51 protein-coding genes (2 of these 51 only partly in view) are annotated in these 56753 nt (G+C 72.5%); 22 read left to right on the top strand and 29 right to left on the bottom strand.

Annotated features, from left to right (window positions below; all coding sequences use genetic code 11):
• Both HALOF300_RS06470 and HALOF300_RS06465 read right to left on the bottom strand, forming a co-directional pair.
• On the bottom strand, positions 1–233 hold the 5' portion of the coding sequence (locus HALOF300_RS06470) for a TRAP transporter small permease (protein ID WP_156740123.1). Its footprint begins 310 nt before the window's first position; 233 of the gene's 543 nt are visible here — the first part of the coding sequence; the start codon lies at positions 231–233; its stop codon lies beyond the left edge, outside the window.
• Between the two features lie 93 nt (positions 234–326).
• A complete protein-coding gene (locus HALOF300_RS06465; RefSeq protein WP_156740122.1) occupies positions 327–1388 on the bottom strand; it encodes a TRAP transporter substrate-binding protein in 1062 nt (353 codons plus the stop codon).
• 226 nt (positions 1389–1614) lie between these two features.
• Here HALOF300_RS06465 and HALOF300_RS06460 point away from each other — a divergent pair, with 226 nt between their 5' ends.
• The 3 genes from HALOF300_RS06460 (at position 1615) to HALOF300_RS06450 (ending at position 4608) form a co-directional block, all read left to right on the top strand.
• Positions 1615–2646 (top strand): NAD(P)-dependent oxidoreductase, encoded by a 1032-nt coding sequence (locus HALOF300_RS06460; protein WP_231955103.1) that lies wholly within the window; start codon positions 1615–1617, stop codon positions 2644–2646.
• 114 nt (positions 2647–2760) lie between these two features.
• Positions 2761–3531: an SDR family oxidoreductase gene (locus tag HALOF300_RS06455; RefSeq protein WP_156740121.1), complete on the top strand. Its 771-nt coding sequence runs from the start codon at positions 2761–2763 to the stop codon at positions 3529–3531.
• A gap of 72 nt (positions 3532–3603) precedes the next feature.
• The gene (locus tag HALOF300_RS06450; RefSeq protein ID WP_156740120.1) at positions 3604–4608 is read left to right on the top strand and encodes a zinc-binding dehydrogenase; all 1005 of its coding nucleotides are present in this window, start codon (positions 3604–3606) and stop codon (positions 4606–4608) included.
• Positions 4609–4658: 50 nt separating this feature from the next.
• On the opposite strand, the gene HALOF300_RS06445 is transcribed toward HALOF300_RS06450, so the two are convergent.
• Complete coding sequence (locus HALOF300_RS06445; protein ID WP_156740119.1) at positions 4659–5348, bottom strand: FadR/GntR family transcriptional regulator; 690 nt, start codon at positions 5346–5348, stop codon at positions 4659–4661.
• A gap of 192 nt (positions 5349–5540) precedes the next feature.
• Here HALOF300_RS06445 and HALOF300_RS06440 point away from each other — a divergent pair, with 192 nt between their 5' ends.
• The 6 genes from HALOF300_RS06440 to HALOF300_RS06415 all read left to right on the top strand — a co-directional run bounded on the left by HALOF300_RS06440 (position 5541) and on the right by HALOF300_RS06415 (position 10321).
• Positions 5541–6872, top strand: a complete 1332-nt coding sequence (locus HALOF300_RS06440; RefSeq protein WP_156740118.1) for an L-fuconate dehydratase — start codon at positions 5541–5543, stop codon at positions 6870–6872.
• Positions 6869–7636 (top strand): FadR/GntR family transcriptional regulator, encoded by a 768-nt coding sequence (locus HALOF300_RS06435; protein WP_156740117.1) that lies wholly within the window; start codon positions 6869–6871, stop codon positions 7634–7636. The genes HALOF300_RS06440 and HALOF300_RS06435 overlap by 4 nt, the downstream gene beginning before the upstream one ends.
• Before the next feature lie 93 nt (positions 7637–7729).
• Positions 7730–7972, top strand: a complete 243-nt coding sequence (locus HALOF300_RS06430) for a type II toxin-antitoxin system VapB family antitoxin (RefSeq protein WP_156740116.1) — start codon at positions 7730–7732, stop codon at positions 7970–7972.
• Complete coding sequence (locus HALOF300_RS06425; RefSeq protein ID WP_156740115.1) at positions 7969–8355, top strand: type II toxin-antitoxin system VapC family toxin; 387 nt, start codon at positions 7969–7971, stop codon at positions 8353–8355. The genes HALOF300_RS06430 and HALOF300_RS06425 overlap by 4 nt, the downstream gene beginning before the upstream one ends.
• A gap of 93 nt (positions 8356–8448) precedes the next feature.
• Positions 8449–9450 carry a hypothetical protein gene (locus tag HALOF300_RS06420; RefSeq protein ID WP_156740114.1) on the top strand — a complete coding sequence of 334 codons (1002 nt, stop codon included), beginning with the start codon at positions 8449–8451 and terminating at the stop codon, positions 9448–9450.
• 157 nt (positions 9451–9607) lie between these two features.
• On the top strand, positions 9608–10321 hold the full coding sequence (locus HALOF300_RS06415) for an MgtC/SapB family protein (protein ID WP_156740113.1): 714 nt from the start codon (positions 9608–9610) through the stop codon (positions 10319–10321).
• A gap of 7 nt (positions 10322–10328) precedes the next feature.
• Here the strand turns inward: HALOF300_RS06415 and HALOF300_RS06410 are convergent, their stop codons facing one another.
• On the bottom strand, positions 10329–10949 hold the full coding sequence (locus tag HALOF300_RS06410) for an NAD(P)-dependent oxidoreductase (RefSeq protein WP_156740112.1): 621 nt from the start codon (positions 10947–10949) through the stop codon (positions 10329–10331).
• A gap of 97 nt (positions 10950–11046) precedes the next feature.
• On the opposite strand from HALOF300_RS06410, the gene HALOF300_RS06405 reads away from it, so the two are divergent.
• The 3 genes from HALOF300_RS06405 to HALOF300_RS06395 are packed head-to-tail and all read left to right on the top strand — an operon-like array spanning position 11047 to position 13759.
• On the top strand, positions 11047–11631 hold the full coding sequence (locus HALOF300_RS06405; protein ID WP_156740111.1) for a TetR/AcrR family transcriptional regulator: 585 nt from the start codon (positions 11047–11049) through the stop codon (positions 11629–11631).
• A gap of 30 nt (positions 11632–11661) precedes the next feature.
• Entirely contained in the window at positions 11662–13071 is a 1410-nt protein-coding gene (locus tag HALOF300_RS06400) for a TrkH family potassium uptake protein (RefSeq protein ID WP_231955101.1), read from the top strand.
• Positions 13064–13759 carry a potassium channel family protein gene (locus tag HALOF300_RS06395; RefSeq protein ID WP_231955100.1) on the top strand — a complete coding sequence of 232 codons (696 nt, stop codon included), beginning with the start codon at positions 13064–13066 and terminating at the stop codon, positions 13757–13759. Before HALOF300_RS06400 ends, HALOF300_RS06395 begins: the two co-directional genes overlap by 8 nt.
• A gap of 9 nt (positions 13760–13768) precedes the next feature.
• Here HALOF300_RS06395 and HALOF300_RS06390 read toward each other — a convergent pair whose 3' ends face one another.
• The 17 genes from HALOF300_RS06390 to HALOF300_RS06310 all read right to left on the bottom strand — a co-directional run bounded on the left by HALOF300_RS06390 (position 13769) and on the right by HALOF300_RS06310 (position 39253).
• Positions 13769–17902 carry a helix-hairpin-helix domain-containing protein gene (locus HALOF300_RS06390; RefSeq protein WP_156740110.1) on the bottom strand — a complete coding sequence of 1378 codons (4134 nt, stop codon included), beginning with the start codon at positions 17900–17902 and terminating at the stop codon, positions 13769–13771.
• Between the two features lie 30 nt (positions 17903–17932).
• On the bottom strand, positions 17933–18943 hold the full coding sequence (locus HALOF300_RS06385) for a hypothetical protein (protein ID WP_156740109.1): 1011 nt from the start codon (positions 18941–18943) through the stop codon (positions 17933–17935).
• Positions 18944–18945: 2 nt separating this feature from the next.
• Positions 18946–23319, bottom strand: a complete 4374-nt coding sequence (locus tag HALOF300_RS06380; RefSeq protein ID WP_156740108.1) for a hypothetical protein — start codon at positions 23317–23319, stop codon at positions 18946–18948.
• Entirely contained in the window at positions 23312–24916 is a 1605-nt protein-coding gene (locus HALOF300_RS06375) for a baseplate J/gp47 family protein (RefSeq protein ID WP_156740107.1), read from the bottom strand. The genes HALOF300_RS06380 and HALOF300_RS06375 overlap by 8 nt, the downstream gene beginning before the upstream one ends.
• Positions 24913–25422 (bottom strand): GPW/gp25 family protein, encoded by a 510-nt coding sequence (locus tag HALOF300_RS06370; protein WP_156740106.1) that lies wholly within the window; start codon positions 25420–25422, stop codon positions 24913–24915. Before HALOF300_RS06370 ends, HALOF300_RS06375 begins: the two co-directional genes overlap by 4 nt.
• A gap of 94 nt (positions 25423–25516) precedes the next feature.
• On the bottom strand, positions 25517–25852 hold the full coding sequence (locus tag HALOF300_RS06365; RefSeq protein WP_156740105.1) for a hypothetical protein: 336 nt from the start codon (positions 25850–25852) through the stop codon (positions 25517–25519).
• A 22-nt stretch (positions 25853–25874) separates the two neighbouring features.
• Positions 25875–26681 carry a type VI secretion system Vgr family protein gene (locus tag HALOF300_RS06360; protein WP_156740104.1) on the bottom strand — a complete coding sequence of 269 codons (807 nt, stop codon included), beginning with the start codon at positions 26679–26681 and terminating at the stop codon, positions 25875–25877.
• Entirely contained in the window at positions 26678–27718 is a 1041-nt protein-coding gene (locus HALOF300_RS06355) for a hypothetical protein (RefSeq protein WP_156740103.1), read from the bottom strand. The genes HALOF300_RS06360 and HALOF300_RS06355 overlap by 4 nt, the downstream gene beginning before the upstream one ends.
• Before the next feature lie 3 nt (positions 27719–27721).
• A complete protein-coding gene (locus tag HALOF300_RS06350; RefSeq protein WP_156740102.1) occupies positions 27722–28717 on the bottom strand; it encodes a hypothetical protein in 996 nt (331 codons plus the stop codon).
• Positions 28714–32745 (bottom strand): peptidoglycan-binding protein, encoded by a 4032-nt coding sequence (locus tag HALOF300_RS06345; RefSeq protein WP_231955099.1) that lies wholly within the window; start codon positions 32743–32745, stop codon positions 28714–28716. Before HALOF300_RS06345 ends, HALOF300_RS06350 begins: the two co-directional genes overlap by 4 nt.
• 39 nt (positions 32746–32784) lie before the next feature.
• The gene (locus HALOF300_RS06340) at positions 32785–33201 is read right to left on the bottom strand and encodes a hypothetical protein (RefSeq protein WP_154792429.1); all 417 of its coding nucleotides are present in this window, start codon (positions 33199–33201) and stop codon (positions 32785–32787) included.
• Positions 33202–33251: 50 nt separating this feature from the next.
• On the bottom strand, positions 33252–33785 hold the full coding sequence (locus HALOF300_RS06335) for a hypothetical protein (protein WP_231955098.1): 534 nt from the start codon (positions 33783–33785) through the stop codon (positions 33252–33254).
• A gap of 10 nt (positions 33786–33795) precedes the next feature.
• On the bottom strand, positions 33796–35268 hold the full coding sequence (locus HALOF300_RS06330) for a hypothetical protein (protein WP_156740100.1): 1473 nt from the start codon (positions 35266–35268) through the stop codon (positions 33796–33798).
• A complete protein-coding gene (locus HALOF300_RS06325; protein ID WP_156740099.1) occupies positions 35265–35720 on the bottom strand; it encodes a hypothetical protein in 456 nt (151 codons plus the stop codon). The genes HALOF300_RS06330 and HALOF300_RS06325 overlap by 4 nt, the downstream gene beginning before the upstream one ends.
• 13 nt (positions 35721–35733) lie before the next feature.
• The gene (locus tag HALOF300_RS06320) at positions 35734–36288 is read right to left on the bottom strand and encodes a hypothetical protein (protein WP_154792433.1); all 555 of its coding nucleotides are present in this window, start codon (positions 36286–36288) and stop codon (positions 35734–35736) included.
• 11 nt (positions 36289–36299) lie between these two features.
• Entirely contained in the window at positions 36300–37970 is a 1671-nt protein-coding gene (locus HALOF300_RS06315) for a phage tail sheath C-terminal domain-containing protein (RefSeq protein ID WP_156740098.1), read from the bottom strand.
• 65 nt (positions 37971–38035) lie between these two features.
• On the bottom strand, positions 38036–39253 hold the full coding sequence (locus tag HALOF300_RS06310) for a hypothetical protein (protein WP_197522353.1): 1218 nt from the start codon (positions 39251–39253) through the stop codon (positions 38036–38038).
• A 356-nt stretch (positions 39254–39609) separates the two neighbouring features.
• Here HALOF300_RS06310 and HALOF300_RS06305 point away from each other — a divergent pair, with 356 nt between their 5' ends.
• Positions 39610–40575, top strand: a complete 966-nt coding sequence (locus HALOF300_RS06305) for an AfsR/SARP family transcriptional regulator (RefSeq protein WP_156740097.1) — start codon at positions 39610–39612, stop codon at positions 40573–40575.
• Between the two features lie 43 nt (positions 40576–40618).
• Here HALOF300_RS06305 and HALOF300_RS06300 read toward each other — a convergent pair whose 3' ends face one another.
• Together HALOF300_RS06300 and HALOF300_RS27505 are read right to left on the bottom strand one after the other, a co-directional pair.
• Positions 40619–41422 carry a M23 family metallopeptidase gene (locus HALOF300_RS06300; protein WP_156740096.1) on the bottom strand — a complete coding sequence of 268 codons (804 nt, stop codon included), beginning with the start codon at positions 41420–41422 and terminating at the stop codon, positions 40619–40621.
• A 128-nt stretch (positions 41423–41550) separates the two neighbouring features.
• Entirely contained in the window at positions 41551–41676 is a 126-nt protein-coding gene (locus HALOF300_RS27505; RefSeq protein WP_269455264.1) for a hypothetical protein, read from the bottom strand.
• A 135-nt stretch (positions 41677–41811) separates the two neighbouring features.
• On the opposite strand from HALOF300_RS27505, the gene HALOF300_RS06295 reads away from it, so the two are divergent.
• The 4 genes from HALOF300_RS06295 to HALOF300_RS06280 all read left to right on the top strand — a co-directional run bounded on the left by HALOF300_RS06295 (position 41812) and on the right by HALOF300_RS06280 (position 47557).
• Positions 41812–43323: a xanthine dehydrogenase small subunit gene (locus HALOF300_RS06295; protein ID WP_156740095.1), complete on the top strand. Its 1512-nt coding sequence runs from the start codon at positions 41812–41814 to the stop codon at positions 43321–43323.
• Positions 43320–45779 carry a xanthine dehydrogenase molybdopterin binding subunit gene (gene xdhB / locus HALOF300_RS06290; protein WP_156740094.1) on the top strand — a complete coding sequence of 820 codons (2460 nt, stop codon included), beginning with the start codon at positions 43320–43322 and terminating at the stop codon, positions 45777–45779. The genes HALOF300_RS06295 and xdhB overlap by 4 nt, the downstream gene beginning before the upstream one ends.
• 3 nt (positions 45780–45782) lie before the next feature.
• Entirely contained in the window at positions 45783–46643 is an 861-nt protein-coding gene (gene xdhC, locus HALOF300_RS06285) for a xanthine dehydrogenase accessory protein XdhC (protein ID WP_156740093.1), read from the top strand.
• 167 nt (positions 46644–46810) lie between these two features.
• Positions 46811–47557 carry an alpha/beta hydrolase gene (locus HALOF300_RS06280; RefSeq protein ID WP_156740092.1) on the top strand — a complete coding sequence of 249 codons (747 nt, stop codon included), beginning with the start codon at positions 46811–46813 and terminating at the stop codon, positions 47555–47557.
• Positions 47558–47572: 15 nt separating this feature from the next.
• Here HALOF300_RS06280 and HALOF300_RS06275 read toward each other — a convergent pair whose 3' ends face one another.
• From HALOF300_RS06275 to HALOF300_RS06255, 5 genes are all read right to left on the bottom strand, one after another.
• Positions 47573–48241, bottom strand: a complete 669-nt coding sequence (locus HALOF300_RS06275; protein WP_156740091.1) for a DNA alkylation repair protein — start codon at positions 48239–48241, stop codon at positions 47573–47575.
• A gap of 467 nt (positions 48242–48708) precedes the next feature.
• Positions 48709–49038, bottom strand: coding sequence for a hypothetical protein (locus HALOF300_RS06270; protein ID WP_269455267.1), 330 nt, complete (start codon positions 49036–49038; stop codon positions 48709–48711).
• An 18-nt stretch (positions 49039–49056) separates the two neighbouring features.
• Positions 49057–50325 carry an imidazolonepropionase gene (gene hutI / locus HALOF300_RS06265; protein WP_156740089.1) on the bottom strand — a complete coding sequence of 423 codons (1269 nt, stop codon included), beginning with the start codon at positions 50323–50325 and terminating at the stop codon, positions 49057–49059.
• Entirely contained in the window at positions 50325–52013 is a 1689-nt protein-coding gene (gene hutU, locus HALOF300_RS06260) for a urocanate hydratase (RefSeq protein WP_156740088.1), read from the bottom strand. The genes hutI and hutU overlap by 1 nt, the downstream gene beginning before the upstream one ends.
• Before the next feature lie 163 nt (positions 52014–52176).
• On the bottom strand, positions 52177–52833 hold the full coding sequence (locus HALOF300_RS06255; RefSeq protein ID WP_156740087.1) for an SRPBCC family protein: 657 nt from the start codon (positions 52831–52833) through the stop codon (positions 52177–52179).
• Between the two features lie 81 nt (positions 52834–52914).
• On the opposite strand from HALOF300_RS06255, the gene HALOF300_RS06250 reads away from it, so the two are divergent.
• From HALOF300_RS06250 to HALOF300_RS06240, 3 genes are all read left to right on the top strand, one after another.
• Positions 52915–53457 (top strand): TetR/AcrR family transcriptional regulator, encoded by a 543-nt coding sequence (locus HALOF300_RS06250; RefSeq protein ID WP_156740086.1) that lies wholly within the window; start codon positions 52915–52917, stop codon positions 53455–53457.
• Between the two features lie 68 nt (positions 53458–53525).
• Complete coding sequence (locus HALOF300_RS27695; protein WP_156740085.1) at positions 53526–53717, top strand: type II toxin-antitoxin system HicA family toxin; 192 nt, start codon at positions 53526–53528, stop codon at positions 53715–53717.
• Positions 53714–54091, top strand: a complete 378-nt coding sequence (locus tag HALOF300_RS06240) for a type II toxin-antitoxin system HicB family antitoxin (RefSeq protein ID WP_156740084.1) — start codon at positions 53714–53716, stop codon at positions 54089–54091. Before HALOF300_RS27695 ends, HALOF300_RS06240 begins: the two co-directional genes overlap by 4 nt.
• A gap of 89 nt (positions 54092–54180) precedes the next feature.
• On the opposite strand, the gene hutH is transcribed toward HALOF300_RS06240, so the two are convergent.
• A complete protein-coding gene (hutH, locus tag HALOF300_RS06235; protein ID WP_156740083.1) occupies positions 54181–55731 on the bottom strand; it encodes a histidine ammonia-lyase in 1551 nt (516 codons plus the stop codon).
• A gap of 135 nt (positions 55732–55866) precedes the next feature.
• Between hutH and HALOF300_RS06230 the strand changes: the two genes are divergently transcribed.
• The gene (locus tag HALOF300_RS06230; protein ID WP_156740082.1) at positions 55867–56463 is read left to right on the top strand and encodes a dihydrofolate reductase family protein; all 597 of its coding nucleotides are present in this window, start codon (positions 55867–55869) and stop codon (positions 56461–56463) included.
• A 163-nt stretch (positions 56464–56626) separates the two neighbouring features.
• Positions 56627–56753, top strand: the 5' end (the start) of a protein-coding gene (locus tag HALOF300_RS06225; protein WP_156740081.1) for a hypothetical protein. The gene runs 161 nt beyond the window's last position; 127 of the gene's 288 nt are visible here — the first part of the coding sequence; the start codon lies at positions 56627–56629; its stop codon lies off the right edge, out of view.

Below are 56753 nucleotides of genomic sequence, written 5' to 3'. Positions count from 1 at the left end.
ACGAGCCAGTCGATGGCGACGTCCTCCTTCTCGCCGATCACGTAGGCCGCGCCGATGATGCCCTGCCAGATGAACACGATCCTTGCGCTCACCTCGGTCCAGGGGAGCGAGATCCCCAGGAACCGGACGACCACCTGGGCAATCACCAGGCCGACCATGACCACGAAGAGGATGATGCAGAACCAGCGCAGGAACGCGTTCAACCCCTTGTGGAACCCGTCGATGACCTTCATCGCTGCTCCGATTTCTTATGGTTCAGGTGTCTTGAACAGCCGAATGGGGGTGCGGCCGAAGTCGCCCGCACCCCCACTCGGGTCAGTGCCTGGTCAGCTCCCGGCGGGGAACTGCTCGTTGTACTGCTGGACCGCGTCGAAGAGGTCCTGTCGCACCGGGTTGTTGATGGACTCCTCGACCAGCGGGGTGACCCGCTCGCGGAACGCCTCGACGTTCACGTCGTCGTTGAACTGCGCGCCGGCCTCCTCGGAGGCGGCGATCGACTCGTCGATGAACTCGAGGAAGCCGGTGTTGGCGCTCTCCACCAGATCCGGGATGAGCGCCTGGAAGGCCTCGCGGTCCTCGTCGCTCATGTCCGCGAGGATGTCGGTGTTCATGAGCAGGTAGTCCGGGATCATGAGGTGACGGGTGTAGGAGTAGTACTCCGCGACCTCGTCGTGGTTGAGGGCGTTGTAGACCGTCTCGTTGTTCTCGGCGCCGTCGAGCACGCCGGACTGGAGCGCGGTGTAGACCTCGCCCTGGCCCATCGGGGACGCGACCCCGCCCATCAGCTCGATCATCCGCACCTGGGAGTCGGACTGCTGCACGCGCAGCTTCAGGCCGTCCAGGTCCTCGGGCTCCACGACCGGGCGCTCCGCGTTGTACACGTTGCGGACGCCGGCGAACAGGGCAGCGAGGACCGTGATGCCCTTGGACTCCTCGATCGAGGCGAACAGGTCGCCGGTGACCTCGGTGTCGGCGAACACGCCGGCCTGGGCCTCCTGGGAGGCGAACATGTACGGCAGGTTGAACACGATGAAGTCCTCGTTGAAGGACTCCATCACCGGGCCGCCGATGTACATCATCTCGACACTGCCCTCGGAGACGTTGTTCACGACGTCCGCCTGGGTGCCGAGGAGTTCGTTGGCGTACACCTCGATGCCGTAGCGGCCGTCGGTGGCCTCGTAGAGCGCTTCACCGAGTTCGACCGCGGCGAGGTACTGCGGGTGCTCCTCAGTCTGGTTGAACGCGAGCCGCCAGACCGTGTCTGCGCTCGTCACGTCGATGTCGTCTCCGTCGCCACCGTCGATACCCCCGCCGGATCCGCACGCGGCGAGGCCGAGGGTGATGGTCAGGGCAGCTGCTGCGGTCGCGAGGACCTTCTTGCGTGTCATTACAGACCTCTTCGTCCGGGGGATATCACCGAATGTAGTGCGGACGGCCGGCGGCCGCCCCTCGACTCCGCGATCATCGTGGAGCCGCCCCGCCATGCTAGGTCAATAGTCATATCAAAGCGGGTGGAATAGTGATATCAAAGTGTCAGCGGGTTGTGCAAGTCAACGAGATCGGCTGCAGTCACCGCGGGCATGGACGCCCACCGACACGAGAGGGACCGGAACGATGATGACGGACATGATGAGCGGGACGAGCGGGACGAGCGCGGCAGGATCGGCGACGGACGGGGCCGCGACAGGCGCGGCCGGCACCAGGGTCGGGATCATCGGGCTGGGCGTGATGGGCGCGCCGATGGCGCGACACATGGCGACGGCGGGCATCCCCACCTCGGTGTGGGCACGGCGTCCGGCGACCACGCAGGCGCTTGCCGCGCACGGCGCCTCGGTGGCGGCCACGGCTGCCGAGCTCGCGGCGTCGAGCGACGTGGTCGTCCTGGTGCTGCCCGGCATGCCGGAGATCGACGCCGTACTGACCGGCCCGGACGGCCTGCTCGCGGACATTGCGGGTGAGTCCGGCGACGAGGGTGGCGTCGAGCAGGTCGGCTCGCCGGAGGCAGTGCTCGCACCGCAGCGTGGCCGGCTGCTGGTGATCTGCTCGACGGTCTCCCCGCGGGACGTGCGCGAGCTCGCGGATCGACCGGAGCTGCGCGACGCCGGCTGGCGCGTCGTGGACGCCCCGATCTCCGGCGGCGAGCAGGGCGCCGAGGCCGGAACGCTGGCGATCTTCGTCGGCGGTGAACGCGAGGACGTCGACGTCGTCGCCGGGGTCCTGAGCGCCACCGGCAACCCGGTGCACCTGGGCCCGCTCGGCTCGGGCCAGGTCGGCAAGGCCTGCAACCAGGTGATCGTGGCGGCCACCGTCACCGCCCTCGGAGAGGCCGCGGTCCTCGCCGAGCGGTCCGGGCTGGACGTCGCAGCGCTCTTCGACCTGCTCGGCGGCGGCTACGCGGGCTCCCGCCTGCTCGAGGTCAAGAAGGACCGCTTCGTCACGCACGACCACTCGCCGTCCGGCGCCGCGAAGTACATGGTCAAGGACCTCACCGGCGCCCTCGACCAGGCCGAGGACGCCCGCACCACACTGCCCCTGACCAAGCAGCTGCTGCAGACGTTCACCGACCTGACCGCGGCCGGCCTCGGGGACAACGACACCGCCGTCGTCCAGGCCTGGATCGAGCGACAGGGCGAGCAGGTCTCCTGACGGGCATTGCCTCCCGGGCAGGTGATTGGTAGTATCTATTCCTGCTCGGGCCCAGCCCGCAACGACGCGCACCGCGATACCTGCGGTACTCGCCCCGTCCTACGAAGGTGACCAATGACGACTTCCCTCTTCGACCTCACCGGTCGACTCGCGTTCGTGACCGGCTCCGCCCGGGGTATCGGCAACGCCCTGGCACTCGGTCTGGCCCAGGCCGGCGCGGACGTCGTCGTGCACGGCCGCGACCAGGCGGTCACCGCCGAGGCCGCCGCCAGGATCGCCGAGGAGACCGGGGTGAAGACCCACACGGTCTGCTTCGACGTCACCGATGCCGGCGTGGTCCGCGAGCAGGTCGGAGCCCTGATCGAGCGGCTCGGCGTCCCGGACATCCTCGTGAACAACGCGGGCATGCAACACCGGGCGCCGTTCAACGAATTCCCCGCCGAGAAGTGGGATCAGGTGCTCGCCACCAACCTGTCCTCGGTGTTCTACGTCTCGCAGCCGGTCACCACCGCGATGGCCGAGCGCGGCTCCGGGAAGGTCATCAACATCGGCTCGGCGATGTCGGCCCTGGCGCGACAGACCATCGCCCCGTACACCGCCTCCAAGGGCGGCGTCGTGATGCTCACCAAGGGCATGGCCGCGGACCTGGCCCGCTTCGACATCCAGGTGAACGCCATCTCGCCCGGGTACTTCGCCTCCGAGATGAACCGCGACCTGTGGAGCGACCCGGAGTTCGACGGCTGGCTCAAGAACCGCACCCCGGCCAACCGCTGGGGCAAGCTCTCCGAGCTCGTCGGCGCCGCGGTGTTCCTCTCCTCCGCCGCGTCCAGCTTCGTCTCCGGCCAGAACATCCACGTCGACGGCGGCCTCACCTCCGTCGTCTGACCATGACCCCGCCGGGCCGCGCCGCCGCGGCCCACCCGCCAACCCCTCGAACAAGTCAGCAAAGGAACCCGCGTGCGCGCACTCAGCATCCACGGCAAGGAAGACCTTCGGCCCGTTGAGGTCGACGTACCCGAGCCGGGCCCGGACCAGGTCCGGATCAAGGTCGCCTACGTGGGGATCTGCGGTTCGGACCTGCACTACTACTTCCACGGTGCGAACGGTGCGTTCGTGGTCCGCGAGCCGCTGGTGCCCGGCCACGAGCTCTCCGGCACGGTCGATGCGGACCCGAGCGGCCGGCTGGCCCAGGGCACGCCGGTGACCGTGCACCCGGCCACGTTCGGCCCGGTCGTTGCCGGCCTGGAGGACGCGCGGCACCTGTGGCCCGGCGGTTCCTACCTCGGTTCGGCCTCCACCTGGCCGCACACCCAGGGCGGGATGGCGCAGTACCTGGTGGTCGGCGCGGACATGATCCGGGAACTGCCCGCGGAACTTCCGCTGACCCGGGCCGCCCTCGCCGAGCCGCTCGCGGTGGCGCTGCACGGCGTCTCCCAGGCCGGCGGCGTCGAGGGCGCGCGCGTCCTGGTCAGCGGTGCCGGCCCGATCGGGCTGCTCACCGCGTTCGCCGCGAAGGCGCTCGGCGCCGCCCACGTGACCGTGGCCGACGTCGTGCCCGAACCGCTCGAGCGAGCCACCGCCGTCGGCGCGGACGCCACGATCCTGCTCGGCAGCGCCGAGGTGCCCGTCAACGCCTACGACGTGGTGCTCGAGTGCGCGGGCGTGCCCGCGTCCATCACCACCGCGATCGGCGCGGTGCGCCCCCGCGGTGTCGTCGCCCAGGTGGGGATGCTCCCGAACGCCGAGGTGTCGGTGCTGCTCGCGCCGCTGATCTCCAAGGAGGCGCGCCTCGTGGGCTGCTTCCGGTTCGACGACGAGATCGGTGAGGCCGTGCGGTTGCTGAACGCCCACCCCGAGGCCGAGGCCGTGGTGACGCACGTGATCAGCTCCGCCGACGCCGCCCGGGCGTTCGCGACCGCCAAGGACAGCCGCGCCTCGGGCAAGGTCCTCGTCGCACTCTGAGGCTCGTACGGTCCAGGTCCGAAGGAGGGCAGCCGGGTGGGCAGTGAGATTCAGCCGACCTCGTCCCGGACCAGCGACAGCATGGTGCGGGAGGCCTCCTCGGCAGCCTGCGCGCTGCCCTCGGACACGGCGCGGGCCGCGCTGACGTGGCAGGCCAGGGCGAGCGGGTTCGGGTGCGCCGGGGTCAGGCCGAGGTGGGATCGACCGATCAGCACCTCGGTCACGGCCGGCTCGAGCGCGAGCAGCATCGGGTTGCCACTGGCCCGCAGCAGCGTCACGTGGAACTCGACGTCCACGCGCAGATACTCGTCGGAGTCGCCGCGGCCGGCGTCCCCGATCGCACTGAGTCGGCTGACCAGGTCGAGCAGGAGGGCGCGCTGGGCGGCCGTCGCGTGCTGGGCCGCGAGCCGGGTGGCTGTGGGCTCGACGGCGATGCGCAGGTCCATGAGTGCGAGGAGCTGGGCGTCGCGCCCCTCGCCGAGCAGGTTCCACCGGATCACCTGGGGGTCCAGCACGTTCCAGTCCGCGGCGGGGGAGACGATCAGGCCCACGCGCCGGCGCGCGGTGATCATCCCGAGCGACTGCAACGCGCGCATGGCCTCCCGGGCCACGGTCCGCGAGACGCCGAACTCCTGCTCGAGGCCCGCCAGCGACATCACCTCGAGTGGCGCGAGCTCACCGCTGACGATGCGAGCGCCGAGCACGTCGACCATGTGCTCGTACATGGAGGCCTTAGCCATCGTTGTCAATCTCCGAACCGGGGGGTCTCGACCGCGCCTTTGACTTGCGACATCTGATCTTTACGGCCGAATCTAGCCGATTCTCGCACTGATTCCTAGTCAGAGTGGAAATTCATCGGATGACTGCATAGGGTTGTTGTGGTGCGCTTCGGCGTGCCCTTGGCTGCCCGGATCCGACCCAGGAGAACCCACATGACTCGCATCGTCGGCGTCGACATCGAGGACGTCCGCTTCCCCACCTCCCTCACGGCCGATGGCTCGGACGCCATGAACAAGGACGGCGACTACTCCGCCGCATACGTGGTGCTGCGCACCGACGGGCAAGGGCCCGACGGCGACCCGTTGGCCGGTCACGGCCTCACCTTCACGATCGGTCGGGGCAACGACATCGTCGCCGCCGCCGCGCGGGAGCAGGCGGCGCAGCTCGTCGGACGGGATGTCGCCGACGTCGTCGGTGACCTCGGTGGGGTGTACCGCGACCTCACGGCGGACTCCCAGATCCGCTGGCTCGGCCCGGAGAAGGGCGTGGTGCACCTGTCCCTGTCCGCGGTGATGAACGCGGTCTGGGATCTCGCGGCACGCGCCGCAGGCAAGCCGCTGTGGCGTCTGCTCGCGGACCTGAGCCCCGAGGAGCTGGTCGACGTCGCGGACCTGCGCTACCTGTCCGACGCCCTGACCCGGGACGAGGCCATCGCGATCCTGCGGGCCCAGGAGGCCGGCAAGGCCGAGCGCATCGCCGAGCTCGAGCGCACCGGCTACCCCTGCTACACCACCTCGGCGGGCTGGCTCGGCTACAGCGACGAGAAGCTGCGGCGGCTGTGCCAGGAGGCCATCGACGACGGCTACAACCACATCAAGCTCAAGGTCGGCGCGAACCTCGAGGACGACATCCGCCGCTGCTCGATCGCCCGCGAGGTGATCGGGCCGGACCGGACCCTGATGATCGACGCGAACCAGGTCTGGGACGTGCCGCAGGCGATCGAGTGGACGAACGCCCTCGCGCAGTTCGACCTGCTCTGGATCGAGGAGCCCACCTCGCCCGACGACATCCTCGGGCACGCCGCCATCAAGAGGGGCGTGGCACCCATCGGGGTCGCGACCGGCGAGCACGCCCACAACCGCGTGATGTTCAAGCAGTTCATGCAGGCGGGGGCGATGGACTTCTGCCAGCTCGACACCGGTCGCCTCGGCAGCCTCAACGAGATCATCGCCGTGCTCCTGCTGGCGGCGAAGTTCGAGGTGCCGGTGTGTCCGCACGCCGGCGGCGTCGGCCTGTGCGAGATGGTCCAGCACGTCTCGATGCTGGACTTCGTGGCCGTCTCCGGCACTCACGAGGGCCGAGTCACCGAGTTCGTCGACCACCTGCACGAGCACTTCACCGACCCGTGCACCGTGTCCGGTGCCGCCTACCGGGTGCCGACCCAGCCGGGCTACTCCACGCAGATGCACGAGTCCTCGATCGCCGAGTTCCGGTTCCCGGACGGTTCGTACTGGGCCGGACGCCTCGCCGAGACGTCGGCATGAGCCCCGGTCCGGGGTCCGCACCGGCGCCGGATCCAGGTGGGGATGCGGACGACGGCCGGCGTGGGTCCCGGACCGATCATGTGGTCACCGGGATCGCCCGGCTGATCATCGACGGCGACCTCGCCCCGGGGGACCGGCTGCCGGTCGAGAAGGAGCTGGCGGCCCGGTTCGACGTCTCCCGCGGCTCCCTGCGCGAGGCCGTCCGGGCACTGGCCGCCCTCGGTGTGGTCGAGTCCCGGCAGGGTGACGGCACCTACGTGACGAGCCTCGACCCGGCCCTGCTGGTCGGGCCGCTCGGCCTCGCCGTCGACCTCCAGGCGGCCGGGCACGGCGCGCACATCCATTCGGTGCGCCGGCTGCTCGAGGTGGAGGCGGCCGGCCTCGCCGCCACCCAGGGTCACGCCTCGACGCCGGAGCTCAGCGACGCCGTCGACGCCGTCGAGGCCGCCGCCGCGATGCTGGTGGACGTGCCACCGGGCGGGCTCGACCGCGCCGCGTTCCTGGATCTCGACCTGGCCTTCCACCGCGCCATCGGCGCGGCCTCCGGCAATCCCGTGCTCGCCGCCCTCATCGAGGCGCTCGCCGGCCGGACCGCGAGGCACCGGCTCCTGCGCAGTGCCACCGAGGCCGGGGTGGAGCACCGGACGCAGGCCGAGCACGAGGCGATCCTGAGCGCCGTCACCGCCGGCGACCCGGAGCGGGCGCGGGTCCGGATGGCCGCACACCTGCTCGCCGTCGAGGACTTCCTGCGCGGGAGCGAGTGACGTCAGGAGAGTCGCGACGGCGCCCGTCCGCCTGACCCCAGATGCGAACCACCCACGAGGGTAGACGGCACCATAGAATGGTAGAATCTACCGATGAGCCTCAACATCAAGAATGAGCGCGTCCATGCGTTGGCTCGCGAAGCGGCCGAGCGCACGGGCCGAACCCAGACGGGTGCCATCGAGTTCGCGCTCGAGCGGCTCCTGGCGACGTTGCCGGAGCGCGACGAACGCGGCGGAGCGCGGATCGACCGGCTCCTCGAGGACCTTCGTGGGCGGCTCGGTGACGACACCCTCACGACGGACGACCTCTACGACGAGACCGGCCTCTACCGGTGATCGTCGATACCTCGGCCGTCGTAGCCCTGATCCTCGACGAACCCGAGGCGGCTGCGATCCGCGCCGCGCTCGTCTCGGGTGCGGTGATGTCGGCGGCCACGTACGTGGAACTCGGTGTCGTCGTCCACCGCAAGGGAGGTGAGGCCGCGACCAGGAGGCTCGACGCACTGTTGGAGGAGCTTGGGATCGAGATCGTGCCACTCACGCCGCGACAGGGCAGGCTCGCCCGGGCGGCCTACGCGGAGTACGGCCGAGGCAGTGGCCATCCCGCGGCACTGGACCTCGGTGACTGTTCCAGCTATGCACTCGCAGCCGACCGCCGTGAGCAACTGCTGTTCGTCGGTCGCGACTTCGTCCATACCGACGCGGTGAGTGCGCTCTGACCCGACCGGTCGCACCGAGGTAGGGATAGCACCCCGGCCCCTCACGTGTTGGCGCCCCTGTGCCGGTGTGCAGGCGTCCATACGTTGGTCGACATGCAGACGATCGAGCCCGCGACCAGGCGCCCACGACCGACCTCCGGGGCCTGGGTGCCGACCGTCCCCGAGTGGCGCCGCTGGCACCGACCACTGCTGTTCACGGCTGCGGGCATGGCCACCCTCGCCGTCTTCTCGGCGATCGCGATCATGGTCGACGACCGCACCCTGATGGATGAGCCGATCTGGGTCAAGACCCTCAAGTTCGGGTTCTCGTTCGGCACCTACCTGCTCACCCTGGCCTGGCTGATCAGCAGGATGACCAGGGCCCGCCGGTTCGCCTGGTGGACCGGCACGGCCTTCGCCGTCATCAGCGCCATCGAGGTCGGGGTCATCGCCGCCGCCGCAGCGACCGGCACCTACAGCCACTTCAACACCGCCGAGGACCCACTCAACCTGGTGGTGCAGGCCGTGTTCAAGTACGGCATCCCGGTGATGTTCCTGACGAACGTCGTCATGGCCGTGATGGTGCTGTTCCAGCGGATCGACGACAGGCCCGTCACCACCACCATCCGGTGGGGCCTGCTGCTGTCCACGCTCGGCATGTTCGCGGCGTTCTTCATCGTGTCGGTGGGAGGCCAGGGCGTCCGGACGGTCGAGGATGCGAACGGCCGGTCCGTGGAGCTCAACGCCGGGCACGGCATTGGCGACCTCGACGGAAATGGGATGTTCCTGACGAACTGGAGCCTGACCGGAGGTGACATGCGGGTGCCCCACTTCGTCGGTCTGCACGGCATCCAGGTGCTGGTCGTCGTCACGGTGCTGCTCGCCGTACTCGTCGACCGATACGCCTGGCTGCGTGACGAGCGGGTCCGGGCCGGGCTCGTCCGGTGGCTGGCCGTCGGGTACCTGGGACTGTTCCTGACCCTGGCCTGGCAGGCGTTGCGGGGGCAGTCGGTGGTGGACCCCGACGGCGTCACGCTGGTCGCGTTGATCGCCTCCGTCGGGATCGCGCTCGCCGGGATGCTCGTGACGGCCCGCCGGTCGGCGCGCGGACGCTGAGTGGGCCACGGGCGCCCGTTGCACGGTCGCCGATCAGGTGGCTCGGTCCGTGGGTCCTCCACTAGGGTCGGCTGGCCACGGCGGCGTCGCGCTCGAGGACGTCGCGACGGTGCGTGACCATCCCCCCACGATCCCCGACGACGGGAGTTGACCGACGGTGCCATTCGCCAGTGACACGGTGCTGACAGAGCTGTACCTACTTGGAATCGCGTTCGTCCTCTGTGCGGCCATCGGCACCGAGCGCCAGGTCCGCCAGAAGGCGGCCGGGTTCCGCACCCACGTGCTGGTCGGCACGGGATCGGCCGGCTTCACGCTCGTGTCCGCGTTCGGTTTCGAGAACGTCCTTGGCGCGGACGTGAACCTGGATCCGTCCCGGATCGCCGCTCAGATCGTCAGTGGGATCGGGTTCCTCGGCGCCGGGGTCATCTTCACCCGCAAGGACGTGGTGCGCGGGCTGACCACGGCGGCCACGATCTGGGTCGCCGCCGCGGTGGGCATGGCCGCCGGGGCGGGGATGGTCGCCCTTGCCATCCTGCTGACGGTGCTGCACCTGCTCTGCCTGGTGGTCCTCGCGCCGCTGGTCAGGCGGATCCCGACCAAGGACCGTCGCCGGGTCCTGCGGCTGACCTACCTCGACGGCAACGGCGTCCTGCGCCGCATCCTGGCGGCCGCCAACGGGGTCGGCTTCGCCGCCTCGCTGCTGTCCACCCGGCACACCAGGATCGACGGCGAGGACTGCGTCCTCATGGACGTCCGGTTCTCCGGCCGGTACCCGCTGGCCGACCTGATCCCGACCCTGTCCGAGATCGACGGCATCCGCGGCGTCGCGGTGCGCGACATCGACGACGACATCGACGACGAACTCGCCTGAGGCCGACCTACCGGGCGACCGACACGGACCGGCCGACGGTCGTCGGATCCTCCAGGAGGTCGACCATCGCGCGGGCGAGATCGGCGCGAGCGATCCGGATCCCGCCGCGCACGTTGCCCTCGCGCCGCTCCCGGTAGCCGGCGCATCCCCGGCCGTCGGTGAGCATGGGTGGGCGCACGATCGTCCAGTCGAGACCCGAGTCGCGGATCACCGCCTCGGTGGCCACCATGTCCGCGAACTGGTCCCGCAGGACCCGCTGCACGATCGGCTTCGCGAGGTAGCGGGTGAGCGGTCCGTCGCCCTCGTTGAACGGACCGCTCGCCGTGATGAGCGCCAACCGATCCACGCCCGCGATCCTCATCGCCCGGACGGTCGCGATCGCGGCCTTCTCCATCACGCCGACGTCGGTCTTCTCGACCGGTCCGATGCAGAACGCGACCGCGTCCGCGCCGGTCATCGCTTCGGCGAGCGCGGTGGCGTCGGTGCCCTCGGCGATGGCGGCGTTCCAGTCGGATGGGGCCTTGGCGGGGTTACGCACGACGGCGATCACGTCGTGGCCCCGGGATGAGGCGTGGTCGACGAGCTCACGGCCGGTGCGGCCGGAGGCTCCGAGAACTACGAGTCGCATGAGTGGGTCTCCTTGTTCGAACGGTGAGTGAGTGTTCACTCACCCCGTGATCAGGATAGGGTGAGTGAACACTCACTTGTCAAGGAGGCAGGCCACCATGTCGGCACGGGAGCGGATCCTGGACGCAGCCGCATCGGTCATGCGCGATCGCGGCATCGCGCGGGCGACCACCAAGGAGATCGCCCGGGTGGCCGGGTGCTCGGAGGCGCTGCTCTACAAACACTTCGTCGACAAACAGGAGATCTTCCTGGGCGTGCTCTCCGAGCGCATGCCGCCCATCGCCGGCGCCGCCGAGCTCACCGGCACGGTCCGCGAGAACCTCGAGACGCTCACTCGGGACGTGCTGGTGTTCTACGTCCGGACCTACCCGATCGCAGCCTCGGTGTTCAGCGAGGCGGATCTCCTCAGCGCCTGGCGGGAGGGCCTGCGGGCGCGCGGCGCCGGCCCGCAGGTCGTCCACGCCATCGTCGAGGACTACGTGGCGAGCGAGCGGCGGGCCGGCAGGCTGCCGACCTCCGTCGATCCGTGGGCCACGGCCGTCCTGCTCTGCGGGGCAGCGCTCCAGCAGGCATTCCTGGCGACGTTCGCCGGCGAGACCGAGATCCCGGACGCGCAGGAGATCGCAGCCCGACTCGTCGCGGGCGTCCTCGGCCCCACCGAACGACACGCCCCGCCTAGGTGAGGATGCGCGGACAGGTCTAGGTTTCGTCTGGTGTCCACGCAAACACGGCCGATCGTGCCCCGCGGCGCCCGCCCGGCGGTGCTCGGGCGACCCGGGCAGGTCCTGGTCGCGAGTTTCGCGGGAGCGATCGTGGTCGGGACCCTGCTCCTCATGCTCCCGATCGCGGTCGTGTCGGAACCCGTACCCGGGCCGTTGCCGGCGGACGTCGGTCCGTGGGGCGGCGCACCGGTCCTGGCGGCGCTGTTCACCGCGACGTCGGCGGTCTGTGTCACCGGGCTGATCGTGGTCGATACCGCCACCTACTGGAGCCCGTTCGGACAAGTGGTGGTCCTCGCCCTGATCCAACTCGGCGGGCTCGGCATCATGACCTTCGCCTCGCTCCTGACGATCCTGCTCGCGCGGCGGTTGGGTCTGCGGTCCCGCCTGATCGCCAGCGCGAGCGTCCGCAGCGTCAGCCTCGGGGACGTCCGCGCCATCGTCATCGGCGTCGCGAAGGTGGGCTTCGGCACCGAGGCCGTCGTCGCCGTCGTCCTCGCGGTGCGCCTGGCGACGGGCTACGGGGCCGGGCTCGGGGAGTCCGTGTGGTTCGGCCTCTTCCACTCGGTCTCGGCCTTCAACAACGCCGGCTTCGCGCTCTACACCGACAACCTGATGGGGTTCGTGACCGATCCCTGGGTCTGCCTGCCGATCGCGGCGGCCGTGGTCCTCGGCGGCCTGGGGTTCCCGGTGCTCTTCGAGCTCCGCCGGCACTTCCGGATGCCCCGCAAGTGGTCGATGCACACCAAACTGGTGATCTCCGGGACCGTCGTGCTGCTGCTCGGCGGGGTCATCACGATCACCGCACTGGAGTGGTCGAACCCGCAGACCCTCGGCCCACTGGACCCGGCCGGCAAGATCCTCGCCGGGGTCTTCGCATCGGTGGTGGCCCGGACGGCGGGCTTCAACAGCATCGACGTCTCGGCGATGCACACCCAGACCTGGTTCGCGCAGGACGTGCTGATGTTCATCGGCGGGGGTCCGGCCGGGACGGCGGGTGGCTTGAAGATCACGACGTTCGCGGTGCTGTTCTTCATCATCGTCACCGAGATCCGCGGCGGCACGGCCGTCAACATCTTCGGCCGACGCCTCGCCCGATCCGTGCACCGGGAGGCCACCACGGTCGCCCTGCTCGCGGTCGCCGTGGTCATGATCGGAACCTGGTCCCTGCTCATCATGACCACCTTCAGCCTGGACCAGATCGTGTTCGAGGTGGTGTCCGCCTTCGCGACCGTGGGGCTGTCCACCGGGATCACCCACCTGCTTCCCGCCGGTGGGCAGCTGATCCTGGTCGCACTGATGTTCATCGGGCGCCTCGGGCCGCTGACCCTGGCGTCCGCGTTAGCGTTGCGTTCTCGCAGTTCCTACGTCGAGCTGCCGAAAGAAAGGCCGATCATTGGCTAGCATCCCGCGGGCCGCGCGTGGCTCGATCGCCCTGAACGACTCCGATTCCGTGGTGGTCGCCGGCCTCGGGCGGTTCGGCAGCGCATTGGCGGTCGAACTGGCCGAGGCCGGTGTCGAGGTTCTCGGCATCGACACCGACGAGGAGATCGTCCAGGGACTCAGCGACACCCTGACGCACGTGGTCCGGGCGGACACCACCAAGATGGAGGCGCTGGAGCAACTGGGCGTTCCGAACTTCTCGCACGTGGTGGTCGCGATCGGTTCCGACGTCGAAGCCTCCATCCTGACCACCTCCTGGATGCTCCGCTTCGAGATCGAGCACCTCTGGGCCAAGGCGATCAGTGAGCCGCACGGCCAGATCCTCACCCAGCTGGGCGTCCGGCACGTCGTGTCCCCCGAGTCGGACATGGGCCGGCGGGTCGCCCACCTGCTGCGCGGGTCGATCGCCGATTATCAGGACATCGGCGGAGGGTTCGCGACGGTCACCGCGAAGGCACCGCCCTCGATGGTCGGGAAGTCCCTCGATCAGGTCGGCCTGCGCAAGAAGCACAACCTGAACGTGGTCGCCGTCATGCAGCAGGACGGCACCTGGGCGCACGCGACCGGCGAGACGATCCTCAACTGGGACGACACGGTCATCGTCATGGGACCCTCCGCCCTCGCCGAACGGTTCATCGACATGGCGTGAGCGGGTCGGTCAGAGGCCGAGCAGCACCCGGCTGCCGCGGGTGCGCACGAGCGCGGCGGCGGCGGCGATGATCCGCGGGGCCAGCGTCGTAGAGACCCCGGGCAGGGTGGCGACCAGGGTTGGGTCGGCAGCGGCGAGCGCGACGACGTCCGGAACCCCGGCGGCCACCAGCGCCGCGGCCCGGGCCGGACCGATGAAATCGACCTCCTCGAGGGAGGCCTCGACCACGACCTCCGCGACCAGGGCCGGGCCGGTGGCGGGGGTCCGGGCCGGCAGCCGGAACGTCGGGAGCGCGACCGCGCTCGGCTGCCCGCCGGCCCGGCCGACGACCCGCCCACCGGTACGCACGAGGCCCGTGCCGCACGAGGTGCAGATGCCCACCGAGACCGGCCGCCCCGCCGTCGAGATGGCCTGGGGCGCGCGGGGGACCGGTGCCGTCCGTCCGCAACCGCGGCAGTAGCAGGCTGTGCCGTCCTCGCCCGAGCCGGGCGGGGTCGGCGGGCAGAGCCCCTCCGGCGGCACCGGCGCGGGTGCGGTCGGTCCCTCCTCGAGGACCACGCCGACCCCGGTCAGGCTCACCTCGCCCGGGGCCTCGGAGGCCAGGTACACCTCCACCTCGGTCGGCGAGCCGAGCCGCAGGTGCAGGTCGGTGAGCGTGAGCGCGGCGCCCGGTGGCACCACGATCGCGAGGATCGCCTCCACGGCGCCGGCCGGGACGATGCCGGTCGCGCCGTGGGCGTCCAGGTCGAGTTGGTCCACCTCGAGCACCACGGACTGCCCGACGGCGGCCGTCGTCTCGTCGGCGAAGCGCATCTCGAGCCGTGTTCCCGGGGCGCCGGTCGTGACCGCCCGGAACGTCAGTTCGTAGGTGTCCCCGGCGCTCACGCCGACCAGCTGCGCGAGCTCCGACGGCGCCGCACCGCCGTTCGTGAACGTCGCCCCGCCGTCGGTCGGCGTGCTCGTCAGGGCCACCGACGCCACTGACCCCACCGGGCTCCAGGTGCTCCCGGCCACGTCCGCGGAGCCGGCCAGGCTGACGTCGTCGACGAGGAGGTAGGACTCGGCAGCATGGAAGCGCACCTCGGCGCTGCGGGCGCCGGCCGGCGCGGTGAGGACGGCCTCGTGATGGGGGACCCGCTCCAGGACGGATCGGTCGGCGGTGTCGAACACGCTCACCGGCACCCGGTCCACCCGCTCGACGCCGCAGGCGTCCCCGATCCAGCGCACCTGCGCGCTGGCCCCCTCGACCAGCGCGACGCCGTCGAACGTGAACCGGTATCGGGCGCCGCCGATGACCGGGACAACCTGCGCGAGCGCCGACTGGATCGCGGCGCCGGCCACTGCCGCCCGCCGCAGGCCGGGCCCCGGTGCCGGGACGGGCGCCGGCGCCGGGGTCGGCGCACGCCCGAAGGACGCCGGCCGGTCCCCGATCAGGGCCATCAGCCGCCCCGTCGGCAGTGCGATCGGGCGCACCTGACCGGCGGTCAGCTCCCACTCCACCGGGACCGGGTCGCCGATCGTGATCAGCACGGCGGCGTCGGCGAACGGTCGGGTGAGCACGGCATGGGTGCCGGGCGGGCTGACGGCGACCCCCGGGTCACCGTCGCCGCCCAGGTCGTAGCGGCCTGCACTGGTGCGCCGGGCGGCGACGTCGAGCACCGTGACCGCATCGGCGCCCACCACGACGGCGAGGCCACCCGTGGCGTCCAGGGCGAGCGCGCTCGCGGGCGAGTTCGGCCCGCCGACGCCGACCCGTGCGCCGACCTGGAGGTTCCCTGGGTCGAGGTAGCGCACCTGGGCCGCGGTCAGCACCAGCACCCGGCCCGGCGCGCACGCGACGCCGCGGGCGCCCTCGACGACGTCCGGCGCGGCCTCGCGGCGGTCCCCGACGCCGACGGCGGCACGGTCGTCGTAGACGAACAGGTGCGTGACCTGGTCGGCGCCCGACGACGGCGGCGGGGTCCGGGTGAGCACGGCGACGAGGCCGTCGACGCCGGTGGCCAGCGCGACCGGCACGCCGGGCACGTCGTCGGCGACGGCGTCCGCGGGGAACGGGCCCCCGGTGGCGGCCGCCTCGAGCAGGGCCCAGTCCAGGTGCCGGACCACGGTGCGCCGCCCGGACTCGGTGCTCGTCACGCCGGCCAGGTAGACGCCGAGGCCGTCGGCGGCCGGGGCCAGGTGCGTCACCGGGTCCGGCACCACGATCGGCTCACCGAGGGGCCGCCCGGTCGCCACGTCGACGACCACAAGTGCGCCGCGCGTGACGCTGGAGGAGGACAGGCCAACGCCCCGACGCACGTCGATCGAGACGAGCAGCCGCCGCCCGCCGGGGTCGATCGCGACGGCGAGCGGCTCGCCGGCGACGAGGTCCGTGCGCAGCAGCCGACGGCGGGAGTACGTCTCGTAGGCGGTCAGGACGACGACCGGCGCGTCGTCGACGAACCGGTGGCCGACCACGAACACCTCCGCGCCGTCCGGGGCGACCACGGCCAGGTCCTGGGCCACATCGGGCGCCCCGGGCAGGCGCCCGGTCTCGGCCGGCTGCTGCCCCACCCGGTACCACTGCCCGAAATCCCCGTTCGCGATCTCCTCTCCGGCGCCCGGACCGCCGCCGGCGGACGCCAGGGCGGTGTTCAGCGCGTCGGCGACCTCCGGGAAGTCCAGCGAGAAGTCCACGGCGCCGGACGGGGCGAACCGCTGCAGCGAGACCGCCACCTCCTGCCCGCCACCGCCCGCGCGCAGCTCCAGCGGCATCCGGAACCCGGTGGTCGTGTGCCGCAGCCGCAGGGCGGCGGCCGCGCCGATCCCGGCCGCGCCGACGGCACCCGCAGCACCTCCCGCACCGACAGCACCGGCCGCACCGGCAACGTCGACCGCCCGCCAGGACAGTCCGCCGTCGCGGGTCTGCTGCAGAGCCGGGCCGGGGAGCCCACTCTCGTCGGCGGGCCCCGGTGCGGCGCTCCACGCGGCGCGCCCGGCGGTGGCCTGCACCACCAGCCAGACCCTGCGGGCCGCCAGTTCCAGCTCCCCGGGCAGCGGTACGTTCAGCCAGGTCGGTGCGCCCGCCGTGTCCCGGTTGATGACCAGCTCCGCGGGCCGCGGGAGCAGGGCCGTGCGGCCGGGTTTGCCGTCGTCGTCGGCGAACAGCCCGACGGCGAGGCTCGCCTGCGCGGAGACGGAGGTCACCAGCAGGTCCACGGACGTCGCGACGAGCGGCGCGGCCGGCCGCAGCGGCTGAGCCAGCGACCCGCCGGCCTCGACGGCGACCAGGTCGACCGCCGCGGTCGCGGTCACCGGCCCGTGCACCACCTGGGTCGGGGAGAACGCGCCGAGCACCTGCCCGGTCGTGCCGGCGACCACGGCGCCCGCCGGTACCGCGACGACCAGGCGACCTCCGCCGTCGGACGGGACGCCGTCGAACGCGTACTGCGCGCGCACGGTGCGCACCTGCGCGGCCGCGACGGCGAGCGTGAACTCGACGTCGAGGGTCACGTCCAGACGGGCGATCGAGTCCGAGTGCAGCACGAGCTCGAGCACGTGCGCGCCGTTCGCCACCGGCAGGCCCGGCAGCAGGGCCGTCACCACCTCGCTGAAGTCCGGTGTGGTGAGGGAGGCGGTCAGGTCCCCGAAGTGGGACCAGAACACCGGACCGCCGGCGACGGCGAGCGTGAGGTTGCTCGGTGGGGAGGCGACCCGCAGCACGGACACGTCCACCCCGCCGGCGGGCACCCGCAGCCCGGTGACGCTCACCCCGGGCAGCTCGGTCGCGTTCGAGAGCTCGAACGCCGGGCCGTCGGTGAAGCCGCCGTTGGAATCGAGCCCGAGGAACCCGCCGCCGAGATCCACCAGCAGCGGCGCACCGGCGAGCCCGCTGCCGGTCAGCGACGCGAGCCGGCGCCGGGCGCGCAGGTCCAGCTCGAGGGCGCCGGTGCCGACCACCTTCGACGCCCCCCACGAACCCGGTCCGGTCCCGGCGCCGAACGTCAGCGACTCCAGGAACCGGCTATCGGCGTCGGCGCTGACCGGCGTCAGGGTGAGGGTGGCCCGGCCGAGCACGGCGCCCACGGGGAGCCGGCGCAGCACCAGGCGCCGGTCCCGCTCGAACGGCAGCAGCGCACCGGTGTGCCGTGCCTGCACGTGCATGGTGACCTCCACTCGTGAGCCGGTCGGGACTCAGACCTTCAGCAGGACCATCAGCTTCAACTCGTTCTCGAACCGGCCGATGTTGTCGTTGCCGGGCAGGTCCTGGTCCGGGTCCAGCACCGGCTGGCTCGGGTCGTTGATGTAGGCGCGCGCACGGGACTCGGGCCCGTCGTCCGCGCGGTGCGGGGGCACGAACCAGAGGGCGGTCCGGTTGTTGTCGAGGTGCTGCACACCGACGTTCGCGGGCCGTGGGAGGAGCCGGACGCCGTCATTGCCGATCACGTTCAGTCCGGCGAAGTTGACCGTCTTGCGGGGGTGGCTGATGAACAGGATGTCGTCCCAGTCCCCGTTGTCCTTGAGCCGCTTCACGGTCTGCTGCTCCTTGCAGCAGCGTTCGAACCAGGGCGAGCGGGCGTACTGGTCGTCGTTGAACCGGTCGTTCGGGGCCGCGAAGAACGCCTGCCAGAACTCGGTCTCGAGGTCGTCCAGGTTGGAGGTGTCCGTGTAGGAGACCTGGTACCGGGTGAGCATGTCCTTGAACGGGATGCCGACGTCCGGTCCGTCGGGTGGCTGGATGTCGATGGCGCGCCGGCCACCGGAGTTGTTCGGGACCCGGACCCGGCGCTCCTCCGCCTGGCACAGGTAGAACGTGGCGAACGCGGCGCGGGTCTCGTCGTCCTCCCGGGCCGCCACCTCGAAGTACTCGAGCTGGTAGAGGTCCACGAGCGGCGGCGTGCCGAGCTCGTGCTCGATGACGGTGATGTCCCCGCCCTTGAGCACCTTGAACAGCTGCTGGTACCCGGTGCGTTCACGGACCTCGTCGAGGACCCGGCGGGCCACCTCCTCGGTCAGGGCGGCGATGTCCAGGCCGCCCACGTGGTGGGCGTCGTCGGCCGTCGCGACGTGGGTGATCGCCTCTGCGGCCGCGGCGGCCTGCGCTCGGATGTCCTCATGGATCTTCACCTGCATGGTGTTCCATGCGTCAGCGGTGACGAGATCGCCGGGCTCCTGGGTCACGTACGGGGGTGCTGTCTCGGTCATGATCATCCTTCCTCTGCGGGTCGATCCGGCACTGCCGGCACTGTGGGGCCACCGAAGCGAGCCCGGTCCCTGGTGACGACGGCGCGGATCCCGGCCGCCTTGGCTGTACCGACCCCGATCGGGGTCGGGTCGAGCAGACGTTCGGCGAGCGTGGGTGGCTCGGGTCCGGCCACCACGGCGCGTGCGTTCTCGAAGCGGGCACCGGGCAGGTGCACGGTGACGTCGTAGATCTCGGGGCCGACCACGCGCATCGACACGCTGATGTCGTTGCCGTACGCGCCCGGATCCGCCGCACGGACCTCGAGGAACCCGGGCGCAAGTCCCGGTCCCCCGACGTACATCCGGGCCGGCTGGGTCGGGGAGCCGAGACTGAGGTGTACCGGCTCCCGGAACGGGAGAGCCACGGCGCGCCAGCCGATCGGGACGGTCGGCGCCGGCGAGCACTCGATCAGGGCGGACTCGGCGTTGACCCGGGTGATGACGTTGTCGTCGTCGCCCAGCGGCTCGGTCACCACCCCGGCGATCAGCTCCGGCTCGGCCGCGCCGAACCGTGCCTCGCCGAAGACGCGCCCGAACCGGGGGTCGAGGTCCGCGGGCAGGTTCACCTCGAACGCCCCGGCGGTGTGCGAGTCCCAGGTCACCCTCACGTGCGCGCTCGCGGCGCGGTCCGCCGTCGCCGTGAACCGGGCCGGCACGGCGGTCGGGGAGAACCGGCTCACGTCGAACACCGCGTCCTCCACGCAGGGGCCACCGGCGAAGAAGTCCTCGTCGAAGATCGCCTCGTCGAACCGGGCCGCGTCGCACTCGGTCCAACTCCACCGGTTCCGGCCCCGGCGCACGGTGAGCGGACTGAGCGTGCCGTGCCCGCCGCCGGTGCTCACGTGGATCAGGGCGGGGTCCACCGGGTGCCACCCGGATGGTCCTCGCACCCGTGCGCCGATACCGTCCGGCGCCCATTCCAGGACGAGTTCGCCGCGGGCCGGCACGGTGGTGTCCACGTGCACCGACCATCCGGCGGCCGGGTCGGTCAGCCGAGGTCCGTGGACGCCGCCGGGGGAGTCCACGCGCACCCGTCCGGGCACGTCCGCCGAGCCGGACGAGGAGAACACCAGCACCCCGCCGTGCGCGAGGGCCGCGGTCACCGTGTCCGTGGTGGGCGGGTACTCGACCACCTCCAGGTGACGGGTCGGCACCACCTCGACGGCGCCGCCCGGCCCGGTCGTCGGGGACGTAAGCAGGAGCCGGTCGGTGGGGCCGAGCGCGGCCACGCCGGGGGCCACCGCCTCGATCGCGGCGACGATCTCGGCGCCGAGCGTGGCCGACGGCGTCACCCCGGCCAGGTCGGCGTCGACCGGTTCGCCGTGGTCCAGGCGCAGCCGCAGCACCGAGCGTTCGGCCAGATCCACCGGTGCGAGCAGGTCCACCTCGCCCTCGATCGTGGCGGGAGCGGGGTCGGTGCCGGTCACCGATCGGCCCGTGGTGCCGAACAGCAGTGGCGCGGCGTCGCCGACCTCGGCGCGGCTCACCTCGAGCCGGCTCGTCGGTCCCGTGGTCGGAGAGGTCAGGGCGAGCGCGAGGCCGCCGGGGATCGGCACGCTCGCCGCGTCGGCCGTGGTGGCCGCGCGGATCGCGGCGCTGATCGCCGGGAGGTCGACTGGAGCGGCACCGCCCGGACCGGAGCCGCCGCCCGGAGCACCCGAGGCAGCGGTGAGGTCGACGTCCACCGGTGCTCCGCCGTCGACCCGCAGTCGGAGCAGGTGCCGCGCACCCAGGTCCGCGCCACCGGTGAGGTCGACCGTGCCGACCACCCGGGCCGCGGTCGCGGCCAGACCGGTGTAGGTCCGCGGTGCGGGGATGCCGAGGACCGCCGGGGTGGCGTCGGTGCCTGCGGTGGGCGCCTCGATCACCAGCGCGCTGTTGCCGCCGACGGTCGGCGAGGTGAGCAGCACGTGGGCGCCGTCGTGGGCGGCGACCGGGGCGCCGAGGGCGACGTTGATCTGGGCGCAGATCCGGGCCAGACCGAGGGTAGCCGCGGTGGTGCCGTCGCCGAGCGGGATGTCCACGGGCGCGGCGCCGTCGACCCCGAGCCGCAGCGCCGCGTCGGCGGGCAGCGGCGCCCCGGCCTCGAGGTCCACGGTGCCGGTGAAGTGCACGCCGGCCGGCCCGGTGCCGGTGACGGACCCGACGGCGGCGGCCCCGAGGACCTGATCGGCGGCGTCCAGCGGATGCGGCGGTTCGAGCGCCACCCGGGACGCCGCGCCCTGCGTCGGGTCGAGGAGCACCACCGCGCGCCCGTCGGTGCTGACCTGCAGCCCGGGGACGCCGTCGGCCAGGTGCTGGGCGATCTCCGCCGCGGTGGTCGCGCGCGGGCGCGGCCCGGCGCAGTCCACCTCGACGGCGCCGGAGTCGCCGACCACGACCCGCAGGAACGAGCCGCCGGTCAGGTCGATCCCGCCGGACAGGTCGGTGCTCGTGGCCAGGCGCGCGGACGTGCCGGGCAGCCCGTGGGCGGTGCGGGCGGTGAAGCCGAGCACCGTGGTCGCGGCCTCGTCGAGGACCCGGGCCCGGGTCACGAACCGGCGCCGCACGGTGCTGACGATCGGCTCCACCTCGAGCGATCCCGCGGCACCGGTGGTCGGCGAAGTGAGGATCAGGTGGGCGCCGTCGTCCCCGGCGACCGGGTCCTCCTCGGCTCCGAGGGCGGCGTTGACCGCGTCCGCGAGCTCGCCGACGCCGGCGGCGGTCACGTCCGCCACCCCGGCGCGCAGGTCGATCTCGACCGATTCGCCACCGTCCACGGCAAGCCGGATCAGGTTCCGGGAGGAGAGACTCAGCCCACCGGCGAGGTCCGCGGTGCCGGTGAGGTTCGCGGTGACCGGCGCCGTGCCGCGACCGGAGCGGGGCCGCAGGCCGAGCACGTCGAGCGCGGCGTCGCCGGCGACCTCCTCGATGCGCAGTACCGCGGTCGGGCCCTCGGAGGAGGACGCCAGGCTCAGGCGGGCGCCGTCGTGGGAGGCGCACTCGGTGCCGAGGCCCTCGTTGATCGCGGTGACCAGTTCGTTCGGGGTTGTCGCGGCCGGGTCGAGCCCGGCCACGTCCAGGGTGACGGCGGGGTCGGCGTCCAGGCCGAGCCGCAGCTGCGAGCGCCCGCGCAGGTCCACGCCGGAGCCGATCGCGCGGCCCGAGACCACCCGGGCCGGGGTGGCGTCGGTGCCGACCGCGAGCAGCGGCGCCGAGCCGAAGAGGGTGGTGGTGGCGGACTGGGCAGCGGGCTCGGTCAGAGCGATCGAGCCGGCCGCGCCGACGGTGGGGGAGGTCAGGGTCAGGAAGGCGCCGTCATCGGTCGCGACCGGGATGCCGGCGCCGCCGTTGATCGCCGCCGTGATCTCGGCGACGTCCACCGCCGCCGGGTCCGCCGCACCTGCGGCGCAGTCCACCTCGGCGACGTGGTCGGCGTCGGTGACGATCCGCAGGTACCGGGCCACGCGTAGGTCCACCGGGGCGGACAGGTCCGCCCGGCCGGTGATCGTGGCACGGCGTGAGCCGGCGCCGGTGTACCGGCGGGGCGCCAGCCCGAGCACGAGTTCGGCGGCGTCTTCCGGGCCGTCCTCGACCGCGACGGCGGAACCCGGCCCGGTCGTGTGGGAGGTGAGGACGAGGTGGCCGGCCTCGACCGTCGCGACGGCGGCGCCGAGTTCCGCGTCGAGCGCGGCTGCGAGTTCCGCTGCGGTCGCGCTCGCCGGGTCCGCGACGCCGGTGGTCAGGTCCGCTGGGATCGCACCGCCGTCGTCGAGGGCCACCCAGAGCGTGTGCGCGCCGGTGAGGTCGATCCCGCCGGCGAGGTCGACGGTGCCGACGAGCCGGCCGGGGGCGGCGTCCCGCCCGGCGACCCGGGCGGCACCGATGCCAAGCACCGCGGTGGCGGCGTCGGCACTCCGGGGCGCGCTCGTGGTGAGCACGTCCGTGACACCCGTGGTGCGGTCCCCCGGTGCCCTGTCCCACCAGGCGTCGAGCGAGGCGTCCTCGATGTGCAGGCCGAGGGCCTCCGCGGTGATCCGCAGGATGCCCTGCACCGTGACGGTCCCCTCGAGGTGGGTGCGCACGAACGCGAGCAGGTGCTCACGGAACTCCTCGACGCTCTCGTCCGGGCGCGGCGCCAGCCCGTACAGGGCGGCGAACAGGCCCAGGTCCGTGATCGCGGTCTCGCCGGCGTCGGCGAAGGTCACCCAGTGTGCGCGCATCACCGCGATCAGGGAGTTCTCGGCGGACTGGAGCTCCCCGCCGTTGGCGTCGGTGAAGGCCCGGAGCGCGCTCGGGTCGCCCCGCACCGCGAAGGTGGGTGGCAGGTTCGCCAGGATGCGATCGGCCTTAGGCATCGGCGTCCTCCGTGGCGACGTCGGCGGGCGTCATGTCGAGCGCGATCCACCACTGCTCACCGGAGACCTCGGCGCGGACCGCGAACGCGCCGGCCTCGATCTCGGCGTCCGTCGCCGGTTCGCCGGCGCGGTCGGGTGCCGTGGAGACGAGCAGGGACCGGTCCGGGATCCGGCCGGTGGTGGGTGCGTTCACCCCGGCCGTGGCCACCGAGGCGGCCAGCGCGGCGCGCAGGGCCGCGTCGTCGGAGCCGTCCGGCAGCAGCTGGACCGCCTGCACCAGGGCGTCGACGAGCCCGGCGTCGCCCTCCGGCCCGGCCAGGTCCGCGCGGGCGACCACGACGTCCACGATGGTCGCCTCCAGGACGTCCGGGACGGCGCGGATCGCGGTGAGCAGGCTGGCGCCGTCGGCCGCCTCGCCCCGGGTGAGCCCGTCCACGTACGCCGCGGCGGCGGCCACGACGTCCGCGCGGACCTGCTCCTGCCCGGGGCCGGACAGGCCCGCTGTGATGCTCGCGCGCACCCGTGGGGTGATGAAGACGTACCGGGCCACCAGGGTGGCCGCCACCCCGGCGGCGCGGGTGGCGTGCACGGCGTCGGTGAGGGCGGGCAGCCGCTCGGGCTCGGCGTCGACCACCACCGTCACCGTGCCCGGCTCGGAGCGGGACCCGAGCGGTGAGTTCGGGTCGAAGAACTCCACCGGCGTGCCGCGGCCCTCCCGGATCACCCGGTCGAGCGCGGCCAGGGTGGCCTTGCCGAGCGAGCGCAGCGCGGCCTTCGCGCGGGTGCGCAGCTCGTCGTCGGTCTCGTCCGCGGCGGCCCGGATGGTCGGGTCGAGGTTGCTGACGTTCTCGATGCCGGCGATCGGCTGGGTCATCTCGGAGATCGCGCCGGCGGCCACGAGGCCGTCGTCCCCTGCGAACGCCACGTCCGCGCGGATCGGGGCGTCGATGCGGACCTGCCCGGTCTGCAGGGTGCGCGGCTGGGTGGTGGTGAACACCTTCGCGTCTGCGGTGGCAAGCCGGGTGCCGGCCGGGATGTTGATGTTGCCGTCCACACCCGCGGCGCGGAAGAACGTGGCGAGGCCTTCGGCGAACTCGGCGTTCTTGCGGGTCACCCCGAGGATCGCGACCACGTAGTCCAGTGAGGTCCCCGTCGCGGTGTCCACGAAGGCGGAGAGATAGGCGAGGTTGATCTGCTGGTAGACCACGGCGATCTCGCGCCCGATGGCCTCCGTCAGGGTGCGGGTCACCGATCCGACGTTGATGTCGGAGAGCGGGGAACGGGTGTCCAGGCGGAAGTAGTCGACGTAGAACGTGGACTCGTCGTCCGGGTGGGTGCCGTCCTCGAGCCAGATGACGCTGTTCGTCGCGGTCCCGCTGAACGTGAAGTCGATCGCTAGCAGGAACGTGCGTGGCGCCCCGCCGGAGGTGCCGGTGATGCCTCGGATGCCACCGGCCGGCTCGGCGAGCGGGTACGTGCCGATCTTGAGGTCGAACACGATCGGCTCGTTCACCACCCCGCCGACCACGGAGGTGAGGATGTCCCCGACCAGGTCCCCGTACGGCCGGTTGACGAGGTTGACCACGTCCTCGTTCATGATGCACCTCCAGGTATGCCACTGAGTGGCACGCCGACCACGAGGTTCAGCTCGGTCGAGGTGCCGATGATGACGACGGCGGCGCGCACCTCGAGGCGGGTGGGGTCACGTGGGTCGGTGGTCACCGTGACCGTCGCGACCCGCTCCACCCGCGGCTCCTCGGCGAGCGCCTGCAGCGCGTAGAGCTTGGCCCGGTTGCGGGTGGTGGGCGTGTTCGGTTCGCCGATGAGCTCGTGGAGCCGGCTGCCGTAGGTCGGGTGGCCGAGGTGGCCGAGCTCGCCCACCTCGGTGAGGAAGCGCAGCAGCAGCGCCTGTTCGAGGTTCTCCCAACCGGTCACCGGGAGCAGGTCGTGGCCCGGGTCCGGCTGACCGGGCTCGAGCAGCTGCGGGCGGGGCCCGGTGCGTAGGTCCTCGCCCCGCTCGCGCTGGGCGGCGGTCAGCAGGTCGCCGACCAGGCGCAGGTCGGTCCCGGCGAGCGCCTCGCGTTCGGCGGTGGGGATGCTCATCGGGTCCTCCTCTCTGCTGTTTCGGTGCGGTCCGGGTCCGGGGTGGCTGCGCCGGGGCGGCCGGCGCGGGCCGCGCCGGCCGGCACGCGCGCGATCACGGCGGCCACCCGTCGGTCACCGCCGTCGTGGCGGGTGGCCCGATCACGAGCAGGATGCCGGGCGGGGAGGGGATCCGGTCGCCGGTGCGGACCAGCCCGCGCCCGCCCACCCGCACGCCCGTGCTGGTGCCGACCGTGCCGATGACCAGCGGATACGGCACGCCGGTGACGGAGTTGACCATGACGCAGATCGACCCGCTGGTGGCCAGCGGCAGTCCGCTCGCCGAGATGACCGGGGGCAGCACGGCGATGATCGTGCCGGTGTCGGGAGCGCCGGCCGCGCCGGGCGTCACCATGACGCTCGCGCCGACGCTCACGGGTGCTCCTGGCATGTCCGCACCTCCTTCTGCTCGCTCATGGGCCGAAACTGGTCAGGCCGTTGATGGATACCGACACGCCCTGCACGGTGACCCCGGTGCCCCCGCGGACCGTCGCGGACAGACCACCGGCCAGTTCCGCCGTCGTGCCGGCCCGGGCGGTCAGGGAGGTGCCGGCGTCCAGGGCGATCGAGCCGCCGGCCTGCAGCGTCAGGTCGCCCGAGGCCTGCAGCGTCACCGACGCAGCCGAGGTCAGGGTGGCGTCCCCGTCCTGGTCGAGGGTGACCGTGGTGGCGCCGGACTTCACCTGCACGGTGCCGCCGCTCGCGCCGGACTGGTCGAGCCGCAGCTCGGTCTGCCCGGCGGTCGCCGTCACCGTGCCGTCCACGATCCGCACGGTGATCTTCGGCGGCATCTCGATGATCAGTTCCCGGGCGGGGTCGTCGGTGGGGTGGTTGCGCAGCGCCGCGAGCACGCTCGCGTCGTCGTCGGCGTCCAGGGGCAGCCTGAGCACGATCTCGTCGGTCGTGGAGCGCGGCGGCCGGTCCGCGTCGTCATAGAACCGGGCGATCACCAGAGGGGCGTTCACGTCCCCGTGGTCGAACGCGACGAGCACCAGGTCGCCGACGTTCGGGATGCCGACCGTGCCGACGTGCCCGGTGCCGACCGGGACGCGCTTCAGCAGCAGGCCGGAGTTCTTCAGGGCGACGTCCACGCCGTAGTTGTCGTCGTCGTCGGCGCTCGTGTGCGGGTACACGGCCTCGACCACACCGAGCTCGGTGCTGCGCACCGCGGCCAGCTCGTGCCGCACGATCGCGGCGATGGTGTCGACGATGGTGGTCACGGCGCACCTCCCGCGGCCGCGCCGGCAGTGCCGACGAGGCTGCGCAGCCACACGTCGGTGGTGAAGCCGTGCGTCTTCTCCAGGCGGTGCTCGACGGCGCTCACCTGGTGGTTGCCGTCCGGAACCCCGGCGCCCGGCCGGTCCGGGAAGTCCTCCAGGCGCACCAGTGCGCCGAGGGCAAGCTGCGGGCGGCCCTGGATCCGGACCCGCCCGGTGACGGCGGTCGCGGCCAGGTGCTCGGCGAGCGCCTTCGCGGCGGTGGCTGCCCCGGCCGCCGTGCGCAGCGACCCGCGTTCGAGCAGCAGGGTGGGCGCGTCGGTTCCGGACGTGCCCGCGAAGGACGTGAAGTCCTTCGTGAGCCATGCCCACGACTCGTCACCGCGGGAGCCGCCGGGGCTCTCGCCGAACGCCGTGACGGTCCCGGCGACCGGCCGGATCCGGGTCAGGTCCGCCTCCAGGACGTGCTCGCCGTAGCGCAGCACGTGCACCGATCTGGTGCCGCCGAACGCCTCGAAGACGAGTTCGCCGTCGGGCGTGAAATACGTGTCCACCCCGGCCAGGGCGGCGAGGTCGCGGACGTGCCGGCACGCGTCCCGGCGCCCGTCCACCACGTATGCGTGCAGGCTCGGCCCGGCGTCCGCCCGCGCCACCGGGACGCCGGCGGCGTCCGCGAGGGCCCGGACCACGTCCCCCGCGGTCGTGTCCTCGAACGTGCGCTCCATCCTGGTGCGCAGCAGCGCGTCGGCCTTGGAGTGGGCGATGATCCGGGTGGTGCGCAGATCCGGCTCGACGGCGACCACGGTGCCGGTGAACACGACCAGTGCGGGGTCGGCGTCGGAGTAGCCGAGCTCGACGCGGGCGTCCGCGCCGGGGACGGCGGTCAGGGCGCCGACCTGGCCGGCGACGATGGTCACCTCGTCGGCCGGGGTGCCCAGGTCCGAGCGCACCACGATCTCGACGACGGTGGATGCCTTCGGCTCGACGGTGGTGTCGATCACCTGGTCGCCGACGGTGAGCCGGTAGGCCGGTCGCAGCATGGCTCAGTCCTCCCCACCGGTCAGCCAGTCCCGCAGCGCGGGGCTGGTGGTGGCCGGATCGGCGTCGTCAAGGGCGGCGAGCACCGCGACGCGCAGGCCAGCGCCATCGACGGCGGTCACGTCGACGGCGGTCACGTCTGCCGTGGTCGTACCGGGGCCCGCGCCAGCAGTCCCGGCGTCGTCGCCTCGTGCGGGATCCTCGGGGACGGCCCCGAACACGTCCGCCGGGCTGAGCGGTTCGGGCACCGGTGCCCGGACCAGGTTCGGCACGAACACCTGGAGCAGGTGCGAGCGCAGGGCACCGAGGTGGGGGTCGAGGGCGGCCCGCAGCATCGCCCGGGCCAGGCGGGCCCGATGGGCGGTGTCGAAGTCGGCGGCCTGCGTCATGTCCAGGTAGGCGTTCACCAGGTAGGCCCGCTGCGCGCGCACGTCGGTCTCGGGGTGCTCGGCCACCCGCATGAGCCGGTCGAACCGGTCGATGCTCGTGCGCAACGCCTCCCGGGCGAGCGTCCAGACGTACCGGGCGAACAGAGCGCCGGCGTCACGGCGGTGCCGCTCCGCCTGCTCGAGCAGCGCATCCGCGGTCGGGTGTTCGCGCTGCAGCGACAGCGCCAGCCGCAGGTCGGCGAGCACCGGCCCGGAGGCCTCGAGCCGGAGCAGGTGCTCCTCGGCGAGCACGTCGGCGAGGTCCCCGCCGACCCGGCTGAACGCCAGAAGGCGGGCGCCCACGTCGACCGGCACGCGCGACCAAAGACCCACCGAACCCACCGGCCGGCCGGATGCGAGCCGCTCCTGGTGCACCTCGAGCGTGACCACGGAGCCGGGCGCTTGCGTCACAGAGCCGCGCAGCACATCCGCGAGCCGCACGGCCAGGATGACGCGGCGGACCTGCCGGCCGGGCGCGCCCTCGCGCCAGGGACCGAGGTCGGCGTCGTCGATGACCACCTGGACGATGGTGCTCGCGTCCAGGATCTCCGAGGTGATGGCGTGCTCGTTCATGCGCGCGCATCCCTCGCAAGGTTGTCCAGCACGGCCGGGAACCGCACCTCGATGGCGGTGTCCCCGATCGCCACGGCCGGGGACGTGAGAGTGGTGCCGGTGATGGTGGTGGTCGGCGGCACCGCGACCGCGATCGCACCGGTGGCAGGGTCGATGGTCCACTCCCCGCGCTGGGTCCAGCGCTTCTGGAGGAGCGCGGTGTACACCCGGTCGGCCGGGTCCCCGGTGGCCGCTACCACGCCCGTGATGTTCGTCCAGATCCCGAGGGTCGCGACGAAGTCCAGGCCCCAGACGAACCGGCGCAACGTGGCCGCGGCCACGGCCGGGTGGGCGCCGGGCTCGCTGTCCCCGGGTGAGTCGATGTCCTCGACGATCCACCGCTCACCCACGGGGAGCGCGGTCCGCCTACGGATCCCGCCGACGCCGAACGTGGCCGTCTCGCCGCCGATGCCCACGGCGCCGACGCCGAACCCCGAGTCGAGCGTCGGCGGGGCGATGAGCACGGGCGCGGGATCACCGGGCAGGAACACCGGCGCCCCGGCGGTCCCACCGGTGGCAGCCGCCCGGTTCGAGGCGACCACGCTGAGGTCGGTGTGGGCCGCGGGCGGGGCCACCGAGTCGTCCTGGAACCGCCCGAGGATCCCCTCCGGCGCGGTCTCGTTGTTGATCCAGCCGGCGAGGTAGGCGTTGACCGAGCGCCGCCCGTTCGCCCCACCCGTGACCGCGTCGGCCTGCACCAGGAAGTGGATCGCCGCGGTCGCCGGGATGGCGATGTTGAACGCCGGGTCCCCGGTGGCCACGCTGATGCCGCCACCGGCGACCGGGGTGACGTTGAAACTGCCGCTCTGGTCGATGCAGCTGTCCAGGAACATCGTGACCCGGCCGAGCAGCACCGTCTTGACGATGCTCGGCTCACGGTCGATGCCCACGTCGTAGTCGTCGTTGGCGTTGCCGTCCACGAACGCGCGCACCCCGAACGTGCCCACGTTGTCCGCGAGCATCGTGGCCCGCAGCGCGTCGCCCGGGTCCCGGGTCACGGTCGGCCCGTCGGCCGCGGACAGGGCGACGATCGCCGCGGCGTCGTCACCGCCGTCGGCGGCCGGTATACCCCGCAGCCGGTGCGCGTCCCAGATGACCGGTACGCCCGGGGGCCGGACCGCCACCGTGAACTCGATCGGACGGTCCGCGCGGACGCAGTTCTCCAGGAGCGGTATCGGAGGGTTCGCGGTCGGGTTGTCATCGAAGTCCACGGGGGCCGGCACCGCGCGGCCGGGCACCACGTGCGCCGGCACCGGGGAGTTCCCGAGCCGCGCCGTGTTCGCCTCGGTGGCGGGGATCGTCATGGTGAGGTTGCTGAGCTCGACGACCGTGAGCACGGCCCGGTCGCCGTCGGCATCCACCCCGTCCACCCCGAGCTGCAGCACGGCGTCGCGCAGGGCCCCGCTGACCGCGGCGCCCTCGACCCAGAACGCGGAGCCGGCCGCCGGGACGCCCGCCGCCGGCAGCAGCACAGGTGCGACGACCTCGGCCTGCCCGGCTGCGGCCACCTCGTCGGCGGCGGCGAAGAACCGGGTCCTGGCGTCCAGGCGGCCCAGGCTGAGCGTGCCCGTGAAGTCCGCGGGCAGGGCCTGGCGCACGGTGATCAGCGCCCGGCCGGCGTGGAAGCCGGCGTCCTGCACCTGGACGAACCGTCCCGGGGTGATCTTGTCCGCCTCGGAGAGCGTGGCCGGCGCGGTACCGGCTGCGGTCCGGGTCCGGTGCAGGTCGAGGAACACCTCGACGGCTGTCATCGTATGGGTCTGGCTCAGGCCGGGGGTACCGGAGACCGTCACGGCGAGGGTCAGCACCACGTCCCCGGTCGCGGCGCTCGCGGCGCGGCCCTCCGCGAACAGGGTGACCCCGGCGGCCAGCGCGGCCGAGTCGAAGACGTTGTCCACGCCGTCGAACGTGATCTCGGTGCCGCCCGCGGCGGCGTCGAAGAACCGGACCACGTCGCTGGACCGGTCGAGGCGACCGGACCCGGTGAACGCGGGGGTGCGCAGCACCACCGGACGCCGGGCCGGGCTGGTGTGGACCTTCCGCACCAGCACCACGTCCGGGCCGGTGATGGCCGGGACCACGTCCGCGACGGCCCGGTCCACCACGATGATCTCGGCCGGGGTGTCGTCGTACCGGAAGCAGGTGGCGTTGCCGCGCACGTCGGCGAGGGACTGGGTCGCGGTCCGGAGCAGGAACGGCCCGTCAACGGAGATCACGTAGATGCCGGGACCCTTCTCCGGGACGACGCCCCCGGGAAAGGTGAAGTTCCCGTCGGCGTCGGTCCTGCTGCGGATCGGGGTGCCGGCGTGCGCCGCGGCCGAGGTGACGGCGACCTCGCCACCGAGGTACTCGCCGTCGGCGGCCATCAGCACGTAGGGGCGGTCCGCGAACGGGGTGCCGTCGGTGAAACTGATCCGGCCGACCACGGGGGAGGTGCCGGGTTCGGCCGGGGTGCGGCACCATTTCGGCTGGGGCGGGCTGGGGCACGGCTGGCCCCACGGGACCACGAAGTCGGCGACGCCGGTGGCGGTGCCGTCGTCCAGGCACCAGCCGCCGCCGCCCGCGCCCTCGGACACCTGGTCGAGGGTGATCGGTTCCGGCACCTGCGCCGGGACCGCGGATTCCTTGACGAACATCAGCTCGGTGCGCCGGTTCGGGCGCCACGCGGACTGGGTGCTCAGCACCGGGTCCTGCTCGCCGCAGCCGATCCAGCGCAGCGGCCCGGAGTCGCACCCCTCGCTCGCGTTCGGCATCAGCCGGGCGGTCGGCAGGTTCAGCGGGCCGTTGCCGAGGTACTCCCGGATCAGCACCGGCCAGGTCGCGTCGCCGACGATGCCGTCCGGGGTGAGGCCGTGGTCGGACTGGAAGGTCCGCACGGCGGTGTCGGTCAGCTCCGGGTCCGCGCCCACGTTGCCGAAGAACCGGCCGAGGTCGGCCAGCATGAACTGGTACTCGCGGGTGCCCCAGGTGTCCTTGACGGTCGTGATGGTCCCGAACGGCCGGGTGCGGCGCAACTCGTCCCATTCGGCGACGGCGGCCGCTGGGTTCGAGCCGAACGTCATCATCGCGTAGGTGGCCCGGGCCCGCCGCTCGGAGAGGGACTGGTTGTAGTCGTCGCCGCCGGTCAGGTCGGTGTGCCCGACGATCAGCAGCCGCTCGTCCGGGTGCGCGTCCGAGTACGCGATCGCCTGGGCGAGCACGTGCCGCTCGCACGGCTCCACGAAGGACTTGTCGAAGTGGAAGGTGATGACGAAGACGGTGCCGATCTTCGCGCCGCGGCGCAGCACGATGGTGACCGACGCCGTCGCCCCCTCGACCACCCGCACCGTCGCGGACCCGGTGAGCACCTCGTGCTGCCCGGTGGGGTTGCGGGTGTCGTCGACGAGCGCGCTCGCGGTGTACTGGCCGGCCGGGAACGGGTCGGCGAACCAGGTGTCGGTACGGATCCGGTTCGTGAGCACCCGGTCAAGGGCGGCGCCGTCGTCGGTGGTGCCGGCCACGCTCACCCGGACCCGGTCCATGTCGAAGGCCGGGTCACCCTCGACCACCACGGTGACGGCGAGCTTGCCGTCGGTGACCGTCGGCGGTGGGGGCGGGGGGATGATCACCTCCTCGACGTCGATCGGTTCGGCGTCGGTCAGCTCGCGCAACGCCAGCGTGTACTCGAACGCGCTCGGCCGGCCGGCGACCTCGCGCACGTCCATCCGCTCGACGATGACCCGGTCCACGGACGTCGCGGCGGAGATGTCGGAGACGAACGGGACCGGGTCACCGGCGTGGAACCGTTCGCGGACCGCAGCCAGGTGCTCCTTCGTGTCCGGTGCGGTGAGCACCCCGGTGAGCATCAGCCGGGCACCGCGACGCCCGAGGGCCTGCAGGAAGTCCCCCTCAAGGGCGGGCACGCGGTGGCGCACGAGTGCGTGGTCCTCGTCGGAGGAGACCACCTGCACCTGTTCCAGCTCGAGCTCACCGAGCATGGGCCGCACCATCGCTCACCCTCCTTGTCCGCGGTCGCCTGGTGTTCTCGCTCAGGGCTTGAGCGAGTTCAGGTGGGTGGTGATCGCCGTGATCAGGTCCAGCAACTCGGTCTTGACCTGGTCCACCGACGGCAGCCCGGTGACCACCGACGCCACGTCCGCGATCGACTCGATGGCACCGGTCTCACCGGGCAGGATCTTCTTCGCGGCATCCAGGAACGCCGGGATCTTCCCGGTGAACTCGGCGACCTCGCCCAGGCCCGGGATGGCACCCACGTCGAGGTTCTGGATCTCGGTCTTGAGCTTGTTCATCAGCTCGACGAGCAGGTCGATGAGCTCGGTGACCTGCGGCACCAGGGACGCGATCGCCTGGATCGCGGGCTTGATGGTTGCCACGTTGTCGTCGAGGAACGACTTGAAGTCGGCGAGCACCGCCTTGAGCTCCTCGAAGAGGTTCGGTTCGGCCATGATCGGCTCCCGTCTGGGTGGGTCCTGCGTCGGTGTGTTCGGAGGTGGGGTCAGCCGCCGGTGGCTTCCCGGAACGTGCGCAGCCGCTCGAGGAGGCCGGTCAGCGGCGTCACGAACGCCTCGAGGCCGGTCGCGAACGGCGGCGTGATGTCGAGCCCGTCGAGGAGGTCGCCGAGCAGGTCGTCGGCCTCGCCGAGGATGTCCGCCTCGAGGGCGGCTGTGGACGCCGGGACGACGGGCTCGGTGAACTCGCGCAGGGTGAGCACGTAGGCGAACGCGCCCGGCCGCCCGGCCAGCTCACGGACCTGCAGGTCGTCCACGAGGACCTCCTCGACGGAGGTGTCCGCCGTGATGTCGGCGACGAACGCGACCGGTTCCCCGGTGCGGACCTGCGCCTTCAGTTCCTCGATGAGGGTGGCGGCGCCGGTGTCCGTGGCGACCCCGCGCACCCGCACCCCGGTGGCGGCGCGGCCGAGGTTCTGCAGCATCGACCCGTCCTTGCCCACGGCCTGGTGCTCGGCGACGGCGCGCAGGTCGCTGGTGGTCAGGTCCTGCACCTGCGGCAGTTCGAGGGTGCCGAGCATCGGTCGCATCTCACGCCTCGATCCCGTGCCGGCGGGCCGCGTCGGTGAGCATCCGGGCCACGAGCCGCTCGAGCTCGGGCACCGAGGTGGCCGGCACCGACCCGCCGACGCCAGGGGCCGCCGAGCTCTCGGTGGCCGTCGCCGGACCATCCGGCCAGGTGGCCGGCCACCCGTGCTCGCCACCCTCGGTCTCCTCCGCGTCCCCGGCAAGCCGGACCAGCCGGGCCGGGCGAGCTGGTGCGATCGCGAACTCCGTCTGCGAATCGAGCCCGTGGGCGGCGGTCCGCGCCCGCGGGGTCGCCTCACGCCCTTCCGGCACAGGCCGGCCGGCGAGCGGCGCACCGGGCTTCCCGGCCTCCGTCGGCCCGACGGCGGAGGTGCTCGGGCGGTCGTCGTCCCCGCTCGTGCGGTGTGGGTCGCGGCGCTCACGCGCCGGCCCGACGGCGGGTCCCGGCTCGCCAGATCCGGTGCCGTTCCAGGCATTGCGCCACTGACCCGCCCCACGGGTCAGTGACGCAGTGAGCGCGAGGGCATCCTCCGCGGAGGCCCGGCGCAGCGGTCGGCGCGAGGTCGTCGAGGGGTCGACGAGAGCGCCGAGCCCGGCCGCGGCGAGGCCCGCCCGGACCCGCTCGAGCACGTGGTCGAGACCGTGGTCGGGCGACAGGTGGCTCGCGGCGGTCGCGGACCGTGACGGGGATTCCCGGGCTGGGCGGGGCTGGCGTTGGTGGGCCGGGCGAGGGCGCTCTCCGGCGGGCCCGAGCGGTTCGGTTCGCCGGTCCGCGTCGCCGGGTCCGGCGAGTTCTCGCAGCCGAGTGGCCGGTGGGCACGCGTCCGGCGGCGGCAGGCCGAGGTCACTGGGCCTGCGACCTGCCTCGGCGCCGGGGCGCCGCGGCTCGGGTGCTCCGGAGCCGGGATACCGGTCGCCGGTGTTCGGCGCGACCGGACCCGGGGGGGCGGGGTCCCCGGCGGTAGGCCCGCGTCCGGAGCCGGTTGCCGCGCCGCCCGGGGTCCACCGGTCCGGTCCGTGCGGCCGGCCAGGGGCGCCGCCGCGGACGGGCCCGAACGGGTCGTCGGACCACCCACCCACCACACCCGACGAGCCGCGCCCCCGGCGAGCTCCGCCGTCGTCATCAACGCCCGAGTGGCGCCACCGCTCCCGCCGGCCCCCGGCCTCGGGGTCTGCTCCGCCGCCGCCCGGGCCTGCGACGCACTGCGCGAGGGTACGGCCGAGCATGGGGCCCTCGGCGAGCCGAGGCGGCGCCGGCGCGGCCGCGCAGGCGGCGCCGACCCGCGCGTCGAGCACGTCGACGGACCGGGTCAGGCGGGCGGTGTCCCGGCACCATGCGGCCGGACCGCCGCCACCGGCCAGATGCGCGAGCGTGCCGCCCACCCGGGGCAGCACGCCGCTCATCCGGGGCAGCACGCCACCACCACCGGAGGCAGCAACTCTCCCGGCGGTGGACGGCACCCGGTCCGTGCTCATGCGACCTCCGCCGCCCGCCCGGTCATCTCCAGGTACATCAGGATCTGCCCGATCGTCATCCCGGCGACGTCCTCCGCGGTCCAGCCGAACTCCTCGGCGAGCACGAAGCACGCCTTCGCCAGCGGGGCCTGGACGAGCTCGGCGAGCCGGTCCCGGGGGGTCTCGATGCCGCTCAGCTCATTGATCGCGTCCACCAGCACCCGGGCGAGCCCGGCCGGCAGCCGGCCGGCCTGCTCGGCCGTGAGCGCGGGCTCCACCAGGGCGCGGGCGATCATCAGCCCGGCCGCCAGCTCGCGGTCCCCGGCGGCGGCATGCGCCACCAGCTGGACGTCGCGCACGGTCAGCGGGCGGATCGTCACGGTTCCGGTGGGGCCACCGGGCGGCAACGTCACCTCGTGGGTGAGCGCGCTGCCGGCCAGCAGCTCCTCGGCGGTCAATGCCGTCCGTACCATCGCAGTGCTCCGTTCACTCGGTGGCGAACGCGACCTCGGTGGGCGGCGCCTCGCCGCCACCGCCACCGGCGCCCTCGCGGTCGAGGACGCGGATGGTGAGCGCCCGGAACCGCAGGTTCTCCACCACGAAGTCGTCCTCGGGCAGGGTGTAGCGCCAGTTCTCGAACTTCACCCCGGCGATCTCCAGGGTGAGCGAGTTGCCCGGGTGCGCCGGGTCCGCCAACACGAGGTTGATCGTGAAGGCGGGCTGCACGTACGGCTCGGCCACCGCCGTCGGGGCTGACCCGCGGCCCATCAGCAGCAGGAGCAGCGCCCCGTTGACGTACGCGCGGCCCACCGTGCCGGCGATGTGGATGTCGCCCGGGCTCAGGGACACGGGGTGGCGGCGCCCGACCTCGTAGAACTCCTTGAGCGCGGTGTCCACGCACACCCGCACGTCCGTGAGCCGGCCCACGGTCTGGATCGCGAACGTGTCCACCACGGCGGACGCGTCGGCGCCCTCCGGGGTGTCCTCGGCGGCCAGGGTGAGCGTGCCGTGGTTTCCGGTGAATACCTCTGTCAGTGCCATGTCGGGGGTCCTTACTCGAGGAACATCGTGACCTTGATGAAGTCGATGCTGAACGTCGGCCGCAGGAAGATGTCGACCCGGGCGATGCCCCGGATCTCGTCGTCACGGGTGGCGTGCACGTCCAGCCGGTAGCCGTTCTCGGAGGCGAGGAGCTCGTCCAGCACCATCGAGTTCAGGAAGTTGTTGATGGTGGCCCGCAGCGCGCCGCGGACCCGCTCGTTGTTCAGCAGGCCGATGTAGGGCGTGGCGGCGCTGCGGACGCCGAACTTCGCGTAGTCCACGATCCGGCGGGTGGTGATCTGCTGCCACGCCGTGTTCGTGGACGTGGTGATGCCCCGCACCAGGCGCAGGCCCTGCCGCTTCTCGACGGCGAGTACGCGGCTCAGCACCAGCTGCTTCAGCTCGGCGCTGGACAGGTCGTGCTCGAGCGCCTCGACGCCGAGGACCTTGTTCGTCAGCGAGATGTGCGGCGCCTGCGCGGACAGCAGCCCGGCGACGGCCGCCGCCGTGTACGCGCCGGGCAGCGTCACCTTCACCGGTGGGCTGACCGACCGGTCGTCCGCGACGAAGCCGGGTCCGACGAGGACCACCCGGTCGCTGTTCAGCGCGTGCCCGGACGCGTTCTGCACGAACGCGGCCCGGTCATCCTCGAGCGCGGTGCCGACGATGCCGATGCGTTCGCGCTTGTTGTCGTCGTTCGAGGCGAGCGCGCAGTGCAGGGCGAGGTCGTCGCCGAACGTCGTGTCGGTCTGCCCGGCGCCGACGACGATGTGCGCGTCGACCCCGAGCAGGGCGTCGAGGCCGCCGGCATGCAGTGCGCCGGTGGGATCGCCGGCGCCGTTCGCGCCGCCGCCCATCGGAGTCGCTGCGAGGGTGCTCGGCACCTCCGTGGGGTTCGCCAGCGACGTGGCCGTGACGAGCGCGGAGTCGGCCAGGTCGGCGACCAGGTCGTCGCCGGAGACCACGTTGTACTCCTCCTTCGCGCTCACCCCGAGCGTGACCGTGACCTTCACGGCGGACGCCTTGTCGACCATGTAGGTGGCCAGCACGGTGTCACCGGCCGCAGGATCGGTGCCGAACGTGAGGGTGCCGTCCGCCGTCGTCACGCCCACCTGGGTGGGGCTCGGGGCGGCGTCGTAGACGATCGGGACCACCGTGTCCGAGCCGCCGCCGCCCGGCCGCACCACGATGCGGTTCACCGCGCTGTGCAGCACCTCGGCGTGGGCCAGCACGAACGGAGGACCGGCCACCGTCTCCTCGCGGACCAGGGCGTTCGCGTCGGCCGTTGAGACCGTCAGCGTGAGCCCGTTCGCCCAGGTGCCCGGCCAGCGGGCGTCGACGCGCACGCACGGCCCGCTCGCCGACGCCAGTTCGACGCCGGCCGTGGCGACGGCGCCCGGATCGGCCACCCGCACGGCCCACACGCTGGTGGCACCGAACCGGTAGGCCTGCTCGAGGGCGCGGGTCAGGGTGAGCTCGTCGTTGGCGCCGCCGTGCCACGGGTCGTAGGCGCCGAACGTGGCGAGGGCGTCGCTGAAGCTGCCGAGCAGGCGGGGCGAGCCCACCGGCCCTTTCGCTGCGGTACCGACCACGCCGAGGTTCCCGACGGTGATCGCCCCCGGGACGATGAGGCCCTCGGGGCGCACTTCGATGAAGACGCCGGGTAGGACTAGTTCGGTCATGACTTCCGCTCCTTTTCGCTCCCTCGCTCCCACCGGAGCGCGTTTGGGGTCCTTCGTTCGTGTTCTCAGCGGGACAGCCGCAGATAGACGACGGCGGTCTGGTCCAGTCCCGGGCTCGCACCGGGCGGGGTGTAGGTGATCTCGAAGCGCTCGCCGGCGGCGAGCAGGATCGGTGTGGTGAGCCGGCGGGCCGCGCCGGAGTAGGCGTCGACGGTGCCGTCGGTGTCCCAGTCGCCCAGGTCCGGACCGGGGACGGCGGGCCCGAGGGCCGCGAGCGCGGCCGCGGGCGTGAGCGTCACCGTCGCGTCGCGGTGCGTCGGGACCGCACCCCCGACGGCGGTGAGGAAGCCATCGAGGTCGGCGAACGCCGTCGGGGGTGCGCCCGAGCTGCGCACGAACGTGACCGTGCCGCCGAGGGCGGCCCCCGGCACGTACGCGATCGCAGCGACGGTGCCGACCGCCGTCGGGCCGGTGACGGTGAGCGCCGGGGCGGCCTCGTCGTCCCAGCGCCGCAGCTCGTCGACGACCGTCTGAGCCTCGCTGGTCGGCGCGGCCTCGTCGCCGTGGCCGGTCGTGACCGGGATCCGCGCGATCAGGGAGTCCGCGTCGTCGTCGGCGGTGTAGCGGTACTCGTAGAGGACGTCGTAGCTGGAGGCCTTGCGCCAGGCGGGCAGGACCGGGATGTGCTCGGCGATCGTGGTCGCTGTGGCGGCGAACCTCAGGAACCCCTCGGCGCGCAGCGCGTCCTGGTCGTCGAGGAGCGTGGACTGCAGGCCGAGGACGGCGGCGTCCACCTCGGGGGAGGAAGCGGCCCACAGCTGGAACCGCACCCGCGCGTCCAGCCGGCCGCCGCGCAGCGTCCGGGTGCCGAGCGCGGGCGCACCCTCGGTGCCGATGTGGTCGCCGAGGCCGACCGGCTTCGCGGTCACCTGCTCCATGGTCACGTTGCCGTCGGGCACGCCGGGCAGGGGCGCCGGCAGCCTGGCCCCGAGGGCGCCCAGCATCGCGGTGACCACGTCGGTGAGGGTCGGGGCGCTCACGTCGGACCCCACGGCGGGCAGGCCATCGACGCCGGGCCCGACGTCGTTCGTGAGCGCCAGGTCCACGGCACGCGCGATCTCACCGGAGTGGTGCCAGCCGGTGCGGGTGCCGGTCTGCACGTCGGTGACGATCCCGTGCCAACGCGGGCCCGCCCCGGGAGTTTCCTCGAGCAGCGCGCGGACCAGGAACGACCGCGCGACGAGACTCGTCTGCGCCCCGCCCATCTGCTCGTGTCCGGACATGCCACGCCAGACTCCCCGCTCGATCTGTTCCGTGCGGGCATCGTGGTCGGCGCCGGTCTCGCGGGTGTCTCCGGTGCGTCTCGGCGCTGTCTCTCACCGTCCTCGCCCTGGACTTTCACCCGACTTGGTCCTCCAATCACCCCACACCGCCCGGGGTAGCGGGCGGACAATGGGGGCAAGGAACACGGCGGGGAGAGGCCAATGTCCGCGAGGAACCGCGGCCTGCCCGCCGGGCTGAGGAATCAGCAGGGGCAGTCCGACGGTGGGTCGTTACGAACGAGCGAGGATCCCGGCGCAGGCGGTTCGGCTGCGCCGGCCCCGGCGCGCGCCGGGCAACGAGCGGGAGGACGTCGGCGATGACTGCGCTGACGGTCCGGCTGCTCGGCCCGTTCCGCGCGCTGCGCGGCGACCGGCCGCTGCCGAGCCCGATGCTGCACAAGGCGCAGGACCTGCTCACGATGCTGTTCCTCGCGCCCGGGCACGCGCTGCTGCGCGAGTCCGCAGCGGAGTCGCTCTGGCCGGACACGGACGCGGAGACCTCCCGCAAGGCGATGCGCCAGACGCTGTGGCAGATCCACCACGCCACCGAGGAGCCGATGGCGCAGGACCGGCTGGTGATCTGCGACGGCGACGGGCTGATGATCAACCCGGAGCGGCCGGTGTCGGTGGACCTGCCGGTGTTCGTCGGGGCCGTCCGGGAGGCGCAGGACACCGGCGGCCGGGTCCTCACCGATGACCGCCTGATCCGTCTATGCACCGCGGCTGATCTCTACCGCGGCCCGCTGCACGCAGGCTGCTACGACGACTGGTGCCTGATCCCACGGGCCCGGCTCGAGGACCGGTGCCTGACCCTGCTCGACCGGATCAGCCGGGAGCGGGAGCGTCGCGGCGACCTCGACGGAGCCATCGCCTGGACCCAGCGGCTCCTGGAGATCGAGCCCGCGCACGAGCGCAGCCACCGCCGGCTGATGCGACTGTTCAGCCGGGTCGGTGACCGCACCGGTGCCCTCCGTCAGCTGGCCGAGTGCCGGGCTGCGCTCGCCCGGGACCTCGGCGTGCACCCGGAGGCCAGCACCGAGGACCTCGGCGCCGCGATCCTCGCCGACCGGATGGACCACGACTCCGGCCGGGCGCCGCTCGCGGGAGCCGGGATCCCGGATGCGGACACCGAACTCACCCTGCTGCGCCTGGAGGTCGCCGCGCTGCGGCAGAGCATCGAGTGCATCGGTGAGCAGTTGCGGGACGCCCCGGTGCCGACGTCCGGCGCGGACCTCGGGGTGGTCCCGCCGCTGACGTCGCACCAGCCCGGGCCGGGCTGGTGATCAGCCGCTCAGCTGCGGCAGCGCCTCGGCGGGCGGGGTGGACTCAAGCCACCCGGACCCGTCCGTTGTTGAGCGCCTGCTGGAGTGCCTCGATGGTGACGCGACCACGATCGCCGTCGATCGTGCCCCGGTAGAGGCCCAGCCGCGTGAGCCACGTCTGCTCGGCCTTGACAGACCGCACTCCGAAGAACTTCTCGTTCCTGTCGGGTGCAGTGTTGTTCGCGACGAGGAACCGCTGGTACCCGCCGATGAACTTCGGGCCGAGCACGGCGTGCTTGCGCTGGTCGGCTTCGATGGCTCCGTCGTAGAAGTCGGCCCGGGCGAGCGCCCGCTGGAGCTCGGTCGCAGTGCGGTGCGCGAAGCTACCGTCCACCCGCAGTGGTAGGAACGGCCCGGATGCCGCCGCGGGTACCCCGTTGCCCGGGGTGACGCCGTGCTTGCGGAACGCCGCCTCGGGATCCTGCGGTCGGCTGGCCCGGTCCCAGGTCTCGAAGTGCAGGTGCGGGCCGGTCTGGATCCCGGTCGCGTCCGAGAACCCGACCAGCTCGCCCTCCTTGACCCGGTCGCCCTTGCGCACGCTCGGCAGTACGTGATCGTAGAGTTGCGCCTCGCCGTCGGGATTGCGGATGACGGCACCGTTTCCGGTCCGCAGCGGCGCCCGACCCGAAGACGTGTCCCCGGGAACCTGCATCGACACGGACTTCTCCACCGTGCCGGCGAACGCGGCGAAGACCGGGTTGCCGAGTGTGCCGCCGCTCCTTGGCCTGACGTCCACCCCTGCGTGGACGAGCTGGCTGCCGCTCCTCTTGAACTTCTGGGAGATCGATCCATCGAACGGGTTCTGCATGACTGCGCCCTTTCCTCTCGCGGGGACGCCTGCTACCCCCGGACGCACGTGGCGTCTCCGTCGACGCCGGTGGAATCCCCGCCTGGATCGTGATCACACACCTGGCGGACCCGGGTGTCAAGGGAGATTTAGTGGCCGAGGTCGTCGCGGGCCTGCTGCTGCGCGTTCGGTCCGAGCGCGTAGTAGGACAGCGCCACCACGCGCGGCTGCCCGAGAGCGGTGTTCCCATCCTCGGCCCCACGCGTACCGACCACCCGGTGGTTATGATGGCAGCGGCCCAGCACGTCGTTGGCATGGATAACCGGCGTCTCGGCTATTGCCCCAACCATGCGCATAATCGGCTGATCCTCCCGTCCGGCGGGTGGCAGGCTCAACGAGGAGCGTGGGAGATGGATCCCATTCAGGTGACCGTCAACGGTGAGGTGCGGGCCGGAGCTGCGGCAGGGCCGCACACGAGTCTGCTCGACTGGCTGCGCGGTGAGGGCTTCACCGGCGCCAAGGAGGGCTGCGCCGAGGGGGAGTGCGGCGCGTGCGCCGTGATCGTGGCCCGGCCGGAGCCGGACGGCACGACCCGATGGGTCTCGGTGAACTCATGCCTGCCGCCGGCCCTGGCGTTCGACGGCCAGGAGGTCGTCACCTCCGAGGGTCTCGGCCGTGCCCCCGGCGCGTGCGCGATCGCGGACCTGCACCCCGTGCAGAAGGAGATGGCCGAGCGCGGCGGGTCCCAGTGCGGGTACTGCACCCCTGGATTCGTCTGCTCGATGGCCGCGGAGTACTACCGTCCCGACCGCACCCCCGCCCAGGGCGACGGACCCGATCAGACCGGACCGGCCGCCGTCGGGCCGGAGCACGCAGCCGACCACGAGCACGGCCCGAACGGCTTCGACCTGCACGCGATGAGCGGCAACCTGTGCCGCTGCACCGGCTACCGTCCGATCAAGGATGCCGCCTACGCGCTCGGCCGGCCCGAGGCGACCGACACGCTCGCGCGCCGTCGCGACGAGCCGGCTCCCGCGGCCCGGCCCACCCGGGTGGTCACCGACGCCGGCGAGTTCGTGCGCCCGGCCAGCCTCGCCGAACTCTTCGACCGTCTCGCCGCCGCCCCGGACGCGGTCCTCGTCGCCGGCGCCACCGACGCCGGCGTAGAGCGAAACATCCGCCACCTGCGCCCGCCGCTGACGCTCGCGATCGACCGCCTCGAGGAACTGCGCGGGCTGCACGTCGGCCCCGACCACATCGAGCTCGGCGCCGCTCTGACCCTCACCGAGATCGAGACCCGGCTGGCCGGGAGCGTCCCGCTGCTCGCGGACCTGTTCCCGCAGTTCGCGTCCCGGCTGATCCGCAACGGTGCGACCCTCGGCGGCAACCTCGGCACCGGGTCCCCGATCGGCGATGCCCCGCCGGTGCTGCTCGCGCTGGACGCGACCGTGCTGCTGGCCTCCGCGGCCGGTGAGCGTGAGGTGGCCCTCGCCGAGTACTTCACCGGCTACCGCGAGAGCGTGCGCGACCCGGGGGAGATCATCCGAGCCGTGCGGATCCCGCTGCCGCTGGCGCCGCGGTCCGCGTTCTACAAGATCGCCAAGCGGCGCTTCGACGACATCTCGTCCGTCGCCGTCGCGGTCGCCGCCACGCTCGACGGCGGATCCGTGGCCCGGGTGCGCATCGGCCTGGGTGGCGTGGCCGCCACCCCGATCCGGGCCCGCGCCACCGAGGACGCGCTTACCGGACGCCCCTGGACCGCGGACGTCGCCCGCGAGGCGGCCGCCGTCATGGCCGCGGAGGGCACCCCGCTCGACGACCACCGCGCCAGCGCCCGCTACCGTGCTGCGATGCTGGAGCAGACGCTGCTGAAGTTCTACGAGGAGAATCACGACGCTCCCGCCCTGGAGGTGACCCGATGACCGCCCTGTCGCGACGCCCGGCGAACCCCGTCGTCGGCCTCACGGTCTCGCACGAGAGTGCCGAGCTGCACGTCACCGGCGCCGCCCTCTACACGGACGACCTCGTCTCACGGATGGCCGGGACCCTGCACGCCTGGCCGGTGCAGGCCCCGCACGCGCACGCCCTCGTCACCGGGCTGCGCACCACCCCCGCGCTCGGCGTGCCCGGGGTGGTGCGGGTGCTGACCGCCGCGGACGTGCCCGGCGTCAACGACGCCGGCGTGAAGCACGACGAGCCGCTGTTCCCGGACGAGGTCCGCTACTACGGGCACGCCGTCTGCTGGGTCCTCGGGGAGAGTCTCGAGGCCGCGCGGTTGGGTGCCGAGGCCGTCGAGGTCGACTACGAGCCGCTGCCCTCTGTCCTCACCCTCACCGAGGCGATCGAGGCCGAGAGCTTCCAGGGCGCCCAGCCGACGGTCAGTCGCGGCGACGCCGGAGCGGGCCTTGCCCGCGCGACGCACAGGTTCTCCGGCGAGTTCGAGTTCGGCGGCCAGGAGCACTTCTACCTGGAGACCCACGCCGCGCTCGCACACGTGGACGAGGGCGGCCAGGTGTTCGCGCAGTCCAGCACCCAGCACCCTTCCGAGACGCAGGAGATCATCGCCCACGTCCTCGGCCTGCACAACCACGAGGTGACCGTGCAGTGCCTGCGGATGGGCGGCGGCTTCGGCGGAAAGGAGATGCAGCCGCACGGCCTCGCCGCGATCGCGTCGCTCGGCGCCGTGCTCACGGGCCGCCCGGTCCGGCTGCGCCTGAACCGCACCCAGGATCTGACGATGACCGGCAAGCGGCACCCGTTCCACGCCGTCTGGGAGGTCGGCTTCGACGACGACGGCATGATCCAGGGCCTGCGCGCCACCCTCACCGCCGACGGCGGCTGGAGCCTCGACCTGTCCGAACCGGTGCTGGCCCGGGCCCTGTGCCACATCGACAACGCCTACTACGTGCCGGACATCGAGGCGCACGGGCGCATCGCGAAGACCAACAAGACGTCGCAGACGGCGTTCCGCGGCTTCGGTGGCCCGCAGGGCATGCTCGTCCTCGAGGACATCCTCGGCCGGGTCGCGCCCGCGCTGGGCATCGATCCCACCGAACTGCGTCGCCGCAACCTCTACCAGCCCGGCCAGGCCACCCCCTACGGCATGCCGGTCCGCCACGCGGAGCGCCTCACCCAGATCACCGACGAACTGAGCGAGCGCGGCGAACTGCAGCGACGCCGTCGGGCTATCGAGGCGTTCAACGCCGAACACGAGCACGTCAAGCGTGGCCTGGCGATGACCCCGGTGAAGTTCGGCATCTCGTTCAACCTCACCGCGTTCAACCAGGCCGGCGCGCTGGTGCACGTGTACAAGGACGGGTCGGTCCTGATCAACCACGGCGGCACCGAGATGGGGCAGGGCCTGCACACCAAGATGCGCCAGGTCGCCGCGACAGCCCTCGGCGTCCCGCTGAGCCACGTCCGGCTGGCGCCGACCCGCACGGACAAGGTCCCGAACACCTCCGCCACCGCCGCCAGCTCCGGCGCGGACCTCAACGGGGGCGCCGTGAAGAACGCCTGCGAGCAGATCCGGGAGCGGCTCGAGCAGGTGGCGGCCCGCACGCTGAACCTGCACCCGAGCGACGTGCGGATCTCCGGCGGCGTGGTCACGGGCCTGGGCACCCAGGACACGATCGCGTGGGCGGACCTGGTCCGGGCCGCCTACTTCCAGCGCATCCAGCTCTTCGCCGCCGGGTACTACCGCACCGAGGGCCTGCACTGGGACGCGAGCCGGATGCAGGGCGAGCCGTTCAAGTACTTCGCCTACGGCGCGGCCATCTCCGAGGTGGAGGTCGACGGGTTCACCGGCGCCTACCGGTTCCTGCGCACGGACATCGTCCACGACGTCGGGGACAGCCTCTCCCCACTGGTGGACATCGGCCAGATCGAGGGCGGCTTCGTGCAGGGCGCCGGGTGGCTCACCCTGGAGGAGTTGCGCTGGGACACCTCCGACAAGCCCAGCCGGGGCCGGCTGGCCACCCAGGCCGCGAGCACCTACAAGCTGCCGTCGTTCTCGGAGATGCCCGAGGTGCTGAACGTGCACCTGTTCGAGCGCGCCACCGAGGACGGCGCCGTGTACGGCTCCAAGGCGGTCGGCGAGCCGCCGCTGATGCTCGCGTTCAGCGTCCGGGAGGCGCTGCGCGCCGCGGTCGGCGCGTTCGGGCCGGCCGGGCACATGGTCGAGCTGGGCTGCCCGTCCACCCCGGAGGCGGTCTACTGGGCGGTCGACGCCGCCCGCCGGGCCGGGCAGGAAGCGGGCGACGGCGGAGCATCGGCCCGTAGCGTGGCTCCCGTCGGGAGCGGCAACGGCACGGCCGGGAACGGGACCCTCGAGCGCGAGCTCGCCGAACACTCGGCGCCTCGCGGCGTCGCGGAGTGAGTGATGGACTGGCTGGGCGCCGTCCAACGGCTACGGAGCGAGGGTCGACCAGCGGTCCTGGTGACCGTCACGTCCGTGCGTGGCCACGCCCCGCGTGAGGCGGGCGCGAAGATGGTGGTCGCCACCGACGGCAGCTGGGGCAGCATCGGCGGTGGGAACCTGGAGGAGACCGCCATCGAGCAGGCCCGGGTCCTGATCGCGGCCGGCACCGTCGCACCGTTGACCTTGGCCGCGGCCCTCAATGAGCACGTGACCAACAAGCACGGTCAGCAGTGCTGCGGCGGGGTGGTGGACGTGCTCCTCGAGCCGCTGCCGGCCCGGGCCGTGGTGGCCGTGTTCGGCATCGGGCACGTCGGGCTGGAACTCGGCCGGATCCTGTCCCGGCTCCCACTCGTGGTGCACCTCGCGGACAGCCGGTCGGCGCAGATCACCGCAGCGACCGCCCTCGGGCTGGACGACGGCCCCGCCGACGTCCACCTCACCCACGCCCCGATCCCGGAGACGCTGATGAGCGCACTGCCGGCCGGGGCGCACGTGCTGATCATGTCCCACGACCACGCCGAGGACATGGTGCTCTGCGATGCCGCGCTGCGCCGCGGCGACCTCGGCTCGATCGGCCTGATCGGTTCGTCCGCGAAGTGGCAGCGGTTCCGCAAGCGGCTGCGCGAGGCAGGCCACACCGACGCCGCGATCGGGACGATCACCTGCCCGATCGGGTTGCCGGGCCTGCACGGCAAGGAGCCGGCCGTCATCGCGATCAGCGCCGCCGCCGCGCTGCTCGAGGAACTGCAGAGTGAACCGGGCGCAGGACTGCACGCCGCCGACGTCGGGGCCGCGCTGACGCCGGAGCGCTCGGCAAAATAGGCGGCGCAGCCCCGACGACCACTGCTACCTTGTCGCCGAAGCCGTGCGAGAGAACGAGGAGGTGGTACCCGTGAACGCAACGACGTGGGTGCTCCTGTTCGGGGTCACGGTCGGGCGATAGGTCGTCCGGGAGCGCCGCTACCCGAGCACTCCCGAAAGGCACGACCATGCACTTCACTTCCGAACAGCGCCTCGACGACGGCGTCCTCGAACGCGCATTCACCCTCGACCGTGGCCCTGGCATCCCCGGCATCCTGTGGACGCCCGCATCGGCGACCGCATCAGCGCCGGCGCCGGTGATCCTGCTGGGCCACCCCGGCGGGCTACGGGCGATGTACCCCCGGCTGGTGGGGCGGGCCCGGCACGCCGCGGCGAACGGCTTCGCCACGGCCACCATCGAATCCCCGGGCAGCGGTGACCGGCCCCGATCGGGCGACGCCGAGCAGGCTCGCGCCGATCTGCGCCGGGCGGTGCTGGCTGGCGAGCCCGTCGACGACGAGATCGTCGACCGGCTGGTCCTCCCGCTCGTCGCGAAGGCGGTCCCGGAATGGCAGACCGCCCTGGACGCCGTCCTCGCCCTGCCTGACATCGGCGGTCCGGTCGGGTACTCGGGCGGGGTGATCGCGGTCGGCGTCCGGTTGGCGCTCGTCGAACCACGCATCGTGGCCGCCGGCCTCTTCGCCGGGAGCTACGTGCCCCGCGCCACGTTCGACGAGGCCCGTCAGGTCACGATCCCGCTGCACGTCCTCCTGCAGTGGGACGACGAGGGCAACGACCGGCAGCTGGCACTGGACCTGTTCGACGCCTTCGGCTCCCAGGAGAAGACGCTGCAGGCCAACATGGGCGGGCACACCGGCGTCCCGCCATTCGCGGGGGAGGACGCGGCCCGGTTCTTCGCCCGGCACCTGACGTGAGGCCGGGCGGACGGGCTAACCCGCCTCTTGCCGGCGCACGATCTCGGTGATCCAGGTCGGCGCGAACGGTGAGGTGCAGTTCGGCGGGGTCGGATAGTCCTTGAGGACCTCGAGCCGCTCGCCGATGTCCAGGGCCCGGGCTCGCAGCGCCGGGTGGCGGATCCCGATCTGCGCGAGCGTCTCGTTCATGGCCCACTGCAGCGGGTCCGGGGCGTCCTTCATCTGCACCTCGATGAGGTCGAGCAGCCCGGGCAGGTCGAGGCCGTCCGGTCGCTTGTTCACCCGCTCGGTGGTCAGCTCCCAACCGGCGCTGGCGACCGCTGGGTCGGCGTCGGCGAACCAGGCGACCCGCAGGTCCTCGGCGTTCGGGTTCTTCTTCACCACGTAGTTGACCAGCCAGTAGTGCACCTTGGGCTGCGGGGACTCACGCAGCATGGTGTCCAGCTCGTCGTAGCCGAACGCCTTCGGCCGGCAGATCAGCAGGGCCACCAGCCGGGCGGCCGTGTCCCCGGTGTCCCAGAGCTCGACGGCGAGGTCCTGGTTCGTCTTCAGCGGCTTCGCCACGGCCCGCAGCTTGGTGAGGTTGACGCCGTGATCGTCGCCGTGGCGCTCGTTCACCTCGCGGACCCTCGTGTCCTCGAGCGCGGCCAGCTCCGCCAGCACCTGTGCCACCGTGTCAGACATCGTGAGCCTCCCGTGCGTCACCACCGAACCGAGTTCCATGGTGGCACGCCGCACCGTCAGCCCGGGACCGGGTCGACCAGCGCTTCCGCGGAAGCGCGCGCCCCTTCCCGCGCCTCGCGACAGGGGAGCCGAGGGCCTTCCAGTTCCCCTGGCGCGAGATTCGGGTTCTGCGCCTACCCATCCACAGTTCGCGACAGGGGAGCCGAGGGGCCTTCCAGTTCCCCTGGCGCGAGATGCGGGTTCTGCGTCTACCCACCCACACTTCGCGACAGGGGAACCGAGGGGGCTCCAGTTTCCCTGGCGCGAAACGTGGGTTCTGCGCCTACCCACCCACATCTCACGACAGGGGAACCGAGGGGCCCACTCCACTGACCTGGGGTGCGGGTTGCGCACACACCCATCCACATCTCACGACAGGGGAGCCACCGGGCGCGCGCAAGGGTCGTCGAGTGCACGCGGCCAGGGCATCAGAGCAGTTCGGCCCGTAACTGGGCGGGTGTCTTGGGCGAGAGCAGGCCAGGGGGCACGTCCAGCACCGTGACGGCACCGGTCCGGCCCTGCGAGTTCAGGCGATGCACGGCCCGCGCGTAGGCCACGAGCACGCTCGCGGTGAACTCCGGGTTGCTCTCCAGAGCGAGCCGGTACTCGATCACCTGGGCCTGCGCGTCGCTGGTGTTGCCGCTGCGGATCACGAACCCGCCGTGCGGCATGGCACCGTGGTCGAGGCGCAGTTCCTCGTCGGAGGTGAACTCCACCGTGGTGTCGTAGTCGGCGAAGTAGTCCGTCATGCCGACGATCGCCGCCCTGGTCGCCTACTACCGCGGCCGCCGACGTGCGCCGTCGGCCACCGGTGGGAGCGCCATGGACCGCGCCAGCGGAACCCCGGGCCGGTAGGCGAGATGCTCGTGCGACGGGGCCTCCAACACGGTCAGGTCCGCGTGGGCGCCCACGCCGAGGTACCCGACGTCGTCGCGCCGCAGGGCGAGGGCTCCACCGGCGGTGGCCGCCCACAACGCCTCGGCGGGAGTCATGTGCATCTCCCGCACGGCGAGGGCGATGCACAGCGGCATCGAGCTGGTGAACGAGGTGCCCGGGTTGCAGTCGGTGGCCAGCGCGACCCGCACGCCGGCGTCCAGCAGGGCGCGGGCGTCCGGGTAGGGCGACCGGGTCGAGAACTCGACTCCGGGCAGCAGGGTCGCCACGGTGGTTGAGCCGGTCAGGGCGTCTATGTCCGCGACGGTCAGGTGCGTGCAATGGTCGACGGCGGCCGCACCCAGTTCGACTCCGAGCCGCACCCCGGGTCCTGGGCCGAGTTGGCCCGCGTGCAGGCGCAGGCCGAGCCCGGCCCGGCGGCCGGCGACCAGCACCGCTCGGGCCTGGTCGCCGTCGAACGCGTGCGGTGAGCCCGGCTCGCAGAACACGTCGATCCAGCGGGCGTGCGGGGCGCACTCGATCAGCATCGCTCCGGTGACCAGGTCGACGTAGTCGTCCGCGCGGCCCGCGTACTCCGGCGGCACCACGTGCGCGCCGAGGAACGTGGTCTCGCCGGTGACCTCCCGGGACAGTCGTAGCAGCCGGACCTCGTCGGCGACGGTCAGCCCGTACCCGCTCTTGACCTCGATGGTGCCGGTGCCCTGGGCGTGGGCCTCGGCCACGAGCGCGGCCAGCCGCGCGCGGAGCGCTTCCGCGGAAGCGCCCCGAGTGGCGGCCACGGTCGAGGCGATCCCACCGCCGTCGTAGGACTCGCCGGCCATCCGGGCGGCGAACTCGGGCGCCCGGTCCCCGGCGAACGCCAGGTGCGTGTGGGAGTCGACGAAGGAGGGGACCACCGCGCGCCCGCCGACGTCGATCACCCGGTCGGCCGGCGGCGCAGCGGCGATGAGCCCCACCCAGGCGACCCGACCGACCGAGGCGGGGCCGCCGTCGGGCATGCCATCACGAGTGCCCGGCCCTTCCGCGGAAGCGCTGGCAGCGCCCACCTCGACAACGATCGCGGCATCGCGCACGATCCCGAGCCGGCCCACCCCGAGCGCCGGGTCGTTCGTGACCAGTTCGGCGATGCCGGTGACCAGGATCGAGCCCATCAGCCCTCCCGCATCGGCACGCGCACGCCCCGCTCGGCGGCGACCGCCTCGGCGCGCGGGTAGCCGGCGTCCACGTGCCGGATGACGCCCATCGCCGGGTCGTTGGACAGCACCCGGGACAACTTCTGCGCGGCGAGCTCGGTGCCGTCCGCGACGCACACCTGCCCCGCGTGGATCGAGCGTCCGATGCCGACCCCGCCGCCGTGATGGATCGACACCCAGGTCGCGCCCGAGGCGGTGTTCACGAGCGCGTTCAGTAGCGGCCAGTCGGCGACGGCGTCGGAACCGTCGGCCATCGCCTCGGTCTCCCGGTAGGGGGAGGCCACCGAGCCCGCGTCCAGGTGGTCGCGGCCGATCACGATCGGCGCGGACACCTCACCGGAGGCGACCAGCTCGTTGAACCGCAGCCCGGCCAGGTGCCGTTCGCCGTAGCCGAGCCAGCAGATCCGGGCCGGCAGCCCCTGGAACTCGACCCGCTCCTGAGCGGCACGGATCCAGCGGTGCAACTTGGCGTCGTCGGGGAACAGCTCGAGCACGGCACGGTCGGTCGCCGCGATGTCGGCCGGGTCCCCGGACAGCGCCGCCCACCGGAACGGGCCCTTGCCCTCGCAGAACAGCGGGCGGATATAGGCGGGCACGAACCCGGGGAAGTCGAAGGCCCGTTCGCAGCCGCCCTCGCGGGCCTCGTCCCGGATGGAGTTGCCGTAGTCGAACACCTCGGCGCCGGCGTCGGCGAAGGCCACCATCGCGCCGACGTGCTTGGCCATCGACGCCCGTGCCCGCGCGGTGAACTCCTCCGGCTCGGCCTCGGCGTAGTCGTGCCACTCCGGCAGCGAGACCCCCTCGGGCAGGTAGGACAGCGGGTCGTGCGCGGAGGTCTGGTCGGTGACGATGTCGATCGCCACGCCCAGCCGTAGTAGCTCCGGAAACACGGTCGCCGCGTTCCCGACGACCCCCACGCTCAACGCCCGTCGCTCGGCCTTCGCCGCTTCGCAACGCCCGACGGCGTCGGTCAGGTCCTGCGCGATCTCGTCCAGGTAGCGGTGGTCGAGTCGGCGACGAAGCCGGGCCGGGTCCACGTCGACGATGAGGCAGACCCCGCCGTTCAGGGTCACGGCCAGCGGCTGGGCGCCGCCCATCCCACCGCACCCAGCGGTCAGGGTGAGCGTCCCCGCGAGGCTCGCCCCGCCGTCGTCGGCCTCGGCGAAGTCGCCCCGGGAGGCGAGCTTCGCCGCTACGGCGGCGAACGTCTCGTACGTGCCCTGCAGGATGCCCTGGGTGCCGATATAGATCCACGAGCCGGCGGTCATCTGCCCGTACATGGTCAGGCCGAGGTGCTCGAGGCGGCGGAACTCCGGCCAGTTCGCCCAGTCCGGGACCAGGTTGGAGTTCGCGATCAGCACCCGCGGCGCCCACTCGTGCGTGCGCAGCACTCCCACCGGGCGGCCGGACTGGACCAGGAGGGTCTCGTCGTCGGCGAGCGTGGTCAGCGCGCGGACGATCGCGTCGAAGCTGGCCCAGTCCCGCGCGGCGCGGCCGGTGCCGCCGTAGACGACGAGGTCCTCCGGGCGCTCGGCGACGTCCGGGTCGAGGTTGTTCATCAGCATCCGCAGCGGCGCCTCGGTCTGCCAGCTGCGCGCGGTCAGGGTGGTGCCGCGCGGGGCGCGGACCTCGCGTGCTCCGTCCATGGTGCCTCCTCGCCGCCTGGGTGCGCCGACGCCTGCGCCGACGCGTCAGGTACATCTGACCCCAAGGAAGCGGACCGGCCCAATGCTCCGACGTCGGGATGGGTCTGGGATCCGAGACGGCGAAGGTCGGTGCGCGGCGGGTCGCGTCCGGTCGTCGCCTCCGTCACGCCTCCGCGCGGTCGCGGAGCCCGGCGAGCGTGGCCTGCATCATGGGTGTCATCGTCGAGTCGAGGAACGCCCGGAGGGCGCCGGACAGGATCGGTGTGGTGGGGAGCAAGGAGTAGGTCCAGCTCAGCCGGGTGCCGTCGCCCTCCACCTGGTAGCGGAACTCCGCGACGCCGTGCCGAACCGCGAAGCGTTGCATGCTCGTGAAGCCCCAGATCTGATAGCGGAAGACGTCATGATCGTCGACCAGCACCTCCTCGGCGAGGTAGTGCGCGTCCTCGAACCGCACCCAGCGACGGTCGCCGGCGCGGTCGCCGGGAATCCAGTCGCCGACCAGGGGCTGGGTCGTTTCGACCGCGGGGAACCCGTTGTCGAACTGCACGATGTCCTCCAGGGACAGGTTCGGGTCGTTGCCCGAGGCCCACACGTGTTCCGGTGCCGCGTCGATGTGTATGGAGTGCGTGACACTGACGTAGCCGTCGTCGGCCAGTGCTGGGCGCGCTCCGGAGTAGTCCGGCGGCTCACCGGGGGGCGCGGCCAGCCGCCAGGCCACGATGCCGAGAGTGAGGGCGGCCAGGACGGACCCGATCCCCAGGCGTAGGAGAACACGGCGAGCGCGGGGACTGGAGCGGGGTGGGGTCAGGTCGTGAGGCATGTCCTTCTCCTTCTGGTTGACAGTGTCAACCACGGTATGACGGCCAGGTTGACGTCGTCAACCGACGGCTAGCATGGGTGGATGGCTGGCTCTACGCGCGAGGCGATCGTCGACGCCGCGACGGCGCTGCTCGACGAAGGAGGCCCCGCGGCGGTGACGCTGCGGGAGGTCGGGCGTCGCGCCGGCGTCTCGCACAACGCCCCGTACAAACACTTCACGGACAAGGAGGCATTGCTCGCAACCGTGGCGGCCCGCGAGCTCGACGCCTACGCGGCGCTCGTCGCGCCCGGCGAAGGTGGCATCGCGGCGGCCCTTGACTCCTACCTCGCCCGGGCGCTGCGGAATCCGGGTCGATTCCGGCTGGTCTTCGGACGGTGGACGGTCGACGATGCCGAACTCGGCCGGGCCGCGGACGCGGCCACCGCCGCGCTGCTGGCCGCGGTCACGGCCGGACAGCGCAGCGGTGAGCTGCCCACGGGCGATCCCGTCGCACTCGCCGAACTGCTGCGCGCGACCGCCCACGGCGCCGTCGAGCTTGAACTCGGCGGGCACCTCGCCAAGGGTGGGTCCACGACGACTCCCGCCGACCTTCTGGGCCGACTGCTCTCACTCCTCGGGCAGTGAAGCCGGACTATCCACAGCCTAGGCAAGGGGCCTACCCTTGATCTGGCAACCCTCCTAGGCTTACGCTCATGAAGCGTGCCCACCTGATGAAGCAGCTCAGACGGCATGCGAAGGCACTCGGGTGCGAGATGGTCCTCACCGAGGGGTCAAGTCACACCAAGGTCGTAATCGGAGAGGCTCGCACCGTCGTTCCTAGACACCGCGAGATCAACGAATTGACGGCCACGGCGATCCTGCGGCAGATGGGAGTCCTGAAGTGAAGGTAACGGCGGTCGCCACCCGCACTGGCGAGTGGTGGGCCATCCAGGTGCCCGAGGTTCCGGGAGTCTTCACGCAGGCGAAGCGGCTGGAGCAGGTGCCGGACACGGTCGCGGACGCCGTCGCGACGATGCTCGAGGTGCCTGCGGACTCCGTGGACGTCGAGGTCCGGCCCGTCCTGGGACAAGGGCTCGAGGATCTCGTGCGTGGTGCACGAGAGGCGGTCGCGGAGGCGACGACGGCCCAGGAGCGTGCCTCGACGCAGATGCGCTTGGCGGTAAGTACATTGCGCGTGCGACTCACGACGCGCGACGTCGCCGCCGTGCTCGGGGTGACCCACCAGCGCGTGTCGCAGTTGGACAAGTCCGCGCGGTGAGTTCGGCCTGACCGATGGTGCTGTGGTGGTTGCCACTTCAGCACGCTCACCAGCGCCAGCCCCGCCCGCGCGGACGATGCCGGCACTGCCTACCGCAGCGGCCCCGTGACCGCCTCCGCCGCAGCCAGCACCGATCCGTCCGCCACCGCCGCCGTCACCGCGGCGATCTGCGGCGCCACCGGCTCGTCCGGCCCTGGCCCCGGTGCGCCCGCGGCGCGCAGCGCGTCCCGCACCGCCGCGGTCGCCGGCCCCGGTTCGAGCGGGCGGCGCAGGTCCAGGCCGCGGGCCGCGGTGAGCAGTTCGATGGCGACGACCGAGCGCAGCCCGTCGACGGCGCGACGCAGCTTGCGCGCGGCGGCCCAGCCCATCGAGACGTGGTCCTCCTGCATCGCCGAGCTCGGGATGGAGTCGACGCTCGCCGGCACCGCGAGGCGTTTGAGCTCGGAGACGATCCCGGCCGCGGTGTACTGCGCGATCATCAGCCCGGAGTCCACGCCCGGGTCGTCGGCCAGGAACGGTGGCAACCCGTTGCTGCGGCCCCGGTCCAGGAATCGGTCGGTGCGGCGCTCGCTCATCGACGCCACGTCCGCGACGGCGATCGCCAGGAAGTCGGCGACGTAGCCGATCGGGGCGCCATGGAAGTTGCCGTTCGACTCCACCCGCCCATCGGGCGTGACCACGGGATTGTCGACGGCGGAGGCCAGCTCGCGCTCGGCCGTCGCGTTCGCGTGGGCAAGGGTGTCGCGGGCTGCGCCGTGCACCTGCGGTGCACAGCGCAGCGAGTACGCGTCCTGCACCCGGGTGCACGCGGCCGGGTCGCGGTGGCTGGCCAGGATCGGGCTGCCGGCGAGCAGGGTGCGCAGGTTCGCGGCCGAGTCGGCCTGGCCGGGATGCGGGCGCAGCGCCTGCAGGTCGGCGGCGAACGCGGCGTCGGTGCCGAGCAGCGCCTCGACGCTCATCGCTGCCGCGACGTCCGCGGTCCGCAGGATCAGCGTCAGGTCATGTGCGGCGAGCACGAGCATGCCGAGCATGCCGTCGGTGCCGTTGATCAGCGCCAGGCCCTCCTTCTCGGCGAGCTCGACCGGGGCGAGCCCGGCCCGGGCGAGCGCCTCGCCCGCGGGCGCTGCCACGCCGTCGGGCATTGTCACGGAGCCCTCACCGATGAGGGCGAGCGCCACGTGCGCGAGCGGTGCGAGGTCGCCGGAGCAGCCGAGCGAGCCGTACTCGTGGACCACCGGAGTCAGGCCTGCCGAGAGCATCGCGGCATAGGCGAGGGCGGTCTCGCGGCGCACCCCGGTGCGGCCGGTGGCGAGGGTGGACAGGCGCAGCAGCATCAGTGCGCGGACCACCTCACGCTCCACCTCGGGCCCGGCGCCGGCGGCGTGGGAGCGGATCAGGCCGCGCTGCAGCTGGGCGCGGCGCTCGGGCGGAATCGGCGTGGTGGCGAGGGCCCCGAAACCGGTGGAGACGCCGTAGTGCGGCTGGGAGTCGTCGGCGAGGGTCTCGATCACGGTGCGGCTGGCGTCGATCGCGGCCAGCGCGTCGGGGCGCAGTTCCACGCGGGCGCCACGGCGCGCGACGGCGACCACCTGCTCCGGGGTGACCGGCCCGGGACCGACCTCGACGACCTCGATGTCCATGTCCACATCCCACTGCGCGGGCGTTCACAAACCCAGTCCTGCGCGGCGCATGTCGTCTGGGATGACAGACGCGCATACCATCGATGGCTGAACCTTGGGGAGGGTCCCCCGGGTGGTCGACCCCGAAAGGTCAACATGCGCAGACTCCACTACTTCATCGCCGTCACCCTCGACGGCTTCATCGCGGGCCCGGACGGCGCCGACCCGACCGGCCCGAACGGCTTCTGGCCCATCGCCCCGGACTACCTGGAGCACTTCGTGGCGCAGTACCCGGAGGCGTTGCCCGTGCAGGCCCGGGAGGCACTGTCTGTCACGGCGGAAGGTACGCGCTTCGACACCGTGCTCGAGGGGCGGCGCAGCTACGAGATCGGGCTCGCGGCCGGGATCCCGGACGCCTTCCCGCACCTGCGGCACCTGGTGTTCTCCCGGACCCTGACCGAGGTTCCCGCCTCGGACGTCGAGCTGGTCGCGGACGACCCGGTGGCCACGGTGCGTGAACTGAAGCAGCAGCCCGGGAAGGACATCTGGCTGCTGGGTGGAGCCGAACTGGCCGGATCGCTGTACGCCGAGATCGACGCCCTGACGCTCAAGGTCGCGCCGCTGACCATCGGCACCGGGATCCCGCTGTTCTCGCAGAAGGCGGCGTTCGATCCGCGCACGTGGACGATGGCCGGCCACACCGTGTTGGAGAGCGGGGGGATGTTCCTCAGTTACGAGCGCCCCCGCGACTGAGCGGGCCTGGGCGACGAGCCGACCGTGAGTCAGCCCGCCGGCCTCGCCGTTGTGGGTGTGTCGATCGTCAACCCTTGGCGGTTGGAACGGGCTGAGGTGCAGGGACTTCGAGACCGAGCAAAATCAGGCTGACGCGCCGAGGCGGCCCTGCGAGCATGACGCCATGGAGGTCTTTCTGCTGCAGCACATTCATCACGGCGGCGAGCCAGGTGAGGCTGTGCACCGTGACTATGAGGTACTCGACGGCGCCGTGGCGTACGACGACGACCTCGACGACGCGAAGATCGTCG

It is taken from the genome of Occultella aeris, from assembly GCF_902703175.1.
GTDB classification, from domain to species: Bacteria; Actinomycetota; Actinomycetes; order Actinomycetales; family Beutenbergiaceae; genus Occultella; species Occultella aeris.
This window is presented reverse-complemented; position numbering and strand designations above follow the sequence as displayed.

Coding starts and splice junctions, on each gene's coding strand:
- HALOF300_RS06465 (WP_156740122.1), bottom strand. CDS start 1,388: ATGACACGCAAGAAGGTCCTCGCGACCGCAGCAGCTGCCCTGACCATC.
- HALOF300_RS06460 (WP_231955103.1), top strand. CDS start 1,615: ATGATGACGGACATGATGAGCGGGACGAGCGGGACGAGCGCGGCAGGA.
- HALOF300_RS06455 (WP_156740121.1), top strand. CDS start 2,761: ATGACGACTTCCCTCTTCGACCTCACCGGTCGACTCGCGTTCGTGACC.
- HALOF300_RS06445 (WP_156740119.1), bottom strand. CDS start 5,348: ATGGCTAAGGCCTCCATGTACGAGCACATGGTCGACGTGCTCGGCGCT.
- HALOF300_RS06440 (WP_156740118.1), top strand. CDS start 5,541: ATGACTCGCATCGTCGGCGTCGACATCGAGGACGTCCGCTTCCCCACC.
- HALOF300_RS06435 (WP_156740117.1), top strand. CDS start 6,869: ATGAGCCCCGGTCCGGGGTCCGCACCGGCGCCGGATCCAGGTGGGGAT.
- HALOF300_RS06430 (WP_156740116.1), top strand. CDS start 7,730: ATGAGCCTCAACATCAAGAATGAGCGCGTCCATGCGTTGGCTCGCGAA.
- HALOF300_RS06420 (WP_156740114.1), top strand. CDS start 8,449: ATGCAGACGATCGAGCCCGCGACCAGGCGCCCACGACCGACCTCCGGG.
- HALOF300_RS06410 (WP_156740112.1), bottom strand. CDS start 10,949: ATGCGACTCGTAGTTCTCGGAGCCTCCGGCCGCACCGGCCGTGAGCTC.
- HALOF300_RS06405 (WP_156740111.1), top strand. CDS start 11,047: ATGTCGGCACGGGAGCGGATCCTGGACGCAGCCGCATCGGTCATGCGC.
- HALOF300_RS06390 (WP_156740110.1), bottom strand. CDS start 17,902: ATGCACGTGCAGGCACGGCACACCGGTGCGCTGCTGCCGTTCGAGCGG.
- HALOF300_RS06385 (WP_156740109.1), bottom strand. CDS start 18,943: ATGACCGAGACAGCACCCCCGTACGTGACCCAGGAGCCCGGCGATCTC.
- HALOF300_RS06380 (WP_156740108.1), bottom strand. CDS start 23,319: ATGCCTAAGGCCGATCGCATCCTGGCGAACCTGCCACCCACCTTCGCG.
- HALOF300_RS06375 (WP_156740107.1), bottom strand. CDS start 24,916: ATGAACGAGGACGTGGTCAACCTCGTCAACCGGCCGTACGGGGACCTG.
- HALOF300_RS06370 (WP_156740106.1), bottom strand. CDS start 25,422: ATGAGCATCCCCACCGCCGAACGCGAGGCGCTCGCCGGGACCGACCTG.
- HALOF300_RS06365 (WP_156740105.1), bottom strand. CDS start 25,852: ATGCCAGGAGCACCCGTGAGCGTCGGCGCGAGCGTCATGGTGACGCCC.
- HALOF300_RS06355 (WP_156740103.1), bottom strand. CDS start 27,718: ATGCTGCGACCGGCCTACCGGCTCACCGTCGGCGACCAGGTGATCGAC.
- HALOF300_RS06350 (WP_156740102.1), bottom strand. CDS start 28,717: ATGAACGAGCACGCCATCACCTCGGAGATCCTGGACGCGAGCACCATC.
- HALOF300_RS06345 (WP_231955099.1), bottom strand. CDS start 32,745: ATGGTGCGGCCCATGCTCGGTGAGCTCGAGCTGGAACAGGTGCAGGTG.
- HALOF300_RS06340 (WP_154792429.1), bottom strand. CDS start 33,201: ATGGCCGAACCGAACCTCTTCGAGGAGCTCAAGGCGGTGCTCGCCGAC.
- HALOF300_RS06335 (WP_231955098.1), bottom strand. CDS start 33,785: ATGCTCGGCACCCTCGAACTGCCGCAGGTGCAGGACCTGACCACCAGC.
- HALOF300_RS06330 (WP_156740100.1), bottom strand. CDS start 35,268: ATGAGCACGGACCGGGTGCCGTCCACCGCCGGGAGAGTTGCTGCCTCC.
- HALOF300_RS06325 (WP_156740099.1), bottom strand. CDS start 35,720: ATGGTACGGACGGCATTGACCGCCGAGGAGCTGCTGGCCGGCAGCGCG.
- HALOF300_RS06320 (WP_154792433.1), bottom strand. CDS start 36,288: ATGGCACTGACAGAGGTATTCACCGGAAACCACGGCACGCTCACCCTG.
- HALOF300_RS06315 (WP_156740098.1), bottom strand. CDS start 37,970: ATGACCGAACTAGTCCTACCCGGCGTCTTCATCGAAGTGCGCCCCGAG.
- HALOF300_RS06310 (WP_197522353.1), bottom strand. CDS start 39,253: ATGTCCGGACACGAGCAGATGGGCGGGGCGCAGACGAGTCTCGTCGCG.
- HALOF300_RS06305 (WP_156740097.1), top strand. CDS start 39,610: ATGACTGCGCTGACGGTCCGGCTGCTCGGCCCGTTCCGCGCGCTGCGC.
- HALOF300_RS06300 (WP_156740096.1), bottom strand. CDS start 41,422: ATGCAGAACCCGTTCGATGGATCGATCTCCCAGAAGTTCAAGAGGAGC.
- HALOF300_RS06295 (WP_156740095.1), top strand. CDS start 41,812: ATGGATCCCATTCAGGTGACCGTCAACGGTGAGGTGCGGGCCGGAGCT.
- xdhB (WP_156740094.1), top strand. CDS start 43,320: ATGACCGCCCTGTCGCGACGCCCGGCGAACCCCGTCGTCGGCCTCACG.
- xdhC (WP_156740093.1), top strand. CDS start 45,783: ATGGACTGGCTGGGCGCCGTCCAACGGCTACGGAGCGAGGGTCGACCA.
- HALOF300_RS06280 (WP_156740092.1), top strand. CDS start 46,811: ATGCACTTCACTTCCGAACAGCGCCTCGACGACGGCGTCCTCGAACGC.
- HALOF300_RS06275 (WP_156740091.1), bottom strand. CDS start 48,241: ATGTCTGACACGGTGGCACAGGTGCTGGCGGAGCTGGCCGCGCTCGAG.
- hutI (WP_156740089.1), bottom strand. CDS start 50,325: ATGGGCTCGATCCTGGTCACCGGCATCGCCGAACTGGTCACGAACGAC.
- hutU (WP_156740088.1), bottom strand. CDS start 52,013: ATGGACGGAGCACGCGAGGTCCGCGCCCCGCGCGGCACCACCCTGACC.
- HALOF300_RS06255 (WP_156740087.1), bottom strand. CDS start 52,833: ATGCCTCACGACCTGACCCCACCCCGCTCCAGTCCCCGCGCTCGCCGT.
- HALOF300_RS06250 (WP_156740086.1), top strand. CDS start 52,915: ATGGCTGGCTCTACGCGCGAGGCGATCGTCGACGCCGCGACGGCGCTG.
- HALOF300_RS27695 (WP_156740085.1), top strand. CDS start 53,526: ATGAAGCGTGCCCACCTGATGAAGCAGCTCAGACGGCATGCGAAGGCA.
- hutH (WP_156740083.1), bottom strand. CDS start 55,731: ATGGACATCGAGGTCGTCGAGGTCGGTCCCGGGCCGGTCACCCCGGAG.
- HALOF300_RS06230 (WP_156740082.1), top strand. CDS start 55,867: ATGCGCAGACTCCACTACTTCATCGCCGTCACCCTCGACGGCTTCATC.